We start from the raw sequence: 57,671 nt of genomic DNA, 5'->3' as shown, positions 1-57,671 counted from the left end.
TTATCTACACCAATTTGGTAATCGGTAATTATATCTGGCTGATTCAACATACTAATACCGTTGGGGGTTTGCACTGGGGAACCATTAGCAAATGGGGGATCGTAATCGTAATAGCCAAAAGTATCTTGATCATCTCCGCCCGTGAGTGTATCAACACCGACACCGCCATCTAAGAAATCACTGCCATTACCGCCTATTAAAACGTCATTGCCTGTACCACCATAAAGGTTATCGTTTCCATTTCTACCTTCAAGAGTGTCATTACCCCCATTTCCGAAGAGAAAGTCATTTCCTCCCTTGCCATCAATCAAGTCATCTCTAAAGGGTGTACCATCCAAGATGTTATTAGCGTCATTTCCAGGAATAATCACCACAATATTTGCCATAGCTGTTATCCTTTACAATTGCAAATTTATGTTTTGTGAACTCCATCAGTTATGATGGCGTGACTTCAAGGCTTGATAAGAAATAGAGTATAGTTTGCACTCAGTACAAATACCCTTTGCTCTGATTTTTAATTGGTAGCAGTGAAATCAGTTTATTCACTGTAGAAAATCAGACGTTCTTAGCTAAACCTTCTGATTTTTAATTGGTAGCAGTGGGATCAGCCTATTCACTGCATTCAAAGCCACCTTCCCAAACCATAATTTTTTCGTCACAGATTCTCATTAATCTAATACTAATGATAATTAGGCTTTTCTCCTCTGATAGATTATCATTCTCAATTTTCGTTTCCCATTCCTTGGAGGTATTGACAAAAAATACACAGCCTTTACTTATTGCAGATGCGTTCCATGTTCCGAAAAGTGCATAAATTGAGTTCACTGACACCTATTTAAAAATGTAGCCATGAGGACTTATGTCCTAAGCGCTTTAAAACCCTACTCAGTTGAGGTGATTTATGTAGAGATGCACTATGGCAATTACACAATCAAAATTTTGTCAATGCGTAAGTTCTATATAGGACTCCTGTTTAATTATCTCCTTGAAGAATTAATTCTCAAAGCAATTGAAGCGGGAAACTCAAAAAATACTAACGACTACCTGGAATACTTACTAGCTGACTCTCCCGACTAACGATTACTAATTTTTGGGGATGGGGCTAGCTACCACCGCTCCAAGGAAATTAGAGGTTTCTTAGACTCTGTTAATCAAAGCTTACCAACTGATCAATGGAAAATACACTGTATCCGTTTTGCCCTTAATTGCCCCGTACAAAATCCACACTTAGGATGTTTGGTTGCAAGCCAAAACATGGGTTCGGCGTTTTTGTGCTTTAATTCCAACCTTCTCGCATTTAAAGTGGATATTTGAGTGGTTTATTAGACATACTACCTTTGATTTTGACACTCTACAGATGTACGTAGCTTATTCAAAAATCAAATAAGATTCTTATATTTAATTTGTGAGAAATAATGAAGTCTAAAATAAAACAAATTCTTCTTGTGGGGCTTTTTGCTTTTATAGTCTTGGTTACTAGAGTTCAGGCTGCTACTATAATTTCCCAGTTCGAAACCGATACAGTCCCCACTTATGAAAGGAAAGCTGATCTCCTTGTTACTGATATTTATGGGTTATCTGGTATTCGCCAGGTTGGTCCTTTTCATGCGGGAGGAGCCATACCCAGTAACCCTAAATTTCTGATCGAAACCTTAGGAGGTGTTCTCGATCCTGAACGCTTGTTGGTTGGCAGTGCATCTAATTACGGTTTGGATCTTTACAATCAGCAAATGCTGCCTGGAGCAATCCTTTCTCTGGAGGTTAGCCGAGGTCAATATGCTGTTCCTGAGAATTTTGCAGCCCAAGACAAAAAAGCTCTGGACGGCAAGGTCATACTTTACTCCGCTCAAAATAGAGACTATATCAACGGATATTACAATAGCAATGCTGTTACACGAGATATTCCTAATGTCTCTAACCCGACGTATATCTCAATAAACAATGCCTTTGGTCGTCCGTGGCAGGCGAATAGCCCATTCGGTATTGATGGTGCAGGACTAATCAGTGTTAGCGATCCGAATGGAAAACCGTTCGCGAATGCGCCCAGTATTGAGAGTGGTGGCGTTTTCTTTGGGGATATGTCTAATCGCGTTCACGGTGATTATCAGACCAATACGAATCTCCGATTCTGGCTTCCTGGGAATATAGCCCGAAAAAACCGACATCAATACATTGCAGGGCATTTAAATACAGGGTCTATTAGTACGACCTTCTTAGGAAACTCTCCAGATAGTACGAACTTTGCAGTGTTTGCGGCAGTTGGGGCCGATGGCAGTGTAAGTCAAATCCATGTACAAGATGGGGTTGACGGACTGATCAAAAAAGCGGTGATTAAACCCCATCAAGAAGATGGCACTTTTGCTGGCACGGTTTTTCGTTGGATTCCTGACTTTGGACTCTTTATTACTGATTTTTATGGCGATCGCATTGCTTTACTGAGCTTGATGACCGACGAATATGTTTATCGCGCCAAAGGGGTTTCCTACATTACTTCGCCAGAAATCCAAAGGCCGGTTGATATTGCCGCAGTGATTCCTGAAATTGCCAATCCTCGGTTTTCTAGCAATACGACACTCGCTGGCACGTCTGATTTGTACGTAGCCAATAAGAATGGCACGCTTCTGCGAATGGATCAAAGGGGAAAAATATTAGCTAAGGTCAAGGTCAAAACAGATTATCAGAATAGCTTGAATGGAGAGATAAAAAGTATCAGCACCTCCTATGATGCTCAAACAATTTTCATTGGCATGGAAGGGCAACGTAATCATGATTTTATTGTAAAAATCCCAGCATTTAATGCCGATGGCTTTTACCCAGATCAACCGCCAGAAAGTTCCAAAGGGGGGCGTTATGAAAACAATGCCCCCAGCACTAGTCCTGCCGCAACCGTTGATTTAGGTCGGCAGTTATTTAGCAAGAAATTTGGATCTGAGGATGGCATTCGCCATGCGTTCAACGCTAACTCATGTGTCTCATGCCATGTCAATCCGATTGTGGGTGGCTTCTCCCCCAAGGAAGAAAGTTTTGTGCGGAGGGTATCTCAATATAACAAACTGAGTGGTTACTTTAACCCCATCAACAGTCACAACTTTCCGGTCGCGAAGCTACATGATATCAGTCGTTTTGGTGAGATCCCCCAAGAAAAGGCAGGAATTCCCCGTAAAGCAAATATCGTATCTCTACGAATGCCGCCATCTTTACTGAATATCGGTCGTCTTGACGAAATTCCAGACTATGTTTTGATTTCCCATGCCCGTTCAAAAGGCGATGGCATTCAAGGCCGAGTCAACTACATTGATACGAAAGATGGGAAACAAATTGGGCGATATGGCTGGAAAGCTGACCAACCGACCCTCCAGCATATGGTAGGCGATGCTCTGTCCTCAGAAGTAGGCTTAGATAACCCTTATACAGTTGCCGCTGAAATAGCAGGTATTGATCCAGGCAATGGATATATTGTGGAAGCGATTACTCAATACTTGAAACGAATTCAATCTGGAGATGAATAATCTATGGCAGCACCTATTCGTATTTTTAAGCAAGAGAATTCTAGAAACTTGATTTTTGGTCTTCTTATTCTAGCTTTGATGACTTATCTTACTTACGGTTTGGCGGGGGGTCTACAAAATCGATTGTCACAAAACCCGTTATTAATTGCCGTTTTGTTTGGTATTTTTGTTGGTAATGTATTTAAGATACCTCAGTTTATGAGGACAGCGATCGACTTTACCATTGCATATCTGATCAAAACGGCTGTAGTTCTCATTGGCTTAAACATTTCTGTACAGGTTCTTGTCAGCATCGGATATAAACCTGTACTCTTGGCTGTTGGTGAGGCGGTTAGTGTATTTATTGTCGTTTACTTTTTTTTAAGTAGGGTAATGAGATTGGACAGACAACTCTGTATCCTGATTTCGGCTGGTAGTTCAATTTGTGGTGCTGCGGCAATTTTGGCAACTGCTTCAGTCGTAAAGGCTGAGAATAGGCTTATCACTCTATCAGTGACGATGATCACGTTGATGGGTACCTTTCAATTATTTCTATACCCTTACCTGTATCATCATGGGTACCTTGAGAGTCTGAACGATCAACTTTTCGGTTTTTTTGCTGGTGCTGGAATTTACGAGTTTGCCCAAGTTTATGGAGCTGGGTATGCTGTATCAGATACAGCCGTCAACTTCGCAACACTCATCAAGCTGATCAAAGTTATGATGATTGTTCCGATGGTTCTTCTGACTGGGCATTTTTACAATTATAAACAGCAGGAAAAGAATACGGTAAATCAGGTGAAATTCCCCTGGTTTATCCTTTTCTTTATCCTTATGGTTATCCTAAACTCTATATTCACTATCAATGGAACTGTCAAGTTTTTTTTAGGACAAACTGGAGCCTCCTTTTTCCTAATGGCAATGGTTGCATTGGGGCTTAAAACTGATATCAAAAATATTTTGCTTGAACACAACTTTAAGAAGCTAATTATTTCAGCAGTATTTATTATCGGTTTTACAACTTTTGTTGCTTACTTTTATACGCTTGGAACTAACATAAATATTCAAGCAACAAATCGAGGCGATCAAATATCCCAAACTATCCATCACGAAATTAAAAAGGACTATTATGGAGGAAAAGAAATTTTCATAAATATTGGATGTGTGAAATGCCATGTAGAAAGCCTGCATACCAAAAGCAGCGATCCATTGCTACTTTATTCCGATTTATTGATCCACGATATGGGCCCAGCACTGGACGACAAGATTATCCAGGGTCAAGCAATTGGAACGGATTGGAGAACGACTCCCTTAGTAGGGATTGGTAACCGTTCTCGCTATCTCCATGACGGGAGAGCTTTTACCTATCGTGACGCTATCATTGCTCACGGTGGTGAAGCGAAGATTGTGAGGGATCGATTTATAGATTTAAGTCAGAGGGAAAAAGCAGAAATCTTTGCTTTCCTTGATACATTGAAATAAATCGTCGCAACAAAATTAACCTGGTTGACTGACAAAAGTCTGAGTTAAAGAAAATCAAGCAGAAAAAAAAGGAGGCGCAGACTCCCATAACGAGTAATTTCGCCGTACTCTAACTGGTGGCGAGTGTGATTTGAAACAAAAAATGAGATTTTAATGATATGCTTCAAAAATGAGTATCCAGTTTATAGTTCACTTTTAGTATTCGAGTTTTTTTACTAATAATGATTATCGTATAGGGGATAAAAAAAACCGATATGAGCGGCGTTTGTATCAATCTTTCAGCTTGATTATCATTATTATCTAGCTACGATTTGAGGTTAGCGATCGCTTTGCTGTTGGGCGATCGCTTGGACATGAAATATTTGATTTTTACTCAGATATCTACTAAAACAAAAGTTTTGAACCATAACATGGGCATTTAAACCATATTTTGAATTGAAAGTTTAAGTTAGAGCAATTTTTTCAGAGATTTTTTGTGCAAGTTTTGTCCAATTGTGTTTTTTCAACTCATTCTCTAGTTATGCTTCAGAATTCCAACTCTCTCTCATGTGTGAATGCAAAGTTTAATTTTGTGATTGGTGCAAAAGCTTGAAATTTCGTTAACTTTTTTCTAATTTATTGTTCAAAATTTTTCTCATATTATGATTCAAAGCATAGCGAGACACAGATAGAAAAAGAGATGAAAGCAACCCCCTTTTTATATAATTGCGTTTGTATTCATGGCATCCAACTGTTTAGCATTGGTTCCATCTGCCCAGCAGACAAAGCTTTGTACTCGCCCTTGCTCATCTCGAACCGGGAACACACTTTCAAGTAGTGAGTCTGTCCACATCATCGGCGGATAACTATCAGTTTCCTAGAACGGATGACGAACCGTAAAGCGAATCTACTTCTCTAGGGGAATATCTAGAGATGAATATTTCGCCTTGATCCAAGCGTCTTCATCTTTTAGGGGGTTACCTTTGCTAAGATAATGACTCAGCAATTTTTGAGGAAGTAGAAAATGTTCGCTCTTTGCCAACTGGTTAGCAGCAGAAATAGCCCAGTCTTTTGGCAATACTGCTTGCCCTCTAATATACAGTAGCGATTCCTGATTCCTTGTCTAAGCCAGGGCTTGGCTTAGTTGGGACTTGCAAGCGTTCAGCCAGTGCTAACAAGCGTCGATATGTTTCGCTCAAAGCTTGTGCCCCTGCTTCTGGCTTACGGGGGATATCATCTAAAGTATGAACGCGGCCACCGACGTGATCGCGTGCCTCTAAAACCGTCACAGACAAACCCTTGGCTTCTAACAACAACGCCGTATATAAGCCAGACAGACCCGCACTAAGAACCAGCACTGAGGTAGGCTTACTTGCCGCCAACACTTGCCCAGATGCCCGACTCATAACCAGTAATGCCAAGGCTGATTGGCTCACTCCCCATAATTCGCAGCGATTCCAGCTTTTCAATATCATGTTCTTATTCCTTTTAAAGTTTTGAGTACCAACTTCCGGCAATGTGGAGCATTGCAACGATTCGTGAAAAATTCCGCCATATCGTCTGTAACCCGAATGGCACTAAGAAAAGTTGAAATACTTGCCTGGCAAAGGGTCTAGAAAAATAATAGTTTTAAGGTCGAAAATCAGAATTATCTACAACCCTCAGTTTGCGATCGCTGCTTCATTAGCCTACGTTTTTCCAAAGTAATGAAACCCTTGTAAATAATACATTTGCGCTTTTCTTAGTGCCATTCGTCTGTAACCCTTTGGACTTTGACTTGAGAAAGCGAACGTTTACACTCCTCCCTGCCAAACAAAAATCGTCAAATTTAGTAGTTTTATGCCAATCAACTTTGATTCGCACTGTCGCTACCCGTATCGGTAGTTGACGACGGGCAATTTCTGGCGGTGGTTCTACAACATATTGCCCAACTTCAAAACGACCTGTACCTGCTCTGATTGTCTCTACTCGTCCTTTCCATTGGATATTACTTGAGTTATTAAGGTTGATTTGGGCTTCTTGTCCAACGACAAGTTTCGACGCATCAGTCTCATTTATGAATGCCTCTATCCAAAGATTCTGACAGTTGAGTAACTGAATAATCGATTTATTAGCTTCGACTATTTCCTGGGGTTGGGAATCAATTGACCAAATCACACCTGTTGTTGGTGCTATGACCAAGACGTTTTGTTGAGAGAGCAATTCTTTACTGGTAATGGATAACTGTGACTGAATACTCTGGATTTGTTTAGAGAGGATTCTTTCTTGTTCCTTCAGGTCTGTTAACTCTACATCAAGTTCGAGAACGCGAGTTTCAGGATAGCTTAAGGTGCGAGTTCCTTCTAGCTGAAGTCCGGCTTTCGTTGCTTCTAAGCTGAGTTTGGCTAGCTCAATTCTGGATTGAGCTTCCTTTACTACAGCTTCGGCTTGCTGCGCTTCTGCAATTTTGTTTTCAGCTCTGGAAATGGTTTCTGCCCCCTCCTTTGCTAAACTAGCAAGGCGGTGAGCGTCAGCAAGCGCTACTTTTTTCCTGACTTGTTCTCCAGCGATTTCCTCTTCAAGTTGTTTTATCTGTTGATCGGCGTATTTGGTTTGAAGCATTTTCTGGGTGACAGTTTGCTGTCTAAACAAGTTCATCAATTTAGTTCGATTTTGAATTTGCTGTTTTACCCCAGAGAGTTGCTGTTGAACATCTTGTTGGCGAGTTTTAAATTGCTGATTTTCAATTTTGAGGACTGATACTCGTGGATTTTCGACAGTAGATTTAATAGTACCGATTTGTGTACCTTTCTCAAGTTGGTTACTCAACTTAATTTTCTCGCTTTTCAACTCTAGCTCGCCTGGAATGGATGCCCGCACCAAAATGATTTCACCATTAACATAGGCTTGTACACTGCGAATTTGAGAAAAGTTGCGTCTCAGCCTAACTCCAATAACAGCTAGACAGCTAAGCACTAGAATCGAAAGGATAATTTTTCCTGAAGCTGTTTTAATTAATTTCATGAAACAAATTGTAGAAAATCTTTTCTATATCGGAAGCATTATTCTAATTAGCACTACTAAAAAGTAAGTTGTATCAAACTTTTTTTGCTTATAAATCCGCGAGCGATTTAAATTTTAGTTACTTTTCGCGCATACTATGCGCGACTATTTAGGGTATTTAGGAAACCAGCGTCTAGACAAGTACAGGACGTAATCTCATTCCTTAATAGCAACAAACTTGCTTTTCGACAATCTCAAGAATCCCAGCTAGCTCCATAAGCTGGAATACCTTTCCCCAAACAAGCCTTGACCACCTTTTCAGTAACCGCTTTGTTGGATACACAAAACACAGCTTGCGCCCTAAAATCTCGAACGGCGCCAAGAGCTAGCTGCTCTACATTTGGTCTACCATGCATTCCTGTATCGAAAATATTGCAACGAGGATGAGAGTCAAGCAAAGACCAAAGCTTTTCGCCGTAAGTTTGTTCGTGTTCGTTAGCGATCCACACAATACAAAGTTTGTGACTATTTTCTATCACATGAGGTATGACTGGTGCAATTCCTGCTCCAGTTGCGATTACAACTACTCGTGAATAAGCGTTAATTGAGAACATAAAACCAGGAGGCTTGACTCGACGAACCCATAATCGTTTGGGCAAATTTCCTTTTTCAACTTGCCGAATCAAATTTTTAGTCCAGTCACCTACCGCACCGATTATTAAATGAATTTCTGATTCGCCCGTTTGTTTGCTGAAACTCGTTCCTGCAACAGAAAAAGAATGCCATTCAATACCATCTAGACTAATTCGAGCAAATGTTCCTACGTCAGCCCTTCCTGGAAGAGTCACAACTAAAACTCCAACAGATGGACAATCCATCCTAAAATTATCAAAACACTGCACGCTTATCCAAGGCAAAAATATGCTGAAAATCATCAGCGCGATCATGAGTAAAACTGGATTAGTTAATAAAGTTTCTAGAGGATAAGCTTGGTTGAGAGCGATGATAAATTGAAATCTAATTTGATGCAAGACGAGAATACTCAAACAAGTCCATCCCAGATAGCGATGGCTGATTTCAAACGTATCATGGAACTTATGGCGGAATGGGGGAATAGCGGTGAGGATAATAATAAATAAAAGTGTTAACAATATACTGGACGTAACGATTGATACAGGATCGCTCTCTGTAGCCATTGATAGAGGATCGCTTGGGTTTCCCAACTGCTGGAATACATCAACAATTACCCAGAGAAAACCCCAAGTAGCACATGAGGCGTGAACCCCACCGATGTAATGAACGCCACTATTAAGATAATATTTGCCATAAACAATCTTTACCGAAGTCCATACTGCCAAACGGTACAATAAATGCAAAATCAGTTCATTACGGACTAAAACAGCTACTAGTATATTGCTGACACTAAAAATTGCTATTGAAATGTCATTTAAATATATTGTTTCGTAAAAAATAACTAAAAGTAAAATATTGACGCTAGAAACCAAAATCCACCAAAAAATATGCATATTAAAGTTTTGCTTGAACATAAATATGTCTCCTGAGATCAAGTTCCAATTTTCTGATTATTAATTTTACCAATTGTCTATTAAGCCAGTATTTAAGAAGGCAGAGGGCAGGAGGGAATCCCCATAAATAAGTTTAGGGGATTTGGCAAGGTTGGCAAGGACACAGTATTTCTTGATTTTTTCATAAATAAATTTAGTGGCTTGTGACCTTTATGGCAAAGGACAAAAATTGTATTTCTTCCTTCCGCCTCCTGCCTCCTGCCCTCTGCCCTCTGCCTTTCTTTGGTCAATCTGCTTTGTAGCTCTTTTGTCACCCCTTCAGGGGCAAAATGCATATATAGCAAAGGTTTGGGCAATTGAGGCTCAGAATCGGAAACTCTGCGATCGCCCTAAAAGCAATTGTCGTTTAACACGATATTCCTTTATTGAGAAAACTCGGAAAGTGACAGAAGAGGAGTCTTTTCTAGAACCTGACCGTAATCTAATCTGACAATCTGATCGGCTGCGCCAAAATACTGCTCATCATGACTAACAACTAAAACAGTTTTGCCTTTAGATTTTAATTCTGGTAAGAGTTCTTCGTAAAAAGTTTTTTTAAAAATAGGGTCTTGGTCAGAAGCCCATTCATCGAACAAATATATAGGACGATCTTCTAAATAAGCCGTTAGGAGTGCCAGCCGTTTACGCTGCCCTTGCGATAGGTTAGTGGTTGAAAGTCTGCCATTTTCAACCTTGACTTTATGCTCAAGTTGAAGTTTGACCAAATATTCCTGTACTCGCTCGTCAATTTTGTGCAGCCCTAAAAATCTTTCAAATAAGTAAAAATCTGAGAAGACCGCAGAAAAATGCTGGCGATACCACTCTCTATTAGTATCATCAATTAAGTAACCATTAAGCCAAATTTCTCCAGCTTCGGGAATATATAACCCAGTCAGCAACTTGACTAGCGATGATTTACCGCTACCATTTCCCCCGGTGATAAAAACTAGTTTGCCCGCAGTTATGGTTAGATTGAGCGGGCCGAGAGTGAAGCTGCTGTCATCTTGCTCTTTACGATAGATATGGGTCACTCCCAGCAGTTCTAGTGGTTGCCAGGATGAACCAGATTCACACAACGTAAAAGTTCTTGATTCGGCACTACTTTCCAAGAGTAGCCCAAGATCAGAGATTTTATGTAAAGCAACCGTTGCTTTACCGAAGTTAGGAAGCACGTTCAGAATTTGACCTATATAAGTTCCCATGTAAATAAATGCGAGTACATAAGCTGACAAAACCGAGCGAGAAATTGGTTGGAGGCTAGGTAGGAAAAACAGCAGGATGCCCACAATTAGGAAGTGTAATGCTTCTCCCCAACTAGCGGCCCCAGTATAAATCGTCATTCCGGCAATCTTATGGTTTTTAGCGGCAACACTAGTGAGTTGTAGATCTTCACTAAGAAATGCCTGACGGCGAGCGCTATGCAGCTTGAGTTCCTTGATGCCCTCGGTCATAGCGCTCAAGTGTTGAAATAGCCGATCCTGCTGCTGACGGGCTAATTTAAGTTCAGCGATCGCTTTTGTTTGAAGGAACAGAAGGCTGACGATGCCCAGCTCCAAAAACACCAGCAGAACAAGAAAAAGCATTCCTGAGAGCCAGCTTAAATAGACCAGACAGCCACTCACAACGGCAATGTTAATGCAAACTAAAGGAATAAAGGTGACGAAGTTTGATATGTACTCGATATCCTCAGTCAGAGATGATAGCAGTGCGGGCGCACCAATGATTTCAATCTGACGTAGCGATGAGGCAAGAATGCGTTGACCTAGAAGCGTCTGAAGGTGACAAGTCATTCCCTGACCGAGGCGTGTTAATAAAACCTCCGAGATGAAGCGAGTTATCAGTTGAATACAGCATAAGCTAATAAATCCTCCCAGCACTAATAGAGAAGGTGGCTGAGATTGACGCAACGCTGTAGCAATTAAGGCAATCAGAGCAACAGCACAGCCACCACTGAGTCCGCTCATAAACACTGCAATAACAATAGTAGACCAAGAGGCTCGTAACAAGAGTTTAACGATATTCATAGATTCACTCCTTCAGAACATCTCAGTTCGCTTTATTCGTGCTTGGTGATGCTGGGTTCGTAATATTGAGCAAATAAGGATAGTTTTGTTTTTCTTTTCCAAGCCTGTCTTAAAACTTTTACTGCAATGTTTGGTTGGAAGAACGCTATGGGAGGCTTGACCATATGGCATATTTCTATCATTGTCCGATGTACTTCTGGAGAGTCCATTGACAGCAACATCACCTCTTCTACGTATTGCTGTAGTAACTGGTTTATTTTATTTGGCTTTCCCATAGTCATAGTATCTTCACTTGTCAACCAAACGCGATCGCTTCTTGTTGCACTTAGCCAAGGAGTCTTTAAACTGCGAGCTAACTGATGCTGAAAGTGTTGCCCAAAACCGATTAGAGCGTTTTGAGATTGCCTACATCGTTGATTTAGACATCGATCTAAGACTAAGGCACTAAGAGCAGCAGCAGTCATTCCCTGACCGTAGTAGGGATTGAAAGCGAAGACAGCATCTCCTAATGCCACTATCCCTTCTGGAAATTTCGAGAGTTGCTCGTAGTGACGCAGGCGATTTTCTGTGCGCCGATAACTATAGACGGGAGAAATGGGTTTGGCATCTTTCACTACTTCGTAGATAATGGGACTGTGAAGTGTCCGAGCAAATTCTAGAAAGCCAACTTCATCATTAGGCGGATAATCTCGACCAAAACCGTAAAGACTAAGCGACCAACGGTTGCCTTCTATCGGTTCAAGTACGCCGCAGCGTGATTGGTGTGGAGGGTTGGGCAAGACACACAGTATCTTCCAGTCTGTCTGCAAATGCGCGGGACAGTTGTACCAGCGGGTTGTGTAACCCAGAAAAGCATCAATTACTGTTTCACGAGGAGTTGGATAACCTAATTCCTCCAACCATTTGGGTAAAGAGGAATTACGTCCGCTAGCATCGACGATTAGATCGGCTGTTAATTCTCCGAACTGGGAATTATCCCACTCGTCCTTTAGGTGGCTCCCTGCTAGAACATCGCGCACTTGTACTCCTATGACTCTGGATTGGCTCTCATCTGTCAATAGTTTCTTCACCTGAGTAGCTTCCAGAAATTGTAGGCGAATCGCCGTCTTTAAACGACAGCGAATCGCCCATTCCAAAAGATTGCGACTGCACTCTAAAGTGATTAAGTCCGAAGGGCAACTTGGTGCTATGCCCAGCGAACTGAGATAAAGAACGTCTGCGCCCCAATTAACAGAAATTGCACCTGCGGCAATCAATTCATCATCCAAACCGGGAAAAAGCTGCTCCAGAATTCTTTGACCCTGGACTAGAATTCCATGAGACTGGACTGCTTGAGGCACTCCCGGACGCAGTTGTGGTTGTTCTGGTAAAGAATCGCGCTCAACTATGGTAACATGCTGAAAATGGTTCAGTAAAATTCTAGCTGCTAGCAAGCCGGCAATACCACTACCAATAACTAAGGCGTGACTGCCATTGCTGATTTCTTGTTGTCGTTGTTGAAACTTAGACATTGTTTCTTATTTAAATTATTCATTAAGTTAAGCTTTGGGCTTACTGCCTAAAGCAAACTCACCAACAGAGGCAATACAAGCAGTATCATCTAAATCTGGAGGACATAATTTGTTTCTGGAATTTCTCGACGACCAAAATCTCCAGACTCCACCAATTTCCTTTTCCTCCACTAAGAATTGAATTGCTTTTTGTGTCATTTGGCTAACTTTTGAATCTTCTATAAAACTCATAGAATAAAGAACAAAAGTTGTAGTAAATGAGATACTGTCAAACGTACAAGTATCTGGCATCATAGCTTCATCTAGGGAAAAGTAGGTTTTAAACTCTCCATATTTCAGTCGATTTTGAAATAAGAAATCGAGCGATTTGGAGATAGAATCAATCATGGTGTTGTCAGAAATTAAAAATAATGATTTTATCATCGACTTTGATTTTTGTCTTTAGTAGAAAAACTATTATTGTTCCCTATCGTGCACCTTTTGTTATTTCCTTGTGCGTGAAAAGACTGGCATCGAACCAACCATGAGCAAATCCCAAATATGCTTTTGCTTCCAACGGATAACCTGGTTGATAAACTACTTTGATATGGTTGATCCACCTCGAAAATAGGCTGATGGCTCTAGAACCGAGAAGACGATCGCCCAAACTAATATTCCTTGGCCAAAATTCAGGAGCAGATGATGGTTGAGAAAATCCATTCCAAGCTAATAAGGCATCACGTTTGCTGGGAGCACATAGTTCCTGTGCTACTAAATAATCTAAAAATTGTTGCCAGTGTGGTTGATCTTGAGGCAGTTTTTTAAGAAATCCTTCCCAAGAAATTCTGGGATATACTCTTTTACCCACATCGAAGCTCAACAGGATATAATCTACGAACTCAGATAAAGTTGGTACCAAAGTAGAAAATGTATTAGTCGGATCTGTCCAACCAATTTGTGTCAAGTAATCAATCAATTGCTCTGGGGTAAGTCCCTTCACAACTACCCTTATCGCCTCCTCACTTGAGCGTGATAACATTGCCCCAAAATGACTCAAGAAGGCGCCAGGAGGTAGAGCATCAGCACACAGTCTGAGATTTGACTGCAATTGTATAGAAATCCGATGTTTAATGAGCGAGCTTCCTGTTTCAATCAATCTATCGCTATCACCAGCAGCTATCGGTTTCAATGCCAAGAAAATGCAGGGAATGGGTACGCCATCGAGGCATCCATCAATATCAAATTCTAGCCCTATCCCCTCTACCACTTGATGCAGTACAGATTTTGGTAATGCCCATTCTCGATAAAATTCCTGCAACGATTGCCATGTTGGATGAGTCAAAAACTGCTCTGGCAAGTTTTGCTCCAAAGCTAAGTGGGTTTGGAAGTCTACTCTCGATTGATTTGCCCCCAAACGACATTCAAAGCCAGCCAGAGATGAAACAGGTAAGATTTGGGCAAGGGACTGGATATAGGACAAGGCTTCGGGAGAAACCAAGTCAGGATGCAGGTGAGGACTAATAATTTTTAGGTAATCTTGCATTGAACAAATCATAAATCACGCTCCTATTTGAGATTTTGGATTGGCGATGTAAGGATATGGTGGATTATGAATAAACAGTAATTTCAGAATAAAGACATCTCTAAAAACAGTTAAAGCTACTTTTTGAATAGGTTATAAGCTGCATTTTCCAACAGCTAATCAATACGATAAAATAGTTATCTCGCATATTCTTTGATAGTAACAAGGCAAAAACATATAGGTATTTGCATTAATTTTCACTTGAAGGTGAAGAGTCTATTTTTGTTGGTAAGCTCGGCGAGCCAATATCAATAAAAATCTCAAATCTATTCTGTCAACTGCTGTTTATTTTAAAAATCACCCGTAAGGCTAAACAGAAATGCTCGCCAGCCAGGACAAGGTGGTACTGCCCTGGAAGCACTGCCAGCTATCGAAACGCCCTCAAGTGCAAAAGTTTATTCAGGCGAATCGACGAGAAATGGAAGAGGCGAAAAATATAGTCTAATAAATGGACTACAGGCTAGGGAGCGTGATTCTATGAGTAACCATTTCCACGTGGGGGAGGTAGAATCCTTGCAACTAAATCGTCACTATTGAGGGAATCCCCTACCTCTATGTATTCACCTCCCATCGCAACTTCTACAGCCATTGCAGCTAAGACCTCTTCTTTAGTAAAAAAGTAGCCTTTTTCCTTTCCTAGCTCAACAGCTAGCTTGCTCAGGTTTTCTGCGTCTGTTGCTGCTTTGAGACGCTCTTGCAGCACTGAGTCTTTCAACACCTCAGTGTAAAACTGTTCGAGATCGGTTGTAGTCGTCGTCAATTGTTTAGCAGACATGATTTTTTCTCCAAAATTGTTTGTACATAATTGTCAGAGTCGGACATCCAACCGCCAGTTATGACGGCGTGGCTTAAAGGCTTGATAAGAAATAGAGTATAGTTTGCACCCAGTACAAATACCCTTTCCTCTGATTCTTAATTGGTAGCAGTGAGATCAGTTTATTCACTGTCAGTAGACCGAAAGTTCTACGCTCTGCTCTGCTTTTCTATAAATCCCTTGTGAGCAAGCTTTTTGAGACTGAAGGGAAAAGTCAGCCCTTAATGTATTTTTACCGAATTGGAGAAAGAGTTGAAGCTGAGAAATTGTTATGCTCTGTAAGCTTAGGAATGTTACTGATGTGGGATAATATCTTAAAGATAGGTGATAAATAAATATGCGTAGATATTTATCCTTGAGACAAGCCAGCTATGCCGGAGGTAAAGACTTTTAAGCGTTTTATTTTTCTTTACATAGTTATTTTTATTTGTACCCACCTACTTAGTTGCTTCAGTCCTACTTCAATTTATATTTTAAATTGCTTATGCGTCCTCGCCAAGAAATTACGGATATGTTTTCAACATTCGTGCAGTTGGAAAGAGGCAGATTCAGCAAATGGTTAACCGATCCCAAACTGTATAGAAATATCCAAAATCACTTGGAGCGTTCGTCATCAGCACTTAAATCAGAAAAATTTTGGGCGCTTTACTGGTACAAGCAATGGCGCTCTGGGTTTGATAACCTTGGCAGAATGCATTTGTTAGCTTATTTACAAGAACCATGTTATTGGGTTGCTTCAAAAACATTTGCTAAATTTAATTTCAGCCAATACATACTCGCTGATTACTTCCAAATGGCGATCGCAGAAGTCGAAACAATTCTTAAAGACTTTAACCTAGAAAAATCTTCTAGCTTAAAAGCTTACGCCATGATGGCAATATCCAGTCGGCTGAGAGATATTTTACGTCAACGCAGGGAAGCTGATATTTGCACCAATTGGGCATTGTTACGCAAAGTGAGCAAAAAGCTGCTTAGTGAAGCTCTTAGTGAAGCTGGATTATCACAAAGTGCAATTGCTCAATATCGTTTAGCTTGGACTTGTTTCAACGAACTGTACATCCAAAAGCAACTAGGAGGTAACAGTCAGTTACCAGAACCGAATCGTCAGCTTTGGGAAGCTATTGCCAACCTATACAATCACCAACGCCAAAGCCAAATCACTCAACCTACTGAGCAACGCAACGCCGAGACAATTGAACAGTGGTTAACCCAGACAGCTCTCTACGTGCGAGCTTATTTGTTTCCACCTGTGAAATCTCTAAATGCTTTCGAGCAAAATGATGACACGACAGTAACATTTGATTTGCCAGACCCATCCTCTGAGGAGCCAATGGCTAATATGATAGCTGAAGAGGATGGACAAAATCGACAAAACCAAATATCTCAGATGTCTAATGTGATGTTAAAAGCTTTACATAATATGGATGTAAAATCCCAAGAAGTACTTAAGCTTTATTACGAACAGGGACTAACTCAGCAGCAAATTATGCAACAGTTGCAGATGAGTCAGCCTACGGTGTCTCGTAAACTGGTTAAAGGTAGAGAATCAATACTAGCAGCACTGATTAAGTGGAGCCAGGATTTGAATATTTCAGTCAACTCCAACCAAATTAAAGATATGAGTTTTGCTTTGGAAGAATGGTTGAGAAACCAGTATCGTGAGTACAACATAAATCTGTAGTTTTCATAAAGTAGTAAAAATGACTTGCGCGTTTGCAGATCCAAGAGAATGGTTGTCAGAAATATCACCAGCAATTCAGGCGCAATCCTGGCAGCAAAGCCAAGCTTATGCCACGCCTAGTAGTCGCTGGTGCGCTTACATAAATCAAATTTGCCTCCATGCATTCTTGGATTGGATCTCAACTGAAGATTTTCCCAAAGCAAGTGTTTGGTACAGTTTCCCTGGTACGCTAGCTTTCTGGGAATTTGTCAATGGCACAGCAATTTTGTTAGAGGGAAAGCGAGTTGTGCTAATCCCCAGTGAAGCAATTGATGATAGCGAGTTAGAAGTCCCTCAAGAATGGGTAGATATTCTTAGTTGGGCAGCAGACTACTATTTAGCAGTGCAAGTCAAACCGGATAGCGATTGGGTAAGAATTTGGGGTTATACAACCCATAAAGAACTAAAATCTCTGGCTCACTATGACTCAGTGGATAGGACTTATTGTATAGATGCACGGCATTTGACAAAAGACCTCAATGCTTTCTCTTTGAGTTACCAATTTTGCAGAGAAGAAGAGATGAAAGCGGCTGTAGCTCCATTACCCCAATTATCCAGCGAGCAAGCAGAAAATCTTGTGCAACGGTTAGGCAATGCCTCTTTTCGTTTCTCTAGATTAGCAGTGCCATTTGAAACTTGGGGAGCGCTACTAGAGAATGAGCAATGGCGGCAACGCTTGTACCAACAACGACAGCAACCACAATCTTCCCAAGTGCGAGTGAATCTCAGTTTTTGGCTAGAAGGTATATACGATAATGCTTGGGAAGCAATAGAAACATTTTTGCCTTTCAATTCCACGAGTCTAGCTTTTAATTTCAGGAGTAGCTCTGGGTTCGGTGTTGGTAGTATCAAACGAGCCAAGCTGATTGATTTGGGAATGGAAATAGAGTCTCAAAAATTAGTGCTATTAGTTGCCTTAATACCAGAGGATAACCAACAAGTTAGTATTCGCGTGCAACTACATCCTACTAATGAAGAGTTCTATCTACCTGCTAATATCAAGTTAGCTTTACTTTTAGAATCGGAGGAAATTATTCAGTCAGTGCAAGCAAGAGAACAAGATAACTACATACAATTGAAACGCTTTGATGGAGAAGTAGGGGAATGTTTTAGCATCCAAGTTGCTTTTGATAGTTACCAGATTAAAGAAAATTTCGTTATTTAGTTATTAGGGGCCACTATGTCCTTGGAGGTTCCTTCGTTTAAGTGCAAGTCGTATTCATTAGTTAACGGGTTAATTACAAATAGCTCTTGGACAAATGGCAGCTAACAACTCACAACAACCAAACAATAAATGAGTAAGCTAGTTATCTTAAGCTTGTTGGGAGGAGACTTAAATCAAGGATTTTCTGTTGTCACGGCTCAACTTTGGCACGATAACCAATTATTTAAAATAACAGGGAGCCTGCCAGCAGTACCAGAACTTTCCGAGATATACAAAAGATGGAAATTACTCTACGAAGCTGTCCATCAACGTTTGGGTAACAATCAACGTATAAAAGTGCATTCACAAGATATTACCAATATTTCTGTGAATGATTTCGATGAAGTGTGTCATCAGTTACGAATACATATAAATACTTGGTTGAAATCTGAACCTTTCCAAAATATTGAACGACAGTTAAGAACTCTACTTAGCCGAGATGATGAAATTAGAGTTATTGTTGAAACCAATATAACTTTACTACATCGGCTACCTTGGCATTTGTGGGATTTTTTTGAGCATTACCCGAAAGCTGAATTAGCTTTAAGCAATCATGAGTACGGCTCTCCTCACATTGTGCAAAAATCTATTACATTTAAAGTCAACATTTTAGCAATTCTCGGTAACAGTTTTGGTATTGATATTGATAAAGACCGTTCTTGGTTGCAAGATTTAATAGATACTCAAACTACGTTTCTTATCCAACCTACACGAAAAGAACTTGACGAGCAACTGTGGAATCAAAATTGGGATGTTCTGTTTTTTGCCGGGCATAGCGCTAGTATTGCAGATGGGGAAATAGGGGAAATTTACATCAATCAAACAGAGAGTTTAACAATTTCCCAATTTAAAAATGCACTTAAGACAGCAATTACACGCGGTTTAAAACTAGCAATTTTTAACTCCTGTGATGGCATTGGTTTGGCACGAAATTTAGCTGATTTGAACATTCCCCAAATGATTGTGATGCGGGAAGGGGTACCAGATTTAGTAGCACAGGAGTTTTTGAAAAACTTTCTTGTCGTTTTTGCGGGTGGAAAGGCATTTTATCTGGCTGTGCGAGAAGCGAGGGAAAGACTTCAGGGATTGGAAAATGACTTCCCTTGTGCTAGTTGGTTGCCAGTGATTTGCCAGAATCCTACAACTGTTCCGATAACTTGGCAAGAACTGCGCGGTGGTTGGGGTGACACCGAGACTCGTGGCGAAGTTTCGGCTCAGAGCATAATTTCAACTCCAAAGATGAAAAGCACAATTGCAACTCGAAAGTGCAAACTTTGGACTGTACTGCTGAGTACTGCTATTGTGACTCTTTCAACAATAAGTCTGAGATACTTGGGGTTTTTTGAAAAGGCTGAACTTCAAGCTTTTAACCAAATCTTCGTACTGCGACCAAAGGAAGATTTAGATATAAGATTGCTGGTTGTTGAAGTTACCGAAAAAGATATTCAATCCCGACAAGAGACGACCACAGGAGTGAAATCTATTTCGGATAGTACGTTAGCTCAATTATTTAACAAATTACAAAAGTATCAACCACGAGTCATTGGACTGGATATTTATAGAGATTTTGCTGATCCCTCAAATGAATCAAAGCCGATACAACTTGCTACTGAACTGAGCAAAGAAAATATAGTAGTTGCCTGTAAAGGTAGAGATCGTAAACACGACCCCGAAGGTGTTAAACCACCTCTTGGAGTCCCTATAGAACGTCAGGGTTTTACTGATGCAGTCCAAGATCCAGATGGTATCGTGCGTCGCCAAATTATGATGATGGCACAAGACCCTTCGTCTGTTTGTAAAACGCCTTACTCACTTTCGTTGCAATTAGCTGCTGGTTATTTATCTTACGAAAATATTCAACCTGATCTGAATGAAGATTATGTACAGTTTGGTTCTAAAGTATTTAAACGCTTAAAGTCTGGTCGCAGTGGTGGCTATCAACAAAGAGTGGATTTAGGCGGAATTCAAATACTTGTCAACTATCGTAATACTGATTATCTAAGAGTTTCTCTTGAAGATATATTGAGCGATAAAGTTAATCCCGATTTAGTTAAAGACAAGGTAGTTATTATTGGAGTGACAGCTAACACTATCAGCGATACTTGGTCAACTCCCTACTCTGCTGCACAGCAACCTTATCAGGAAATACCAGGCATATTTATACAAACGCAAATGGTTAGCCAAATTTTGAGCGCAGTTTTAGACGAACGTCCAATTCTTTGGGTTTTGCCTTTTTGGGGCGATATTCTCTGGATATGCGGCTGGTCTGTAGTTGGGAGTCTGATTATTTGGCGGGTGCGATCGCTCTCATATAAGGGATGCACCATCTTTGTGACAGTTGTCACTTTATATCTAGTTTGTGCGATCGCTTTTTTAAAACAAGGGCTATGGCTGCCACTTATTCCCTCAGTTCTTGCTGTGGTTGCAAGCGGTGTTGTTATAGTATTAATTCAACGCCGTCAGGAATTTTTCACGGTTCCACGACCCTTAGTTGAATAAAATTCTCCTTTACAAGCAAAAAATAACGTCAATTTAATTGATATGACATCTAATAATTTCCTAACTAAATTCTTGTTTTATACTTAGAACTTACGCATTGACAATAAACTGACTATATGCTAATCTATGCCACTTCTGTTTTAGATGTTCGAGGATAAAGTCACGAGCTACTTGAACAAATAAATGCCTACGGCATCGGCTGTTTTTTCGTTTTTTTTACCCCAATTTTTGTCTATTTTGTCAATGCGTAAGTTCTAACACTTCTACGAAGATTTCGGCTGACAAGCTAAATTTCCTTTTCTATAGGAGAGTGCAATGTCTTTTAGAACTGAGCGTTTGGATTGGTTACAAGGTCTAGGAATTGCCATTGTCAGCGCCATTCCCTTATATGCAAATATCTCAGTTGCTCAAATTACGCCAGATGGAACTTTGCCAAATAATTCTAACGTGAGATTAGAGGGTAATACCAGAGTTATTGAGGGTGGAACCACAAGAGGCGCTAATCTCTTCCACAGCTTTGAAGAATTCTCAGTTTCCAATGGCAGTGCTGCTTTCTTCAATAATGCACCTGATATTCAGAACATTTTGACACGAGTAACGGGTAAATCAATTTCTAATATTGATGGCTTAATTCGTGCTAACGGTCAAGCAAACTTATTCTTACTTAATCCTAATGGTATTGTTTTTGGACAAAATGCCCGCTTAGATATTGGCGGGTCGTTTTCTGCAACTACAGCAAGCAGTTTCAAGTTTCTTAACGGCAGTACCTTCAGTGCAACTAATCCCCAAGCGCCACCGTTGCTAACAATTAGCGTCACTCCAGGGTTACAGTATGGAACATCGCAACCAGGGGCAACTATTACAAGTACTGGAAATTTAGCATCAAAGCTTGATTTAACACTCGTGGCTGATAATTTGGAGTTGTCTGGACGGCTAAGTTCTGGAAGAAATCTCAATATTGGTGGTGTATCTGGTTTAGCAAATATTAATGCTCTGAATACTCCAATTTTCAGCGCGTTGGGGGATGTAGATATAGCAGCCAACTATATAGGCGCATCGCTGTTAGTTGAAGCAAAGGGTAATATTCGCTTTAGGGGAGAGATTAATATCACACAACCAGGTACTGGGTTACAAAATGGGTCAGATACCCAAACCTTAAGCAACAGTTCAGCATTAATACTGCGCTCAGGACAAAATACCCTGGTTTACGGGGATAATACTTTAGGGAATGCACTAGCGTCTAGTAGTTTAGATATTCCACAGGGGATTACCTTAAGTAAGGATGTTGTTCTACAACCGTTTAATGGGATTGGGGGGATAGTTAGCTCTCAAGCTGAGTCGGGAAATATCAAAACTCAATTTATTAGCATTAATGGAACACAAAATAATGATGCTACAACTTCCACCGCTGGAGGTATTTTTGACTTGATTAGCATTAATGGAACACAAAACAATGATGCTATAACTTCCTCCGATGAAGGTACTATTGACTTGAAAGCCATTAACGGTAATATTGAAACTCAGAATTTATTCTCTTTCTCGCATGGCAATTACACAGCTGGTTCTGGAGGCGCGATTCACTTAGACGCTAATGGTAGCCTAAGTACAGGAAATTTGAACTCTTCCTCGTATTCTGAAGAGGGTATCGCCAAAAATGGGGGTGAGATTCAGCTAACTGCTGGCTTTGGAGACATTACCACTGGCTTTTTGGCATCTAACTCATTATCCAACGCCGCAGGTACAGGTGGCAATGGTGGGGATATTACCATCAGTGCCGTTCATGGCAACATTGCCACTACTGGCGATTTGTTCTCTTACTCTCAGAACAACTTATACTCCTTTTTACGTACAGCAGGTAATGGGGGAGCAATAATACTGAATGCAGGTGAAAATATTAATATAGGAGACCTGTCCTCCTTTTCCTCCTCAGAAGGTACATCGGGTAATGGGGGAGCGATAACACTGAATACAGGTGCAAATATTAATACAGGATTACTGTCCTCCTACTCCCTCTCCTCTTCAGGGACAGCAGGTAATGGGGGAGCGATAACACTGAATACAGGTGCAGATATTAAAACAGGAGACCTGTACTCCCCCTCCGTCTCCTCTTCAGGGACAGCGGGTAATGGGGGAGCGATAACACTGAATACAGATGCAAATATTAATACAGAATTACTGTTCTCCTCCTCCTCTTCAGGTACAGTGGGTAATTCAGGGATAGCGGGTAATGGGGGAGCGATAACACTGAATGCAGATGCAAATATTAATACAGGATTACTGTCCTCCTCCTCCTACTCCTCTTCAGGGACAGCGGGTAATGGGGGAGCGATAACACTGAATACAGATGCAAATATTAATATAGGAGACCTGGCCTCCTTCTCCTACTCCTCTTCAGGGACAGCGGGTAATGGGGGAGCGATAACACTGAATACAGATGCAAATATTAATATAGGAAACCTGATCTCCTACTCCTACTCCTCTTCAGGTACAGCAGGTAATGGGGGAGCGATAACACTGAGCGCTGGAGATACTATCAAATTTCAACAATATGACTTTTCTACTAACACATACAGACTGAGTTCAAGAGGTTCAATTAACTCCTTTGGAGCAACGGGTTCAGGAAACATTACTATTAAGAGCAATGCTCCTTTTGTTTTAGACAATGCTACAATATCAAGCGATACATTTGGTTCTGGGAAAGCGGGAGATATTAAAATTAGTGTTCCTTCAATTTCCCTCACTTTAGGCGCACAATTATCCGCTTCCACTCATAGCACAGGAGCAGGCGGAAACATTACAATAGTAGCTCCTGATAAAGTAGAAGTGACTGGCAAAACAACCAACGTACCCCAAGGTATTTTTACCGATTATAGTAACATTATTGGACTTCCACCAGGTACATACCTTGGCGGTTATATTCCTAATGGAAGTACTGACCAACCGCCAGATGGAACTGTATTTTCTTCAGGTGTGTTTTCCCAAACAACCGTTGGTTCTACTGGCAGCGCTGGTAACTTAAAAATAGAAACTGGAAGGCTTATTATTAATAATGGCGCAGCGATCGCCACAACCAGTTTTGGAAAAAATAGTAATGTAGGTAACGTTAGTAATGCAGGTGACATTTCCATCAAAGCTAGTGACTCGATATCAATTGACAATGGCTCAATATTGAGCGGGGTGGCTCCTAATGCGATCGGTAACAGTGGTAAAGTTGAACTGAGCAGCGCATCATCTGTTTCCATAACCAATTCTGGACTTGTACAAACCCAGACTTTAGGAGATGGAATGGCAGGAGAGATAGTGGTAAATGCTGATATAGTCAGCATTTCTAATAAAGGAAGCGCTTTACGTTCAGCCAGTGGTAGTACTTCAGCCAGTGGTGGTACTAATGAATTATTACCAGGAACATCTAATAGTAGTCAAATTGGACGGGGTGGTAATATCAGTGTTGCAGCCAAGAATCTACAGGTAACTGATGGAGCGGTTTTAGATGCAACAACTGTGACTAACTCAACAGGGGGCGATATCACAGTTAAAGCTAACACTTTGAGTGTTGAAGATGGAAAGATTCTCACCTCCACCTATGGCGCAGGAAACGCTGGGAGTTTAAGTTTTCAACCTCTTGGTGATGGGCAAACTTTAACGGTGAATTTCCAAAAAGAAGCGCAAATATCTGCATCAACAAGTAGTAGCGGTCAAGGTGGAACCTTAAGAATGACTGCCCCTGAATCTATTACTATCACTGGCAATGGCTCAATTATATCTGCTGAAACTACAGGCGCTGGCAAGGGCGGAGATTTAACTTTGAGTACAGGAAATTTAGTAGCACGGGATGGGGCACAAGTTACAGTTAAGAGCGAAAATTCCGGGAACGCTGGCAACCTAACTGTAAATGCTAACTCTATTTTGCTAGACAACAGCGCCAAAATTAACGCCGATACTACTGGAGGTGGGGGAGATATCTTTCTCAATTCACCTTTGTTATTACTGCGTCGAGGTAGCAGTATAACCACTAACGCCAGGGGTTATGATATCACTGGTGGCGATATTACCATTGATGCCAAAAATGGCTTTATCATCGCCGTTCCCAATGAAAATAGCGACATCAGTGCAGATTCCGCTAACGCCCGTGGCGGGAATGTCATTATCAGAAATGCTGCTGGTATCTTTGGTATCCGTTCTAGAAAAGACCCTTCCCTAAACACAAGTGATATTACCGCCACAGGAGCAACGCCTGATTTAAGCGGCAATATAGAAATTACTCGACCTGATGTAAACCCTAGTAACGGTTTAGTCGAACTGCCAATTAATCTAGTTGATGCTTCTAACCAAATTTCCACCGCCTGCACTCCTGGAAGTCGGCAATTCCAAAATACATTTGTGGTAACAGGACGCGGCGGACTACCCATCAATCCTACTGAGCCATTACAAGATTCAAGTACTCTATCAGGTTGGGTAAGATTGAGACCACAACCAGAAAACTTAGCACACACAACAACTGTGCCACAACCAACAGCATCAACTACTTCTAAAATTGCTGCTAGAATTCCAATTGTGGAAGCTTCTGGCTGGGTAATTGATAGCAATGGACATATAGAACTAGTAGCACAAGTTCCTCAACTCAATCCCCGCAGCCCTTGGCAAACACCTGCTGACTGTCCTGTATCTCAGGGAGGCGTGAAATATGACAAAACTTCCGCTGCCAAAGCGAGTAATTAGATTTGCGGTAACTTCCGTACTCCTATTTACCCTTGCTGTTTTCCTGACTATTATCCCTAGCACGTTCGCTAAACAAAAGACAAATTCACCAGACGGGTTTCACATCCAAACCAATAAACCCCCAGCTACAAAACCACAGGCACTTCTTGAGCAAGGAGAAGCACTTTATCAAGCAGGACGCTTTGCTGAAGCGATAAATGTTCTCCAACAAGCTGTCCGTACCTATCAACAACAAAGCAATAACCTCGCACAAGCCGCAGCGCAAACTAACCTCTCTCTTGTATACCAGCAACTCGGCTCGCGGAAAGAAGCTTATGCAACTATTGACAATAGCTTAAATTTACTTGGCTGGGATAAGATAAATCAAAAGTTAAATGTTAACAATCCAAAATCTGAATTGTTAGAAATTCTTGCACAAACTCTAAATACTCAAGGCGAATTGCAACTAGCAGACGGACAAACTGATGCATCCTTTCAAACATCGCAACAAGCAGAGCAAGTCTGGAAGAAATTAGGTGACAATGCTGGAGTAACGCGCAGCCGGATTAACCAAGCACAAGCCCTACGAGTTGCTGGTTTTTACCGCCGTAGCTTAAATATATTGAATGATGTATCCCAACAATTAATTTCCCAACCTGACTCAGTTGTAAAAGTAACAGCTTTGCGATCGCTTGGCAATGTCTTACAACAATTAGGCGAACTTGAGTCATCCCAGAAAAACTTACAACGAAGCTTAGAAATCGCTCAACGTCTGCAACTGCCTCTAGAAATTAGTTTGACGGAATTTAGCCTCGGTAATACTACTAGGTCGTTAAGTAATATTAAAGAGGCGATCGGTCATTATGAAAATGCTGCCAAAATTGCACCAAACTCTTTAGCCAAAGTTCAAGCCCTGATTAATCAGCTGAGTTTGCTGGTCGAAAGCGAACGTATCACTGAAGCAAAGTCATTAATACCTACAATCCAATCTCAAATCCCAAATCTACCTACCAATCAAGCCAGTGTTTATGCACAAATCCATTTGGCTCAGACTTTGACCAAATTTGGTAACAAAAAAGACATTGCAGAGATTTTGGCAAGTAGCGTTCAGCAAGCCAAAATAATCGGCGATGAACGTGCCGAATCTTATGCACTAGGCAGCTTGGGAGAAGTTTACGAGCAGAACCAACAATTGCAAGAAGCACAGGATTTGACGCAGCAAGGGTTATTTCTGGCTCAAAAAATTGATGCCTCAGATATAGCTTATCGCCTTGAGTGGCAGTTAGGACGCTTACTCAAAGCACAGGGAAATACCGAAGCCGCCATATCTGCTTATGATGCTGCTGTAACAAGTCTTCAGTCTCTTCGCAGCGATTTAGTTGCGGTTAATCGAGACGTGCAGTTCAATTTTCGCGAGCGCATAGAACCCCTTTATCGGCAGTCTGTAGAGCTGATTTTACAAGAAAAAGGACAAGGAAAACCAGATTTAGATAAGGCACGACAGCGAATTGAAGCCTTGCAACTTGCAGAACTCGACAACTTTTTCCGAGAAGCTTGCTTGAACAATCAATTTGTGGCGTTAGACAAAGTAGTAGACCGCGACAACCCGAATACTGCTATTTTATATCCGATTATTCTAGATAACCATTTAGAAATTATTATCAAACTTCCCGAACAAGCGTTGATACATAAAACTTCTAAAGTCAATCGTCAGCAAGTAGAGCAAGTTATTACAAAAATACGAGAGACAATAGTCGAACCCGATGCTAATCAGAAATTTAAAGCAGCTTCTCAACAGCTTTATAATTGGTTAATCAAACCAGTTGAAACAGACCTCAAAAATAGTAAAGTTAATACTTTAGTTTTTATCCCAGATGGGTTGCTGCGAAATATCCCGATGTCTGCATTGTATGATGGCGCATTGTATTTAGTCCAAAAATACTCTGTAGCTATTAGCCCCGGACTGCAACTATTTACTCCCAAACCTCTAGGACAGAAAGAATTAAATGCCCTTGCTGGAGGACTATCACAACCACCCAAAAATGAAAAGTTTGCAGCGCTTCCCTATGTTAAGGATGAACTAAAATTCATTCAAGAATCAGGCGTATCGACAACTATATTATTGAATGAAGATTTTAGAAGTACAACTTTAGAAAAAACCATCAATACTCAACCTTTTAAAGTTGTCCACTTGGCAACTCACGGGCAATTTAGCTCTAAAGCAAAAGACACTTTTATCTTAGCATCTGATGGACGTATCAATGTGAGTGAATTAGATAGCTTGCTCAAAAGTAGAGAGCAAAAACGAACAGAGCCAGTTGAATTACTGGTTTTAAGTGCTTGCGAAACCGCAGCAGGAGATAACCGAGCTGCGTTGGGATTAGCAGGAGTTGCCCTACGTGCAGGTGCGCGGAGTACTTTAGCCTCCCTATGGCAAATTGGCGATAACTCCACAGCTTTGTTTATTGAGGAATTTTACCATCAGTTAGTGACTGGTAAAACTACAGCAGAGGCTTTACGCTTTGCTCAATTAAAATTACTTGAAACTCGTGAATATAACCGTCCAATGTACTGGGCGCCCTACGTTATAGTTGGTAATTGGTTGTAGAAATCTAGGCTTTATAGATACTTTACTAGATATGAAATTATTCGCTGTTTGGTAATTTAATTATAGGCATCGTAGCAATATTATTCAAATTAACAGATTGCAATAAACTTTGCCAGTCTTCTTCAACAGATGCATCTCTATAATTAGAAATGCGTATTTGTGCTAGCATATTTAAAGCATCAAACCAAATCCCTTTTTCAGCATAGATTATAATCTTCTGCCGAGGTTCATTTGCGGCTTCTATTTGTTGAATAACACGAGAATCTAAATTAATTCTTTTAATGTCCCCTTCTACATATACAGGAATGCTTCCTGCCTTTTTGTTACAATGTACTTTTAAATACCAGCGATATGTCTTATCTACTTCTAACGAAGCAGCAGTATTAGGGAGAGAAATACCAATGACGCTTGGCTTTGAAGGTAGGGCGATCGCATTTCTATAAACATCATTTTCGGCGCTATCCTGTAAGCTAAATTCAGCGCTTGAGTTAGATAAATCCTTAATGTAAGGGATATAAAACCAAAACGTAGGCCGTTCTGAAGTGGTTAGTCCCTCTACAATCCCGATAATTGACTTGTTTTTCTGTTCCCCAACCTTTTGTTCTTCTTGAAATGGTACTAAGGCAGTGAGAGGGGTTGGAACCGCAGGGCAATTATCTCGACTACCCATTCCTGCTCTACGCCCAGATACAGGACTTAATGAAGCAGGTGCTTTTGGCAAAACAAAAACTGGTCGAGAAGTAGGTTGTTGAGGTAAAGTCCTACTTTTGGGTGGTTGCACAGGCTGCTTGGTCGTTGCTGGTTGTTTAGTTTGGCCTGTTACCTTTGTTGGATAATAGGTGACGCTGCTCAAGATCAGAGCAATTGTTAGCACCCATTTCATATTCCTAGATGCTACCAGTATAAACGCGTAGATACTCTTAGACATTTTACTCTCCTATTAAAAAGGAAATTTAGTTTGCAATCTTTTATTAACTATACGTATCAACACAATCAATTTATGCATAAGCAAGGATATCAACAAATTTCTGGCTACTGGTATGACTTGTAAAAAAATAATCAACTCACTAAAGCAGACATTTTGTCAAGTATATTAAGGTTGAAATTAGGTTCAAAAAATTAAGCTGACTGTCATTGAAAGCTCAAGACTTATACCTGCTGATTAAGACGCAGTATTGTTTTGCGCCTATCTAGAGCCACTAAGAGACTCCAGATAGTGAATAAACTCATCTCACTGCTACCAATTCAGAATTAGAAGGTTCAGCTAACCTGATTTTCCCCAGTAAATAAACTTGTCTCACTGTTACCAATTAATAATTAAAAGACCCACAGTGAATAAACTTATCTCACGCTACCAAGTTAAAAATTAAGTAAGTTTATTGAGTGCAATCACTATTCGTCTTAGACGCGATCGTTTGAAATCTCAAACTAAATTTGTCAATTTGTAACTTCTAAATACTTAACTAGAGATTGAACAATGCCGATACAACCAACTTATCCAGGCGTTTATGTAGAAGAAATTCCTAGTGGAGTACGCACGATTACAGGCGTATCTACCTCTATTACTGCTTTTATTGGTCGCGCCTTACGAGGCCCTATAGACGAGCCAATTACTATCAACAATTATGGCGACTTTGAACGCATTTTTGGAGGATTGTGGCTGAATAGTCCTCTTGGCTATGCTGTACGAGATTTTTACCTCAATGGTGGTAGCCAAGCAATTATTGTCCGACTCACTCACTCTAAGCTGAAACAGGCAGAAGGTCAAACTCCACCAGAAGGTCAAACTCCACCAGAAAGTGAAGCTCCAGGACAAACCGAACCCACAGCTAAGAAGGCACAACTAAATATTAATGGTCTTAACTTAGAAGCAGCAAACGAAGGCAACTGGGGAAATCTCTTAAGAGTGCGGATTGAATATCTAGATGTTAATGTAGTACGAGACGCAGAGTCACAAAAACTATTCAACATTAAAGTTCTTGATCAAAATACAAATCAACTGGAACTATTTCGCAACGTATCGGTGCTGCCAAATCATCCCAGACGAGTAGATAAAGTTTTGTTGAATGAGTCTTATTTGGTTCGATTTAGAGATGAATCTTTGCCAACAGACAGACCAGCTGCTCATGCTCAACTAACACCAGATAAAAGGTTGTGGGATGATAACGATACAAACACCAAAGCGGAAGAAAACAGTGGTTCAGATGGTGACGATTTAGAAGTAAATGACTTCACTGGGTTAAATAAAGAAGCAAATAAACAGGGTCTTTATGCTTTAAATAAAGCCGATCTATTTAATATTCTTTGTATTCCGCCTTATAAAAATGATGGCAATATAGATTATGATTCTTTAGTCGATCCAGCAGCAGAATTTTGTAAAGACCGTCGCGCGTTTTTCATCATCGATCCGCCTACTAGTTGGACTGATAAGGATAAGGCCAAGAAGGGTATTCAGAGCCTTGGTGCGCCGACTAGTTATGCTGCTGTTTTCTTTCCTAGAATCAAACAGCCAAATCCTTTACGAGAAAATCAAATAGAAGAATTTGTCCCTTGTGGTGCGATCGCGGGTGTATTTGCTCGTACTGATGTTGAACGCGGTGTGTGGAAAGCTCCAGCAGGTACAGAAGCAATACTGACGGGCGTACCCCAATTGAGTGTACCTCTAACAGACGCAGAAAATGGGGAATTGAATCCTCTGGGAATTAATTGTTTGCGAACTCTACCAGCTTTTGGTCGGGTGATTTGGGGATCGCGGACGCGCAAGGGAGATGACCGTCTTACCGATGAATGGAAATATATTCCGGTTCGCCGTTTCGCGCTTTTCTTGGAAGAAAGTCTTTATCGCGGTACGCAATGGGTTGTTTTTGAGCCAAATGACGAGCCGTTGTGGGCGCAAATTCGCTTGAATCTTGGAGCTTTTATGCATACTCTCTTTCTTCAAGGAGCTTTTCAAGGTACTAAGTCGGAAGATGCTTACTTTGTGAAGTGCGATAAGGAAACAACAATTCAAAATGATATTAATTTAGGAATTGTCAATATCATTGTTGGTTTTGCTCCTCTCAAACCTGCTGAATTTGTGATTCTCAAGATTCAGCAAATAGCCGGACAAATAGCAGTTTAAGGAGAAATATATGCCTTCTATTTCAGGTACAGGTAAGCGTAAAGACACTTACAAAAACTTTAAGTTTGTTGTGAAAATCGATGGGAAAGAAGTGCTTGGGGTAAGTAAAGTCAGCAGTCTGAAGCGAACCACTGAGGTAATAGAACATCGCGCAGGTGGCGACCCTAGCACTGTCTATAAGTCTCCAGGACAAAGCAAGTATGATGCTATCACTTTAGAACGAGGTATTACTACAGATCCTGATTTTGAAAATTGGGCAAAGAAGGTCTGGGAGCTTGGTAAGAAAGGTTCAGAAGTGTCTCTAGCAGATTTCCGTAAAGATATCACCATTGAGGTTCGTGATGAAGCTGGTGAAAAAGCTACTTCATATAGCGTTTTTGGTTGCTGGGTTTCGGAATATCAAGCTTTACCAGACCTTGATGCTAGTGCTAATGCTGTCGCTATCGAGTACATAAAGATAGAAAATGAAGGTTGGGAACGTTCGCCTTAGTTAATCAAGATTTGATTTTTGAAAATCCAAGTTGGCTAAAAATCTGCCCTATAAAGGTTTAGTTCTCAATATACTCAGCAAGATTCAAGCAGGATTCCTATATGCGATCGCTATCAGCTTCAGAACTGTTAAATATCTGGGAATGGGGACGTAATCAGCCATCTTGGTCTAGAGCAATCAAGCTACTAGCTACTGCTTGTCCTGAAACCTCCATAGATATGCTTACTCAACTCAGTCTTGGTCAGCGTGATGCCATGCTGCTGACATTACGAGAGTGGACATTTGGTTCGCAGCTGGTTAGTCAAGTGACCTGTCCAAGCTGTGGTGAAGTTTTGGAACTTAATTTTGATGTTGCAGATATGCGTGTAGCATCACTGTCACTTGAACCAATAGAGAAATATTGTCTTGAAATTGCTGATTGTGAGGTTAGTTTTCGTCTACCAAACAGTTTAGATATGATAGCGATCACCGAACACAAACAGCCAGAAATTTCCCAAGAGATTTTATTAGAACGCTGTATTTTGGAAGCAGTGCGTGGCGGTGAATATCTGCCGTTTCAGCAATTGCCATCTCATGTGAGCAATGCAATTATTGCCCAGATGGCTCAGGTTGATCCTCAAGCAAATGTGCCAATTGATATTTCCTGTTCCCTTTGCAACCACCAATGGCAATCATTGTTTGATATCGTGGCGTTTTTCTGGGCTGAGATTAACACTTGGGGATTTCGAGTTTTGCGAGAGGTGCATACTTTGGCTGCTGCTTACGGTTGGCGTGAAGCTGATGTTTTGGCGATGAGTCCCAGACGGCGGCAATTGTACTTAAAAATGGTGACTGACTGATGAGCAATTATCTGTTTGATTTGATAGCTAAAAGCTTTAACTTAATCGATACAGTTCAACCTCTTGTTTTATCAGTCTTTGAACCGTTACCAGAGTCTACCCTTGGCTGGGAGTCATCAATTACTACAGAATCAACTGAGTTAAAAACAACATCACAAGCCGAGGGATTTCCTAGTTATGAAATTGTACAATCCTTGGAGTGGCGATCGCCTGCAACAAACTTGCAAATATCTGAAGAAATAACTAACCCGCTCTTAACTAATTTAACTTCTGCATCCGTTCAATCTTCCCAACAAATACTAAAGTCAATTCCTAATTTGGCATACAAGCCTGATTTAGAATTATCCTCCAATTGGCCTTTTTTAGAGTCAGTACCAACTCAAATTAGTACTGATAATCAGCAATTGGTTGCAAAGACAGAGGGAAAAACAAGTACTACTCCATTAAATTTTGATACTGTTCTATCCTCACAGAATCAATTAATTCAAATTAATCCTATCATTTCTTTTGCCGAACCTTCAAATCTAGTCAATTTGGAACCATTCTTCACTCAAACTTTTCTAGAATCAAAAACACTTTCAACGCCTGTAAATCAAATAATCTCTCATTTCAATACAGAGCTATTGAAGCCTGCACTTTTGCCACAAACAAAGATTTCTCTATCGAATCATCTCATTTCTGTACAGGCTAGAGAATTAAATACTTCTTTCTCTGACCCAATCTCTAGACAGAGCCAACTTATACCTAAATCTTTAGTCCAGCAACTAATTGACATCGATCATCTGGGTTTATTTTTGCAATTACCTATAAAGCCAGATTTGCAAGTACCTTTTAACGAACATCCAATCAAGCCAGTAATATTTCCATTTGCTCCCCAAGAGAAAACATTTTTGCAGTCAAATTTGAATACCACAATTTTAAGGACTGCGATCGCAAAGGAAAACAATGCTCCTGTTTCAAAATTAGTTGGAGAAAAATCGGAAAAACTTATAAATCAATTATTAAATAATCAATCGATTGAAATTAGTCGAGCCGTGTCTCTTTATCCCTTACTAAAGGTATTGTATTTTAAACAATCTCTTTCGCAAATACAACCAGAAACCACTACTATCTTATCAATCCCTAACGTTATAGAACAGGGTAAATCTGTAACTGAAAACTTACATAGGCAACCTACAGAAATTAATCCAGTCTTTACCCATTCGCAGTTACCATTGGTCGAAAGTTATGAAGCATTTCCCTCTCAACTTCAATCAGAACTAACAGCGATACCCTTGGTAAGCTTTGCTAATGTACCTACTATTACTCAATTGTCGCCTTTAACACCTGCCTTAGCAGTTGAAACTAACACTCATGGTTCTACTTTAATTCAACCACAGGAACAACTTGTAACTGAATCACTACAAAAACAATCTCTACAATCAGGAAATATTTCAACTTCAGAAATATTATCCAGACAGATTGTAGAACAACCAACAGCGATACTTTCGGCAAGCTTTGCTAATGCATCTGCTATTAATCAAGAGTCGCCTTTAATACCGACAATCACGATAAAAACTAATACTCCCAATTCTACTTTAATTCAACCACAGGAACAACTTGTAAATGAATTACCACAAAAGCGTTCGCTACAAATAAATAGAAATCCTTCATCTGCTCAAATACAACAGCTGATGGGTTCACAGTTATCTATTCCAGAAAAACCTATAAACAACGCACCTGTTATTAATCAAATATTGCCTACAAATCAAAAAACATTGAAACTTGGGTTGACAGTAGAAACTAGCACTCCTGCCTTAAGTTCTGTAATTCACCACCAAGAACAACCTGCAAGTAAATTAGTACAACAGCAATTACTACAAATACCTGGGAATGTTTTATCTTTGCAAGTACAAAAGCTTATCAGTCCACAACTAGCTTTTAGTGAGATTTTAGAAGAACCTGTGGCGATACCTACCCTGCGGGAACCTCTTCTCTACGAGACCCTACGCGAACGAGGAACGGTAAGCTCTGCTAACGCATCTATTATTGATAGTACGTTATTGAATTTACACAAACAGAGCTTAGTACCTACAATTGCTCAACCACAAGAAAAAATTATGTCTGATGTGCCAGAAACTCAGCAGAAGTTTGCCCACAAAAATGTTTCATCAATGCAGCCACTTCTTCCAGATGCCTCTGCTAAACTATCTTCGCCTCAGACAAACAGTTCTATTCCACCATTCGTAGATAATCTACCATCGTCTGTCACCTCACAACTGACAACTCAGCTAACTGCTATTAATTCAGATATAGTACCAACTCCTGCTTTGCATCCTTCAACTGTAGGAACTGACATACAATCGCAAGTAAACTTTTCTAACTCTCACTTGTCTGATTTTCATACAGAAAAAGCTTCTGATCAGGAAGTCAGATCGCAAAACCATAATAAGAATTACCACAAACATATTGCTATCCAGAAAGTTGGCGTTGTCGAACAGTGTGATGAATTGGAGCAAGCTGGGGAAGTGATGAACATTAATTATGCCCATTATCCTGCAAATATGCAATGTCAGCAAATTAATCCTAATGAAGGTACATTAACCAGCGCAGTTGAAAACTTAATATTGCCCCAGAACGTATCCCCTAACCTATCTATGTCTGCGGATAGAGGCAGAGATAGGGTAGAGTCTTCTTACTTTAGGCAATTGGAAGAATCTGATTTAAGACCCTTATCTGAACCTATTAATGACCTTAATGTGAAAAATTTGTCAGTTATTGCACATAATAGCAAAAAAGCTCACAAGCGTTGGCGAAGCCCGTCGCAGACATCGCCACAGGTGGACACACCACCTGCTATTCAAGTCACAATTGGTAAGCTAGAAATTCGCAGTGCAGCCCCAGCACCACCTCCGCCTCGATCAAAGCCCCGTCCAGCACCATCTGTGATGAGTTTAAATGAATACTTGCAACGACGTGCTAGAAGGGGGTAAGCGATGAGCAACGCTTTAGCTATTGCGGCTGTCACAATTACATTGCGTCACTTGCTCCAGGAAAGGTTTGATGTTGAGAGTTCGGGGGGAATCACTGTGACGACACGACCATTGGATAAGGTGCGAGATAGTACTGTTAGTAGTGGTGACCAAGTTAATCTATTTCTCTACGATACTCAAATCAACCCAGCTTGGCGGAATATGGATATTCCTTCTCAAGTAAAGCCTGGTGAAACAGGAGGGCAGCTTTTGCCGTTGAATCTCTACTACTTGCTGACTGCTTACGCTCAAAATGATGACTTTCCAGAACCTACGAGTCATCGTCTGTTAGGTGTGGCGATGAGTGTTTTTAATGACCATCCGAAGATTACTTCTGCGGATATTAGGGCAGCCTTGCCTACTACCGATCCTTCAGAGTATGACCTTGACTTACAAGAAGAACAGTTGCGAATTGTTTATCAACCGCTATCTGTGGAAGAGGCGTTTAACCTGTGGTCAACTTTTCAAGTACCTTATCGAGTTTCAGCTGCTTATGAAGTGTCAGTAGTGCTGATTGAGAGTAGCTTGCCTGCAAAAACTCCGCTACCAATTATTAGACTTCAATCTGACGATCGCGGCCCAATTCTGCAATCAAAATTATTGTCTCCCTTGCCGACACTAGTTTCTCTGCAATTGCCTAATCAACAAGCTAGCGCGAGATTGGGTGATATTCTCATTCTTAATGGTTTCCACTTAGATGCTGAAAACGTAGTTGTATCTTTTATTCGTTTAGAAATTTCTTTAGAATTGCCAGTTTTAGCAGAGAGAACGGCAACATTTATAGAAGTCCAATTACCTGATGAGCCTGAAAACTGGGCAGCAGGTTTATATACGGTGTTAGTCCAAGTAACGCGGGCTGGCGAACCAACTCGCACTACTAATGAATTATCTTTTGCCTTAGCACCAAAAATTTTGGATATTATACCACGACAGGCAACAGCAGACGCTAATGGCGAGGTAACGTTCACCTTGATTTTAAGCCCTCAAGTGCGACCGAGACAGCGAGTGGCGTTATTGTTAGGCGATCGCGAAGTGCTGGCTCAACCACATCCAACTCAAACAGATAGGCTGGAGTTTCGGATTGCAGATGTTACACCGAGTGAGTATTTTGTGCGGGTGCGGATTGATGGAGTAGATAGTTTACTGGTAGATCGCACAGTAACACCGCCTGTTTTCGACCAAAATCAGAAGGTGGTGATTTTATGAACAACCTCGATTGTTGGATAGCAAACAATGAAGAATACCTAGCAAATGCAATGGCTTGGTTACGCTGGCGTTTATGTGAACTTGCACAGTTACCTGATATTGAGAAGCCTAAAGTAACAGAAATGGCAATGGCGGAAGGGATGAATCCACCGCCAGCGCTGCTTCTCTTAAGTCAGAAGTTAGATTTATCTGACTTTGAACGACAGGTTTTACTGTTATGCGTGGCAATGGAATTAGATCCAGGGATAGCTCGTCTTTGTGCCAGAGCTTTAGATAATTCTCATCAGCCTTATCCTACCTTTGCCTTGGCTTTATCACTATTCGAGCAACCCACTTGGGATGCCCTTTTTTGGGAACGCCCTTTGCGTTACTGGCGATTAATTGAAATTCATCAGTCAGGAGTTCAATCTCTGACTACGAGCGGTTTACGGGTAGATGAACGTATATTAAATTATATAAAAGGATTAAATTCTTTAGACGATCGCTTGGCATCATTATTGATGTCACTGGAAACAGAAGAGTGGGCTGTAAAATTACCCCCATCTCAAAACGCTATTGTCGAAACAATTATTCAGCAACTGCACCAAACGCACAGAAAGCAACGTTTACCTATTATTCAGCTAGTGGGGGCAGATGCCCTCAGCAAGCAACTAATAGCCCAACATGTAGCAGCCCAACTAGATAAATATATCTATCGTTTGTCAGTGGAATTATTGCCCACTCAGACAGGAGAATTAGAGACAATTGCTCGTTTGTGGCATCGAGAAAGCTTGCTATTGCCGCTTGCGTTGTATTTAGATGCCCAAGAAATTGACACTAAACCGACTACAGAAGGACAAGCACTTCCCTTGCAGCGATTTATTACTCGCAGTGGTGGTCTACTTTTCCTTAGCACTCGTGAAGTTAGGCAATTGGGTCTGCCGACAATTGTTGTAGATGTTGAAAAGCCAACATCCACAGAACAAAAAGCAACTTGGACTGAAGCATTAGGAGGAATGGCAGATAGTAGTCCGCAGATTCTGGCGACTCAGTTTAACCTGAATTTAGTCAAAATTGAGCAAATTGCCCAGCAAGTGTTAGCCGAAACACCCAACTGTGAAATCCAAAATCGTTTGTGGTCGGCTTGTCTTGCTAGTACTCGTCCGCAGTTAAATACTTTAGCGCAACGCCTCGACACCAAAGCAACTTGGGATAATATCGTCTTACCAGCAGAAGAGACAAACTTGCTGCATCAAATTGCTGACCAAATCCGACAGCGCAGCCTAGTTTATCAAGAATGGGGTTTTCACAACCGCATGAATCGGGGTATGGGGAGCAGCGCCTTGTTTGCGGGTGAAAGCGGCACAGGGAAGACAATGGCGGCGGAGGTGATAGCCAATGATTTGCAGCTAAATCTTTACCGCATTGACCTTTCATCTGTGGTCAACAAATATATTGGAGAAACGGAGAAAAATCTGCGGCGTTTGTTTGATGCGGCGGAAGATGGCGGGGCGATTCTGTTTTTTGATGAAGCGGATGCTTTGTTTGGGAAACGTTCTGAGGTGAAGGATAGCCATGACCGCTACGCCAATATTGAGGTAAATTATCTGTTGCAGCGATTGGAGGCTTATCGCGGTTTGGCAATTCTAGCAACAAATCTCAAGAGTTCATTAGATCATGCCTTTACGCGTCGCTTGCGGTTTATTGTGAATTTTCCCTTTCCTGGTGTGGCTGAACGTCAGATGATGTGGCAAAAGGTGTTTCCACCAGAGACACCAACACAAGATTTAGATTTTAACCGCTTGGCACGTTTGAATATGACAGGGGGCAGTATCCACAATATTGCTTTGAATGCAGCATTTCTGGCTGCTGAGGCTGGTACACCTGTGACGATGCAGTTGGTGTTAGCGGCAGCGCGGGCTGAGTTTCGCAAGTTGGATAGGCCAGTAAATGAGGCAGATTTTCGGGTTTTAGCACCTACGGGGGTAAGGGGATGAATATCAACATTGATATTGAGAAGCTGATTTTAGAGGGAATGCCGATTTCTCCTAGTCAGGCACGGTTGTTGCAAGCAGAGGTAGAGAGTGAATTGGCGAAGTTGCTGGCTAATGAAGGTTTACCAGACAACTTGCTATCAGGTGGAGTAGTGCCTGGTGGTGCGATTCAAGTAAAGTCTGGAACTAATCCCACCCAAATGGGGCGACAAATTGCACAAGAAATATATAGAGGAATGAAACCATGACTAATAAAAGAATTGCCCAAACTAATCAGCAGCAAAATGGTGAGAAACCCCAGGCAAGTGGAATTTTACAGCGTGCTGGCATTCGTTCGGTTTCGGAGGCAGAGGTGCAATCAAAAGAAGATAAAGAAGCACAGCCATTAAGTAATTCAGCTTCAAAAGACTTTAGCCGAGTGCCAATCAACACAACAAAACCACAGCAGATTATGACAAAGCTGATGATTGGGTCAGCGGAGAATGAATACGAACGGGACGCAGATTGGGTAGCAGAACAGGTGGTGCAGCGAATAAATGCACCTGCCTCTGTGCCTTCAGGTGAAGATGAAACTGTTCAGCAAGAGTATATGGAGACAAAAGATAACAAAGTAAGACTGATGAGGTCGCCAATATTACAGCGTATGTCTAGTGATGGTGGGATGCTTGCTACGCCAGACCTGGAAGCCACCATTAACCGAGAAAGGAGAGGCGGACGACCGATAGAAAATAATGTTCGCAAACAGATGGAACAGGGATTTGGGGCTGGAGCAGATTTCAGTAGAGTAAAAATTCACACTGATGCTCAATCTGACCAGTTGAATCGGTCAATTGGTGCGCGTGCTTTTACCACAGGTCAGCATGTGTTCTTTGGGCAGGGGGAATATAAGCCTGGTAGTCAGCAAGGGCAGAAAGTGTTTGCCCATGAGTTGAGACATGTGCAGCACCAGAACGGTAGAGCAGTGCAGCGCCAGCTAAAAGAGCAATCAGTTCCAACTACTAACATGGAAAAAGTAGACAATCTTATCCAACGTGCAATAGGTTTTGAATTCGAGATTGATCAGGTAAAAACTTACAAAAAAGATTTGTTAGGGAAAATCATAAATCTCAGTAAAAAAAATGAAATTCTCATAGGAGAGGGGTTCAAGGTAGAGGCGGATGAAATGCCTCAGTACTCAAATATGGAGTTTGTTACTGAAGCCTTCCCAGAAACGGAGGAAGGAGTTAAAAAACTAGGGAGGGCGCTTGATAGAATTACAGGGATTGTCAATCAATTAAGTAATCAACAAAACAACGAAATATCATCTGACGCCTTGAACAAATTTGGAGATTCCATAAAAAATACCTTCATGAAGCCAACTGCTAATCTTTTGACTGGTAAACCGCAAGTCACTGCTGGTATCAAGCTAAATGCGCTTGATAAATTTTTCTCAGATGTGGAGTTTCAAGACATAGGAGGAAACGCGGCAAATGCTAATAATAATGCAAGGATAATGTTTGGAGGTCAGTTGGCAGCAGGTGGATTTGGGGGACGGGAAACGAATATAACTCAAGCCGGAGTAAAACCAGTATCACAAGCTCGTGCAGCAGTAAATGAAGCGCTAAAGGAAATGAATCTTGAAGGGTCACTAGTTATTGATGGACCAGAATTACGTGCGTTAGTTACTCAACTGGTTATTTATTTAGTGAATGGATTACTGGGGGTTCCTGGATACGGTAAAACAATTGCAGGTGAATTTATGAATCGAACAGATTTTGCGAAGGTATACAAGCTACTACCGCAGACTCAGCTTGACTTCTTTAATAAGAATCAAGAAATGTTTGTTGAGGTAGTTTATAGGGCTGCTGATAAAGCTGCTAAGATGGCTGGTTATTCAAATATGAAAATTAACGCTCCCGTGTTCGAGGGTGGTTTGTACAATGATCCGGGGATGTTTGGACAAGATCTAAATCACAATCACAAGAAAAACTTGCTTCCTCAACTTACACGTTATCAATGGCTGATAGGCATCGTTAAAGGCGAGGACTTACTAACAGCAGTAAATTATCCTGGTAATAAAGAACAGAAAAAAGAGATTGAATCATTGGGAAGTTATGGATCTAAGGTGGATGAATTAAGCCAAAATCCGTTGGTACGCACCACTCCAGCACCGTTAGTTGAATTTCGCGGGCTAAAGCCATTGTACGCCAATCTCATTACGCCTTTCGCCTTAGATATGTTCCGCTACGTACATACAATCAATACTGAAGGACGAGAACAATACCCAGGCGATCTGCTTAACTTGAGTATCGATGATAGGTTAGCTCTTATCAACAATCAAAACAAGGCTCAGGAGATTAGGAAGCGCCTTGTCAACGAAGCATTGAAGCATATCAGGGGCAAGTAATCCTGGTTGAGCAAGCACTTATGCACAGTTAGTTGGGTGAAATTAATCAGGTGTGCAAGGACTAGCTGGTTAAATATTCAAACTTAGATTTTTTCCAACTTGCTTTTGTCCAACGCTCTCTCCATTCTGACTCAAAATGCGATCGCCCATGTATGAAAGTTAATGAATGTGCAATTCGCAACTCTTATAGCAACTATCTTCAAAGTCAAGCGATCGCCTACATATAAATATTGATAAACCTGCGATCGCTCCCATAGCAAACTTGAACCAATTTGAATAAAAAACAGATGTTAAACTATATTCTCACTTCTGGCGATCGCGCCATGTTCAACCCCATCTTTGGCAAAGCAACAGTTATAGTCCCTGCTGCTGGTGTGGTCTTAACTGGTACTGGCATACCAAAAGTTAACAACAAGGAAATTTGCATTGTTGGCGACGAGAAACGAGTTATTGTCCCTCCTTGTTCTTACACGAGTCCGCCGCATATCACCCCCGGTATAGGAACACTTTCTATTGAATCTTTAGCTGCCAATCAAATAGCCATAAAAGTTAAATCTAAACGAATAGCAGTATTGCTCAAAGGTACTACCTTCATAGCGAAATTCCAAGTTACGACACCAGCTCAGACACCAACACCACCTCAACCAGACCTCATTCTGCAATATTTTGGCACGGGATATTTTACTACTACAAATATGAAAGTAAAAGGTAGGTAAAGGAGACTGGGGATTAAGAATTGGGTAAGAACGCAAAAAATTATCACAAATGATTCAGGAATAAATTTATGTCCAAATTTCCCGGTTCACCAAAGACATTAAAAGGAACGATCGCTATCCTTAATGCTGTTACCTTGTTGCCCAAAGGATTGATTATACTGCAATACAATCCTGAAACACTCAGACGCACTTTACAGGTACGAGGTGCGGGTGCTGAAGGAAGCGATCGCCTAGAAGCCTTGCGTCTGGTTGCGCCACCGCAAGAGACAATTCAACTAGAGGCAGAAATTGATGCTACAGACCAACTGGAGTTTCCCACCAAAAATCCAGATACACTGTTATTAGGCATATACCCCCAATTAGCAGCCCTAGAAAACCTTATCTATCCTAAAAGCAGCAACATTAAAAAAAACAATCAACTCGCTCTGAAGGGTGTTTTAGAAATCTTACCAATTGAGTCCGATCTCAGTGTATTTATCTGGAGCTTAAATCGTGTAATGCCAGTGCGCCTCTCTGAGTTCAGCATTACCGAAGAAGCATTCGATCCTAGACTAAATCCGATTCGTGCTAAAGTCAGTTTAGGTATGCAAGTATTAAGTACAAATGATTTGAGATATAACCATAAAGGAAGCAAATTGTTCCAAGTTTATCACAAGCAAAAAGAAATTTTAGGTAAGCTGAACATGGCGGCGAGTGTTATCAAGACAGTTACTCCTTTATTATAATAAAAAGAGGCAAAAGACAGAAAGAAGTAAATAATTTTATTTTTCTCAAAAGGTAAATTTAAAATTATTTATATTTAATAGTTTAAACTCCAAGTTTTACAATCATTTAGAATCCAAAAAGCTTAAAATGTTGAATGAAAGCAGTCGTTACTACGATATAGAAACTGCCAAGTGGCAAACAACATCAAATCAAACTATCGTTTACCTCAGGCGCAGATTTTTACCTTCATCGCAAAGGTTAGAAATTTTTGAAGAACATCAAATCAGCGAGGGCGATCGCCTAGATAATATCACTGCCAATTATCTTAATGACCCGGAACTTTTCTGGCATTTATGCGATATTAACAACGCTATGCACCCTGATGAATTGACTACCCAAATTGGTCGGCGACTGCGTATTCCTCTGATCTAAAAAGGTTAACTTATGCCTGAACCTGATATTCGCATAAAACTCATGATTGGTAAGGACATACCAACACCTGCACCTTATGAAGTAATAGACGCGTTGATAGATTTAGAAGTGACTCAGCAAGACCGCGATCGTAGTGGCTTTCAAATGACCTTTAGTCTGAGTAAAGAACTAAAAAATTTCTCAGATTATTGGTTACTCCAAAAAGGCACTTTAGATCCTCCTAACCGGATAATCATTCAGGTCATAGTTAATGTAAAAGTTGGTGTAAAGCGTAGACTGCAAAGCCCTATATTAATTGATGGCATTATTACCGATCATCAAATTGCACCCAGCAATCAACCAGGAGAATCAAGGCTAATAGTTACTGGTGAAGATATTAGTTTGATGCTCGATCTGAAAGATAGAAATAAAACTTACCCAAACTTATCTGATACTAAAATTGTTAAACAAATATTAAACTCTTATAAAGTTAAATATGGGCTAACATTGGATGTAGATAATTCTAATTATGTGCCAACTCAAGAAGAAAAAATTTCCACTCAACAAGGTACAGACTTACAGTTTATTCAAGAACTGGCTATACGTAATAGTTTTATTTTTGAAATTAGACCTGGTAAAACTCCTGGAAAAAATATTGCTTATTGGGGTGAGGAAAAACAGAAGATTACTCCTGTTCAACCAGCATTGTCAATGAATATGGGGGCATTTACTAATGTAGATTCGTCTATAAGTTTCAACTTTAATGCTCTAGCAGCTATTGAACCTGAAGCATCAATTAGCGATGAAAAAACTGGGGCATCAATTCCGATTAAAGTTCCAAAATCACCCGGTCAAGCTTTAGCTAGCAAGCCCGCTAAAGCCTTACGGACACAAGTGCTACGCTGCACCAATAAACTCGAACAAACCCTAGCCGAAAAGCAAGCCGAAACATTGGCTAGCCGTTCGCGGGAAAATGCCGTCACTGCTACTGGAGAAGTAGATACTGTTCGCTACGGTTATGTGTTAGGGGTGCGTCAATTGGTGGGAGTCCGGGGCGTGGGAAAAACTTACGGCGGTTATTACTACGTCCAACAGGTAACGCATCGCATTAAGCGTGGCGAATATAAACAAAGTTTCACCTTGAAACGTGAGGGACAAGGTGCAACAATTCCGAGGTTAAAAGTATGAATCTACCAAAACTCGATGGTGAAAGTATTAAGCCACAAAAACCTTCTTTTTATGGCAAATACCGAGGCGTAGTTTTTGATAATAATGACCCGTGGAAGATTGGTCGCTTGCAGGCAAAAGTGCAAGCAGTTTTTAGCCAAGAGCCTAGCGGTTGGGCATTACCTTGCGTTCCTTATGCTGGCAAAGGAGTTGGGTTATTCCTCATTCCACCTAAAGGTGCTTTAGTGTGGATTGAATTTGAAAATGGAAATCCAGACTCCCCAATTTGGAGTGGCTGCTTTTGGGCAGCTGGAAAGGTTGGTCCAAATATAGTACCAGCTAATCCTTATGACCCAGACACCAAGGTACTTAAAACGGATATCGGCAAGATTGAAATCAACGATAAACAAGGTAAGCAACAAAGCATCACCATTGAAGCCAAAATCGGTAAACAAACTATGAATCTAGTGATGGATAGTTCGGGAATTGAAATCAGCTATGGAAATGCAAAGGGTGCGTTTGTGAAACTGAATGATTCGAGGATTGAAATCAATAATGGAAAAACTGTAGAGCTGAAGAGTAAGACGGTATCGATTAATGGCACTGCTTTGGAGGTGACTTGATGCCAGAATATCTCCTAAATCTGCCCAGGCAGAAGAATGTCATCAACATCGATTTTCCCTTCCAATTTGATAGATACCATCGCACCGCCAGCACCAACGATGAAGATCAACACATCCGCGACTTAATCGAACAACTACTGTTTACTACTCCTGGCGAACGAGTCAACCGACCAGATTTCGGCAGTGGTGTATTGTCTTTAATTTTTGCACCCAATAGCGCAGAACTAGCAACAGCTATGGAAATTACGATTCAAGCATCTATTGAGCAATGGTTGGGCGATTTAATCGATCTGCAAAATTTGGAAGTAACAAGTGTTGATACCGACCTTTACATAGTGGTGGAGTATGTGGTGCAAAGTTCTGGTGAGGCACAAACAGCTAGTTTTAGGACAACCGTACCATGAACAGCAATACCCTTACTTTCCAAAACGAACAGCGCCGTCAAGAAATCCGTAGGCAAAGAAAAAACGGGCTAGATTATGTAGAAGTTAGCGATGATTTGCGATCGCGTAGCGGCTCCGAAGGAGCATCGCTATATGTCTACTTTTTAGGTTCAGTACCAGAATATTTGAAAAAAGAAAATCTTCTAATTGAAGGCGGCCAGCGCATCCGCAATCTTCATGTGACTGATTTAAAGGTAGAAAATACCCAAAATTGTGAGAGTTACTTAACAGTTAATCTTAACCAAACTGGCGATTTTTCTGTATATACTTTGCGCTTGGTGTCATTAGATGAAGAGGGCAAACCCACAAAGCAACCATATCCCAATTTTGACCCGCGCTACTCTCAAGTACAATTTAAATTCCGAGATGGTATCTGTAATACTGACATAGATTGCTTGCAACCGCAAGCAGCTCCGCCACCGCAATTAGTCGAACCAAATATCAACTATCTAGCTAAAGATTATGCTAGTTTTCGCCAGTTGATTTTAGACCGTTTGTCATTAGTGATGCCGGATTGGGAAGAACATCATGTCCCAGATTTAGGTATTACTCTAGTGGAAGTTCTCGCTTATGTTGGCGATTATCTCAGCTATTACCAAGACGCTGTAGCCACCGAAGCTTATTTAGAAACTGCCCGCCAAAGGATTTCTGTTCGCCGTCATGCCCGTCTAATTGATTATCCCATGCATGAGGGCTGTAATGCACGTACTTGGTTGTGGCTAGAGACAAGTAATGATATTTCCTTGGAAACAAAAAATTTCTACTTTATTACTAGTTATAAAAGTGCGCCTTCCCTTGGCACTATCCTGAAAGATAGTCTTCACCTAAGTAGTGTTCCTGCTAGTAATTATGAAGTCTTTGAAACGCTAACACCACTACCAATTCATCTCTACAACGCTCACAACCAGATATTATTCTATACTTGGGGCGATGTCTCCTGCTGTCTTTCTCCTGGTTCCACAACCGCTACATTAGTGGATGAATTTATACCCACACAAGCAGAGGAGGCTAATTCCTCCAATTCCCAATCGACCGAACATCAGCGAAAATTGCACCTAAAAATTGGTGACATCCTCATTTTTGAAGAAATTAGAAATCCGAAAACAGGCATCCCAGAAGATGCAGACATGAACCATCGCCATGCAGTCCGCCTGACAAATGTCAAGGCAAGTGTAGACGAACTTTACAATCAACCAATTGTAGAAATCGAGTGGGTAAAAGAAGATGCATTGCCTTTTCCCCTATGTATTTCAGCAATAGTACCACCAGACTGTCAGCTCGCTGATATTAGTGTTGCTAGAGGCAATGTGATTCTAGTCGATCATGGACGCACTATTATTGAACCGGAAGATTTGGGAACTGTACCGGGAAAAGAGATAATCCAGGGATGCCAAGAAGAAGGCGAACCTATAGAAATTTTAGTAGTAGGCGATCGCTTCCGTCCTACCTTACAAAAAACGCCTTTAACTTTCAGCCAACCCCTGCCTAAAAATCATCTGAAAGATGCTAAGAGTTTGCTAATTCAAGATCCCCATCAAGCATTACCCCAAATCCAGCTTACGAGTACTGGAAATAATTCTATCTGGACTCCCCGATACGACCTTATAGACAGCAACAGCGAAGATCAACATTTTGTTGTGGAAATGGACAACAATGGACAAGCACACTTGCGCTTTGGAGACGGTGAATTAGGAATAAAACCAGCAGCCAATACTCACTTCCAGGCAAACTATCGAGTAGGTAACGGACTTGCAGGCAATATTAGTGCCGAAGTAGTTTCTTATATTGTTTTTCACAATCAACTAATTAATGGTTTAACATTGCAGCCACACCAGCCGTTCCCCGCTCAAGGTGGAACAGCACCAGAACCTATAGCTCAAGTGAAATTATATGCACCGCACCTATCTGACAAAAAATTAGAACGTGCCATTACTGCCGATGACTACGCACAATTGGTAATGCAACATTTCCCGACAAAAGTGCAACAAGCCGCCGCTGCCTTACGCTGGACAGGCAGTCGGTATGAAGTCTGGGTGACAATAGATCCCTTTGACAAAGATGCAGCAGACGACAAATTACTCCAAAATATTGCCACAGACCTCAAAAAATATCGCCGCATTGGTCATGATGTCATCGTTAAAGCAGCAGTCTACGTTTATTTAGATATCGCCATCAAGGTTGATGTCAAATTTGATTATTTGCGCGGTCATGTCAAAGCTGCTTTGTTGGATATTTTCAGTAATCGCATTTTATCTGATGGTCGGTATGGTTTTTTCCATCCTGATAACTTGACTTTTGGCCAAGGAATTGCTCTAAGTCAGCTTGTAGCTAAAGCTGCTGCTATTCCAGGCGTTGAAAGTGTCTCTGTGACTAAGTTAGAACGTCTTTTTGAAGGTTCCAACCGCGAGATTGAAGCAGGTTTTTTACCCATTGGTGCTTGGGAAATTGCGAGACTCGATAACAACCCCAACTTTCCTGAAAACGGTAAATTCACAATCGATTTGCGAGGTGGGAGATGAAATTAAGTTGTAGCTGTAACTGCCACTCTAATTATAAATTAAGTAAATTAAGCGATCGCTCCAGCTGTGGTTGTTGTGAAGGTGTAGAAATTCTCACTCCCAAATCGGTAGCTAATCAACCTGGTTTGTATACCCTAGCTTACCGAGTTGGAACCCATGCAAGCTTTTTCAAGACAATGAAAGCACGTTTGGGCGATAGTAAGTTTCCTCAGCTAAGAAATCTAAAAACACGCGACTCTCAGGACTTATCTATTGCTCTGTTAGACGCTTGGGCTACTATAGCAGACGTTCTGACATTTTATCAGGAACGCATAGCCAATGAAAGTTACTTACGGACTGCCATTGAGCGAGGTTCCTTAGTAGAATTAGCTAAATTAACAGACTATGCACATAGCCCCGGTGTCAGTGCCAGCGTTTATTTAGCTTTTACCGTAGAAGATGGTTACAATTTAGAAATTCCTGCTGGATTAGGCAGCCAAAGTATACCTGATTCTGATGAATCGCCGGAATTTTTTGAAACATCAGAAAAACTGCGAGCTTATGCTCAGTTGAATCAGCTTAAGCCTCGGATGAGCCAACAGCAACAAGTTGATTCAACAGTCGCTACACAAATTGACAAGCTTTATTTAGATGGTATGGGTGCAAATGTCAAACCTAACGACCCCCTTTTACTGACCTTTGGTGATGCTGAAACTGAGCAAGTCATTCGCAGAGTTCAAATTATTGAGCCTCAACCAGAGCAAAACCACACAAAAATTACATTACAACTACCACCAGAAGCTACACAAAAACCAACTGGTGAAGTTGCGTCAGCAAGTACAAAAGAACAAAAAATCAAACAATTAATCAAACAGCTATCAATACAGCCTGCAAATGCTCTAGAACTTGAGCGGACAAAAGAACAAATTTTTGCTCCCGAAAATATTGATATTAATTACCGCTTAATTAATAATACTTTAAATCCTGCTTCCAACACAGCAATATATCAAATTTTAACTAGTGATCGCGCTAATTCTGCTAATCAGTTAAACCGACTTGAGGTTCTAGGAATCAAAGCTGCACCTTTCGGACAGGACGTACAGTTAAAACCAATTTTTGACCAGCAAGGACGAATTGAAAAATACGAAGAATGGCGAATTGCAGACGTAGATGAGACAACATCAAATTCCTCTAGCACGCTACCAGAGGAATTACGAAATATCCTAACATTAGATGCCCAATATGATGAAATTACACCTGGGACTCGGCTAGCAATTGAGCGTGGAAATATTAATGAAATCGAGATTTATCAAGTAATAAAAGTAGAAAATCTTACTAAAATTGCTTACAACACAGTAGGAAGGGTTACACAACTTACTTTAGATAAACCTTGGTTAAAAGAACAAGATACATCTTTAGATGTGATGCGTAAAACTACAGTGCATCTCAAGAGTGGGGATTTGAATTTGGCGGAAAAACCAGTTGACTTGAAAGATGCACCAAGTAGCCAAAATCATATATCCGACCAGATGGAAATTGAACTAGACAATCTCTATGAAGGTCTACAACCTGGACGTTGGTTGATTATCTCCGGCGAACGCAGTGATATATCTGATGTTAACGGTGTGTTGGCTAGCGAAGTTGTCATGTTGGCCGGGGTGAGACAAGATATCAATCAGAATTTGCCCAATGACAAACCGCATACATTCCTAAGATTCGCTAAACCTTTAGCTTATTCTTACAAGCGAGAGACTGTTACTATATATGGCAACGTAGTTAAAGCAACTCATGGCGAGACTCATACTGAAATACTAGGCAGTGGCGACGCTACTAAAGCAAATCAACAATTTACCCTATCACTACCGTTCCTCACCTATCTACCAGCACCTATTCCTAGTGGCGTTGCTAGCAGCTTGGAAGTATATATTAATGATGTGCGTTGGCAAGAAGTAGAAAGTTTGATTGATTTAAGTCCAACAGACCGTGCATATATCACCCAAACTGATAGTGATGGCAACACAACTATTATCTTTGGCAATGGCGAACATGGAGCTAGGTTGCCTAGTGGTATTGAAAATGTCAAAGCAGTTTACCGCAATGGTATTGGTAAAAGTGGTAATGTTGCAGCAGAAAAAATTACGCAACTGGCAATGCAACCTCTGGGTTTGAGTGGCGTACTCAACCCAATAGCAGCAACAGGAGGTGCAGACCCAGAAAGCGATTATGAAATTCGTCGCAATGCGTCTGTTGGGATAACATCTCTTAACCGCGCAGTTTCCGTACAGGACTATGCCAATTTTGCCCGGACTTTTACCGGAATTGGCAAAGCAAATGCTCAACGTCTTTCAAATGGTTTGCGTCAAATTATCCACATGACGATCGCTGGGGCTGATGATATCTATATTAATAGAAATTCAGATTTATACCGCAGTTTTGTACAAGCATTATACCAGTTTGGCGACCCCTATCAGGCATTAAAAGTAGATATGCGGGAACTCATGCTATTAATTATCAGTGCCAATGTGCGGATTTTAGCAAATTATCAATGGACATCTGTAGCATTAAAAATTCGTGCTGCTTTGTTCAATAAATTTAGCTTTGAACGTCAGGAAATAGGAGAAGATGTTGTCCTCAGTGAAGTTATTGGCACGATTCAACAAATACCAGGGGTAGACTACGTGGACGTAGATATTTTAGATAGCGTTTCCGAAACTGAAGCCCAAAATCCAGACATCTTAAATAAAAAACTTCAAGAACTGGCAAAACTAGGCATTACTCATGGAAATGGACAATTAGCAGTACAACCAAAACAACGGATTCCTGTAAACTTAGCTGTTTTTGATTCCACAATAAACCAACTTTTTCCTGCTCAATTAGCTATTCTCAACCCTCAAGTGCCAGACACATTAATTCTGAAGGAGTTGAAATCATGAGCAATTCCCCAGATCGTCTTTATGAACTGTTGCCATCTGTTTACCGCATTCGTGATGCAGAACTTGGTTATCCTCTACGAGATTTATTACGTGTCATTGCCGAACAAATTGATCTTGTTGAAGCAGATATTACTCAACTCTATGAAAATTGGTTCATTGAAACTTGCCAGGATTGGGTAGTACCATACATTGGCGATTTAATTAGTTATCAAAGCGTTCACAGTTCTGCTACAAATATAATCAGCAATAAAATTCTAAATCCTCGTCGTGAAGTAGCAAATACTATTCGCTATCGACGACGCAAGGGGACGCTAGCTTTATTGGAATCGCTAGCTGATAAAGTGGCTGGCTGGTCGGCACGAGTTGTAGAATTTCATCAGCTAGTTAGTAAAACACAACATATTAATCACCTGCATTCATCAACCTCAACAACAGTAAATCTGCATCAGGTCGATACAATTACAAAGTTAAATAACCCATTTGATGAATTAGCTCATACAGTAGATATTCGCCAGATTGGTTCACAATATCAACCTGGAAAGCACAACACTCCGAATGTTGGTATTTTTGTTTGGCGATTAAAACCTTATTCCATTACTCTGACACCAGCTTTTTGTTTAGAAGAAGTTAGCTCTAACTGCTACACCTTTAGTATTACGGGTAACGACACTCCGCTTTATACTCGTCCTCAACTAACAGCAGATGCAACCCAAATTGAGCGTGAATTAAACTTACCTCTTCCTATTAAACGACAAGTTTTGCAATCTCACAAAAGCGATTATTTTGATTCAAACCCAAATCCAGAACAATTTACTAAAAGTTTGCAAATTTGGAAAGGCGTTGGCTCAAAACTGCAACTAGTTTCTCCAGAACAAATTATTATTGCCGATCTTAGCGATTGGAATTATCAACCAAAGCAAGACTACATAGCAGTTGATCCAGAATTAGGACGGATGATTTTTCCTATACGCCAATTACCAAAAAATGGTGTTTGGGTTTCTTATCATTACGGTTTCAGTACTGATATTGGTGGTGGCGAATATGACCGAACTTTGTTAGATTCTGCGGCAAATTTTTTACTTAATGTTGGTGATATTGAAGAACCAGCCACTTTTATCTCGCAACAAGATGCTTCTGCATTATCGGATTTTTTACAATCGCAACTTTCCAGGAATACCCAAAGGCTTTTGGATGCTTACACCACCCCTCCTGCTGAACCAGCTTTAATTACAGCTTTACTCAAAGATTTAAATCAACTACTTATGGGTGAAAGTCTCTATAACGAACAACGTTTTGCAGCTATCACCTTGAGTGCAGAAACTCAAAGATTGGTTCAGCAAAATCTCTACGGTAAACAACTGATACGCTGCAATCGTTTGTTACTAGAAGAAGCTTTTCCATCTCAAATCCGAAAGCATTATGCTCATTACACCGTCAGCCAAACCTCCCAAGCGGATTTTCAAACTATCGCCGAGGCAATCTCACAGTGGCAGCGAGACAAACCTCATAATGCTGCGATTGAAATTATTGATAGTGGTGTTTATGTAGAACGAATTAATATTGGACTGGAGAAAAACCAAAGTCTGCAATTACGTGCAGCTAACTGCAAACGTCCGGTAATTCGCATTCTAGATTGGAGAACTTCTTTAGGTGATGCTTTAAATGTCACAGTAGAGTCAGGAAGTTACTTTGTTCTCGATGGTTTATTGATTACTGGTCGGGGAGTGCATATAGAAGGTAATCCCACTCAATTTGCAGATTATCCTACCTCTGGCGTGCAACAACCAACTGCGGTTATTATGCGTCATTCTACATTAGTACCAGGCTGGTCATTACATTGTGACTGCGAACCTCGACGTTCCAGCGAACCAAGTTTGCAGTTATTTAATATCAATGGGTGCGTAGCGATCGTACACAGTATCATTGGTTCTATTCAGGTAAACCAAGATGAGGTAGATGCTGATCCTTTGCCTATAGATATTAGCGATAGTATTATAGATGCAACTAGTATACAAGGTGAAGCGATCGGGGCAGTGGGCTACTCTATAGCCCATGCGCGGTTAACTATTGCACGTTGCACAGTTTTGGGTAAGATTCAAGTACATGCAATTGATTTAGCAGAAAATAGCATTTTTAAGGGCACAATATTCGTTGCTCGTCGCCAACAAGGTTGTATCCGTTTCTGCTACGTGATGCCTAACTCACGCACACCGCGCCGATATAATTGTCAACCGGATTTAATCGAGCAGATAGTTACACAAAAAACTGAACTACAGCCAGAACAAATAGAGGCGGAACAACTTATCGTTAGAGACCGCGTACAACCCCAATTCAACAGTACACGCTATGGCACACCTACCTACTGTCAGTTAGCGTCAATCTGTCCTGAGGAAATCAAACGTGGCGCTGATGATGAATCAGAAATGGGTGCTTTTCACAATTTATATCAGCCTCAAAAAGAGGCTAACCTACGCATCCGTCTAGATGAATATACACCCGCTAATACTGAAATTGGCATTATTTACGTTAGTTAACGAGGTTGTTATGCAAGGAGAATTTAGAGGTGATTTTACTCGTGATACCTACGACAAAAGTAAGCACTTCCTTCGAGTATTGATGCAACAAGGTCGAGTGCAATTAGATGCAGATTTCAACGAACAAACATCGATTTTACTAAATCGGCTGCAAACTTTAGCCAAAGATGTGTTTGGACTACAAGGCGGGCCAGAGCAGAATTGTGGTTTTGAATTTATTGCCACTGAGGAACAGATTAATAATATTAATAACCTTAATGATGAAGAAAAACAGAAATTTAAACAACTGCTCAAATCCCAAAGCTATTTAATTAGCAAGGGCAATTATTATGTAGATGGTATACTTTGTGAAAATGAAGAATTTATATCTTATTTTCAGCAACCAGATTTTAAGCCAGAACTTCTAGATCCTTGTCAAGTCCAACTAAAAGGAGCAACATATCTAGCTTATCTTGATGTTTGGGAACGACATATAACTCCGATTGAAGATTATGACGATCGCAAAATTAACATTCGTGAAGTTGCTTTAGGAGGAGCGGATACAGCAACTCGCTCTAAATTAGTTTGGCAAGTCAAGCTCAAACAGTTAAAAGACGATAAAGATATTGAAACGGTTGCCAAGCAAATTACCAAGGATTGTAACTATTTTTACAGCCTCCTAGGTCGAGAATTAATGAAGCCTGGAGAAGGCAAAATTATTGCCAGAGTTACAAAGCCTAGTTCTACACCAATGAATGATCCATGCGTTATTCCCTTTAATTCCAAATTTCGTGGTACAGAAAACCATCTTTATCGGGCGGAAATTTTTACAGTTCCCACTGTTAATAACAATCAACTATCATTTGTCTGGTCACGCGAAAATAGCTCAATTGTTTTTCCGATTGTGACATCTGCTGAGAGTAATTCTTCCGGGATCGCATTCACGCTAGAACACTTAGGTAAGGACAAAGATTCCAGCTTATCAGCAGGCGATTGGGTTGAAATTATTGATGATGATTATGTACTTGGAAACAGCGATCGGCAACTAATAAAGGTAGAAAAAATAGATCCTATTCAGAATCAAGTAATTCTTTCAGGCGATGCTAAAAACAAAACATTAGTTACACAAAATCATCCTCTATTACGCCGTTGGGACTCTAAAGAAATCAAGGTAAATTTATCTGAAGTGAATAATAAATGGTTTCCCCTTGAGGATGGAATCGAGATTCAATTTCAAGCTGATACTGAAAATAACTTTTATCAAGTCGGTGATTATTGGTTAATTCCTGTGCGGACAGCTACAGGCAATGTAGAATGGCCCAAACGAAAAAACAAAGAAGGAAAGTTAGAGCCTCAACCTCAACCACCGCATGGTATAGCGCATTCTTATGCACCTCTTGCAGTATTTTTAGGCAATCCTAATAATATAACAGTTCGTGATTGCCGAAGAAAGATTCTTAGTCAAGATAGAACTGTAACACCTATAAGTAATAAAGATAATAATCCACTACCAGCCAATTCTCAGGAAAAACCTGCACCACTTAATAATCAAAAAGAAGCCCCTATAGAAACAATAACGGGATTCAATCGTATAATTAATGCTAGTTGGCATCACGATCAAGTTTTGGAAGCTACGATTGCAGAATTCCAGGAAAATTCTAACAATATCCCAAAGGATCAATTATTTAATTTAAAATCTCAGGACTTAAGAAATTTATTTACTAAATTAGGTTTAGTAATTAAGTTTGAAAAGCCAGTACGAATTGATAGCTTGCATAAAAGTAGTGTATCTGTATTAGCTCATACTGATAATGTGTTGAAAGGTGAAGTTTTTTATATATTACCAATGAAAGTTGAACCAGTCCAAGTAAAAAAAACTGAAACAAAATCTATCCGTTGGGCAATTGGCAATGAAATATTAGATAGTAACATCAATCTAATTACAGAAGTTGAACCTTTAATAAATGGAAGCCATATTTATACTGAAGCTGTTAGATTGATTACACCTGATGACTGGTTGGAAAAAGCTGTCTTTAACCAAAGTAATATTTATCAGTTTACTGTTTTACTACATGGCGACTGGATTCTTAATGAAGAACCATTATTTGATAAGGCAAATTTTAATTTATTAGGAGATTTAAATAAAAGTATTATTCCTGATGAATTACATCAGCAATTTCAAGACAAAGGAATTACATTTTCCAATAATATTATTTTGGTTACGGAGAAAGAAAACCTTAAATGGCGCTTAGTCGATGGAGGTAAAATTTACATTCTTAAAATAGAAAACAATAAATTAATAGTTAGTAAGATTCAAGCATTGGATGGTAATAATATCTGGCCTGGTGTTCCTGAGCGATTTAGCGGGAATAGCTCTGAAGGAGGAGATTGGGTAAGTATTATTCATATTAAAACTTGATAAGCCAGATGAAATGTTAACTGTATAGAACAGGAGAATATTAAATATTAGATTCATTTGATGCATTTAGTACGTTTAAAGAAGGTTAGCTGCAATCTAAAGGAACGGATTGAAGTTCTAGTTATCAATGAACGACAACGACAAACCTATTTTGGTGCTCTAAATTATTACACCCAAGAGTTTTTAATTAAGCCTTGTAAAAAGGGTGATCCTAGCAATGCAATCGCTTTCGTAAAACATTTAATTTCTCAGTATCCCAAAAGCCGTATTGCCTTGGTTTAGGATGGAGCTAGTTATCACCGTCCCAATGAATTTAAAGCTTATTTAGATACTATTAATCAAGGCTTAAATGAAGATGAATATAAAGTTACTTGTATTCGATTTGCACCTAACGAGCCAACATAAAATCCTGTAGAAGACATCGGATTAAATGTGAAAAATTTTATTCGAGAGTTTTATCACTTATGCAACTCATTTTCTTATGTCAAGAGATTATTTAAACTTGTTATTCATTATCAATTTTTTGACTTTCCAAAGAGATTTATGTATAATCCATTTTTTTCACAACTCATTTAGGATTGTTATAGGCAAACAAAATTAGGAACATGAGACTGATTAAGCAAACACTACAGATAATCCAGCGTCTTACTAAAAGAACTCTTGTCAAGATTGGGATTGCAGCTTGGTTATTACTTGCAGGGATTGTAATAGTTCCAATTGCGCTATATCAACTCAATTTCATTATCAATTATATTAATGTTTGGCATCTTCCATTAAGGCAAATAGCTGCCTTTCTTGGTGGCGGTGGTGTGGCTTGCTTTATATTATCTTTGCTAAGAGAGGAAACTGAAGGAACAAGCTCTAATAACTCGCACTCTTTAAAGACGGTTGGACTCGACAATGATTTTACAAAAAATATCCATCCTAGAATTCGAGCAAGGCTTAAAGGGTACCGCTTTTGGTCAGGAGCTTTGATAAGTCTTTTTATTCTCTTGGGAATGGTTTCAGTTATTTCTGCTCTAATTGCAGCGACTTATACAGATGCTTTAAAGCAAGGTATTTGGTTAAAGGTTTGCATACTAATATCTGCTATCAGTTCAGCCCTAATGACTGCCTTCAACTTACAGGGTAAATCTAGTGATGTTTGGCGAGCTTTTAGACACCTAGAGCAGGCAATTATAGAATATGAGATAATTCCTTCTCCTGATTTAGAGAAACTTCTTTTAGCATATAAGGAAGCTGAAAATATGATAGGCTTCTTTGAATTTAAAGGCGATAAAGACAAATATTAAATTTTATATAAATATAGATATTATATGAGTTAACTGGAACCATTTCTGAATGACCCATAGATAGCACAATTACCAATATTGAACTTAAAGGATGTTTGAAAAGTTTTGAGGGGTTCTGGGAACAAACTTAAAACTCGCGATCGCAAGAAGCAGAAAGTTTGCTTGAGCAAAGAATAAATTCTTCATGCGTAGATGAGGGAGAGAAAAAGGGTTGCCTTCGGTAAACCCTTTTCTCTTCCATTAAAATGATTATAATTCTTGAAAAATCCTGTCTCTTGTTTTTCTTGGAATGATTTATTTTTTGGAAGTCCCTTACTGGCAAGATGACATTCCTAGTCGCTTTGAAGCAACCTTTGCTTATCGCTCAATCAAGGAGATAAGGGGAAAAGTCAGGGACAATATTGTGATACGCGACACTTTCACTCTTTTGTTAAGAAAGATGTGACTAATGCATAGCGTGAATAAAAAACCAAATTAAAACCAATAAAGAAATGAAGGTTAGTTTAATTTTACCTTGAGCAAGATTTGCTCCCTGAAACTTGTATTAATACTGGAGGAGTTATGACTTATCAAAACGTCAGGTTGCAATCTAAGTTAATTCAAAAATTGAATTTTTTTTACAAACTGTCAGTAAAATTAGTATTTCTAAGTTTACTTACAGCGGGGAGCATCTCAGTTTTTGAAGTGGCTCAAACTGACAATAATCCATTGAGATAAGCAGAGCGATGAGCCAGGACTTGAGGGACATTTTCTCGTTTCCATTGTGCCCCAGAAATCTTTGTTCGACGGT

The 57,671-nt window shown here is 40.4% G+C and carries 39 protein-coding genes and 1 pseudogene (1 of these 40 running past the window's edge); 28 read left to right on the top strand and 12 right to left on the bottom strand.

Annotated elements, in window-relative coordinates; all coding sequences use genetic code 11:
* A protein-coding gene (locus H6G96_RS42465) for a calcium-binding protein (RefSeq protein WP_190915022.1) crosses the window boundary here: on the bottom strand, positions 1-386 show its 5' portion. 346 nt of this gene lie to the left of the window's left edge; 386 of the gene's 732 nt are visible here — the first part of the coding sequence; the start codon lies at positions 384-386; its stop codon lies off the left edge, out of view.
* 544 nt (positions 387-930) lie between these two features.
* Here H6G96_RS42465 and H6G96_RS26360 point away from each other — a divergent pair.
* From H6G96_RS26360 to H6G96_RS26350, 3 genes and pseudogenes are all read left to right on the top strand, one after another.
* Positions 931-1,387, top strand: a pseudogene (locus tag H6G96_RS26360) (IS630 family transposase); the annotation flags it as partial.
* Between the two features lie 28 nt (positions 1,388-1,415).
* Positions 1,416-3,509, top strand: a complete 2,094-nt coding sequence (locus tag H6G96_RS26355) for a di-heme oxidoredictase family protein (protein WP_190915020.1) — start codon at positions 1,416-1,418, stop codon at positions 3,507-3,509.
* Positions 3,510-3,512: 3 nt separating this feature from the next.
* Positions 3,513-4,970, top strand: a complete 1,458-nt coding sequence (locus tag H6G96_RS26350; protein WP_190915018.1) for a putative sulfate exporter family transporter — start codon at positions 3,513-3,515, stop codon at positions 4,968-4,970.
* 697 nt (positions 4,971-5,667) lie between these two features.
* Here H6G96_RS26350 and H6G96_RS26345 read toward each other — a convergent pair.
* The 9 genes from H6G96_RS26345 to H6G96_RS26305 form a co-directional block, all read right to left on the bottom strand.
* Positions 5,668-5,805: a hypothetical protein gene (locus H6G96_RS26345; protein WP_190915015.1), complete on the bottom strand. Its 138-nt coding sequence runs from the start codon at positions 5,803-5,805 to the stop codon at positions 5,668-5,670.
* Between the two features lie 51 nt (positions 5,806-5,856).
* Positions 5,857-6,027, bottom strand: a complete 171-nt coding sequence (locus tag H6G96_RS26340) for a hypothetical protein (RefSeq protein WP_190915013.1) — start codon at positions 6,025-6,027, stop codon at positions 5,857-5,859.
* 13 nt (positions 6,028-6,040) lie between these two features.
* Positions 6,041-6,424, bottom strand: a complete 384-nt coding sequence (locus tag H6G96_RS26335) for an FAD-dependent oxidoreductase (RefSeq protein ID WP_190915011.1) — start codon at positions 6,422-6,424, stop codon at positions 6,041-6,043.
* Positions 6,425-6,632: 208 nt separating this feature from the next.
* Positions 6,633-7,952 (bottom strand): HlyD family efflux transporter periplasmic adaptor subunit, encoded by a 1,320-nt coding sequence (locus tag H6G96_RS26330; RefSeq protein ID WP_190915009.1) that lies wholly within the window; start codon positions 7,950-7,952, stop codon positions 6,633-6,635.
* A gap of 233 nt (positions 7,953-8,185) precedes the next feature.
* Positions 8,186-9,478: a hypothetical protein gene (locus H6G96_RS26325; protein WP_190915007.1), complete on the bottom strand. Its 1,293-nt coding sequence runs from the start codon at positions 9,476-9,478 to the stop codon at positions 8,186-8,188.
* A 401-nt stretch (positions 9,479-9,879) separates the two neighbouring features.
* Complete coding sequence (locus H6G96_RS26320) at positions 9,880-11,520, bottom strand: cyclic peptide export ABC transporter (protein WP_190915005.1); 1,641 nt, start codon at positions 11,518-11,520, stop codon at positions 9,880-9,882.
* Between the two features lie 32 nt (positions 11,521-11,552).
* Positions 11,553-13,031 carry a 2-polyprenyl-6-methoxyphenol hydroxylase-like oxidoreductase gene (locus tag H6G96_RS26315; protein ID WP_190915003.1) on the bottom strand — a complete coding sequence of 493 codons (1,479 nt, stop codon included), beginning with the start codon at positions 13,029-13,031 and terminating at the stop codon, positions 11,553-11,555.
* Between the two features lie 27 nt (positions 13,032-13,058).
* Positions 13,059-13,454, bottom strand: coding sequence for a hypothetical protein (locus H6G96_RS26310; protein WP_190915001.1), 396 nt, complete (start codon positions 13,452-13,454; stop codon positions 13,059-13,061).
* A gap of 43 nt (positions 13,455-13,497) precedes the next feature.
* On the bottom strand, positions 13,498-14,565 hold the full coding sequence (locus H6G96_RS26305; protein WP_190914999.1) for a hypothetical protein: 1,068 nt from the start codon (positions 14,563-14,565) through the stop codon (positions 13,498-13,500).
* Positions 14,566-14,911: 346 nt separating this feature from the next.
* Between H6G96_RS26305 and H6G96_RS42460 the strand changes: the two genes are divergently transcribed.
* Positions 14,912-15,037: a hypothetical protein gene (locus H6G96_RS42460; RefSeq protein ID WP_277932948.1), complete on the top strand. Its 126-nt coding sequence runs from the start codon at positions 14,912-14,914 to the stop codon at positions 15,035-15,037.
* Between the two features lie 30 nt (positions 15,038-15,067).
* Here the strand turns inward: H6G96_RS42460 and H6G96_RS26300 are convergent, their stop codons facing one another.
* The gene (locus tag H6G96_RS26300; protein ID WP_190914996.1) at positions 15,068-15,367 is read right to left on the bottom strand and encodes a Nif11-like leader peptide family natural product precursor; all 300 of its coding nucleotides are present in this window, start codon (positions 15,365-15,367) and stop codon (positions 15,068-15,070) included.
* Positions 15,368-15,917: 550 nt separating this feature from the next.
* On the opposite strand from H6G96_RS26300, the gene H6G96_RS26295 reads away from it, so the two are divergent.
* The 5 genes from H6G96_RS26295 to H6G96_RS26275 all read left to right on the top strand — a co-directional run bounded on the left by H6G96_RS26295 (position 15,918) and on the right by H6G96_RS26275 (position 28,135).
* Positions 15,918-17,087 carry a sigma-70 family RNA polymerase sigma factor gene (locus H6G96_RS26295; protein ID WP_347242281.1) on the top strand — a complete coding sequence of 390 codons (1,170 nt, stop codon included), beginning with the start codon at positions 15,918-15,920 and terminating at the stop codon, positions 17,085-17,087.
* Between the two features lie 19 nt (positions 17,088-17,106).
* Positions 17,107-18,291: a DUF1822 family protein gene (locus H6G96_RS26290; protein ID WP_190914992.1), complete on the top strand. Its 1,185-nt coding sequence runs from the start codon at positions 17,107-17,109 to the stop codon at positions 18,289-18,291.
* A 129-nt stretch (positions 18,292-18,420) separates the two neighbouring features.
* Entirely contained in the window at positions 18,421-20,829 is a 2,409-nt protein-coding gene (locus tag H6G96_RS26285) for a CHASE2 domain-containing protein (protein WP_190914989.1), read from the top strand.
* 315 nt (positions 20,830-21,144) lie between these two features.
* A complete protein-coding gene (locus tag H6G96_RS26280; RefSeq protein ID WP_190914986.1) occupies positions 21,145-25,548 on the top strand; it encodes a filamentous hemagglutinin N-terminal domain-containing protein in 4,404 nt (1,467 codons plus the stop codon).
* Positions 25,514-28,135, top strand: coding sequence for a CHAT domain-containing protein (locus tag H6G96_RS26275; protein WP_190914983.1), 2,622 nt, complete (start codon positions 25,514-25,516; stop codon positions 28,133-28,135). The genes H6G96_RS26280 and H6G96_RS26275 overlap by 35 nt, the downstream gene beginning before the upstream one ends.
* Before the next feature lie 37 nt (positions 28,136-28,172).
* Here H6G96_RS26275 and H6G96_RS26270 read toward each other — a convergent pair whose 3' ends face one another.
* Positions 28,173-29,018 (bottom strand): DUF928 domain-containing protein, encoded by an 846-nt coding sequence (locus tag H6G96_RS26270; protein ID WP_190915078.1) that lies wholly within the window; start codon positions 29,016-29,018, stop codon positions 28,173-28,175.
* Positions 29,019-29,612: 594 nt separating this feature from the next.
* On the opposite strand from H6G96_RS26270, the gene H6G96_RS26265 reads away from it, so the two are divergent.
* The 19 genes from H6G96_RS26265 (at position 29,613) to H6G96_RS26175 (ending at position 56,881) form a co-directional block, all read left to right on the top strand.
* Positions 29,613-31,256 carry a phage tail sheath subtilisin-like domain-containing protein gene (locus H6G96_RS26265; RefSeq protein ID WP_190914981.1) on the top strand — a complete coding sequence of 548 codons (1,644 nt, stop codon included), beginning with the start codon at positions 29,613-29,615 and terminating at the stop codon, positions 31,254-31,256.
* Positions 31,257-31,266: 10 nt separating this feature from the next.
* Positions 31,267-31,746 carry a phage tail protein gene (locus H6G96_RS26260; RefSeq protein WP_190914979.1) on the top strand — a complete coding sequence of 160 codons (480 nt, stop codon included), beginning with the start codon at positions 31,267-31,269 and terminating at the stop codon, positions 31,744-31,746.
* A gap of 101 nt (positions 31,747-31,847) precedes the next feature.
* Positions 31,848-32,585 carry a phage baseplate protein gene (locus tag H6G96_RS26255; protein WP_190914977.1) on the top strand — a complete coding sequence of 246 codons (738 nt, stop codon included), beginning with the start codon at positions 31,848-31,850 and terminating at the stop codon, positions 32,583-32,585.
* Positions 32,585-35,557, top strand: coding sequence for a hypothetical protein (locus H6G96_RS26250; protein WP_190914975.1), 2,973 nt, complete (start codon positions 32,585-32,587; stop codon positions 35,555-35,557). Before H6G96_RS26255 ends, H6G96_RS26250 begins: the two co-directional genes overlap by 1 nt.
* Before the next feature lie 3 nt (positions 35,558-35,560).
* Positions 35,561-36,802, top strand: a complete 1,242-nt coding sequence (locus H6G96_RS26245) for a DUF4255 domain-containing protein (protein WP_190914973.1) — start codon at positions 35,561-35,563, stop codon at positions 36,800-36,802.
* The gene (locus H6G96_RS26240) at positions 36,799-38,778 is read left to right on the top strand and encodes an ATP-binding protein (RefSeq protein WP_190914971.1); all 1,980 of its coding nucleotides are present in this window, start codon (positions 36,799-36,801) and stop codon (positions 38,776-38,778) included. Before H6G96_RS26245 ends, H6G96_RS26240 begins: the two co-directional genes overlap by 4 nt.
* A complete protein-coding gene (locus H6G96_RS26235; protein WP_190914969.1) occupies positions 38,775-39,023 on the top strand; it encodes a hypothetical protein in 249 nt (82 codons plus the stop codon). The genes H6G96_RS26240 and H6G96_RS26235 overlap by 4 nt, the downstream gene beginning before the upstream one ends.
* Entirely contained in the window at positions 39,020-41,161 is a 2,142-nt protein-coding gene (locus H6G96_RS26230) for a DUF4157 domain-containing protein (RefSeq protein WP_190914967.1), read from the top strand. The genes H6G96_RS26235 and H6G96_RS26230 overlap by 4 nt, the downstream gene beginning before the upstream one ends.
* 287 nt (positions 41,162-41,448) lie before the next feature.
* Positions 41,449-41,877, top strand: coding sequence for a hypothetical protein (locus H6G96_RS26225; protein ID WP_190914965.1), 429 nt, complete (start codon positions 41,449-41,451; stop codon positions 41,875-41,877).
* A gap of 68 nt (positions 41,878-41,945) precedes the next feature.
* The gene (locus H6G96_RS26220; protein WP_190914963.1) at positions 41,946-42,602 is read left to right on the top strand and encodes a hypothetical protein; all 657 of its coding nucleotides are present in this window, start codon (positions 41,946-41,948) and stop codon (positions 42,600-42,602) included.
* A gap of 127 nt (positions 42,603-42,729) precedes the next feature.
* Entirely contained in the window at positions 42,730-43,014 is a 285-nt protein-coding gene (locus H6G96_RS26215) for a LysM domain-containing protein (protein WP_190914961.1), read from the top strand.
* Positions 43,015-43,026: 12 nt separating this feature from the next.
* Positions 43,027-44,181 carry a hypothetical protein gene (locus H6G96_RS26210; RefSeq protein WP_190914959.1) on the top strand — a complete coding sequence of 385 codons (1,155 nt, stop codon included), beginning with the start codon at positions 43,027-43,029 and terminating at the stop codon, positions 44,179-44,181.
* Positions 44,178-44,783 carry a phage baseplate assembly protein V gene (locus H6G96_RS26205; protein ID WP_190914957.1) on the top strand — a complete coding sequence of 202 codons (606 nt, stop codon included), beginning with the start codon at positions 44,178-44,180 and terminating at the stop codon, positions 44,781-44,783. The genes H6G96_RS26210 and H6G96_RS26205 overlap by 4 nt, the downstream gene beginning before the upstream one ends.
* The gene (locus tag H6G96_RS26200; RefSeq protein WP_199339749.1) at positions 44,783-45,187 is read left to right on the top strand and encodes a GPW/gp25 family protein; all 405 of its coding nucleotides are present in this window, start codon (positions 44,783-44,785) and stop codon (positions 45,185-45,187) included. Before H6G96_RS26205 ends, H6G96_RS26200 begins: the two co-directional genes overlap by 1 nt.
* On the top strand, positions 45,184-47,745 hold the full coding sequence (locus H6G96_RS26195; protein ID WP_190914955.1) for a putative baseplate assembly protein: 2,562 nt from the start codon (positions 45,184-45,186) through the stop codon (positions 47,743-47,745). The genes H6G96_RS26200 and H6G96_RS26195 overlap by 4 nt, the downstream gene beginning before the upstream one ends.
* Entirely contained in the window at positions 47,742-50,657 is a 2,916-nt protein-coding gene (locus tag H6G96_RS26190) for a baseplate J/gp47 family protein (protein ID WP_190914953.1), read from the top strand. The genes H6G96_RS26195 and H6G96_RS26190 overlap by 4 nt, the downstream gene beginning before the upstream one ends.
* Positions 50,654-53,191, top strand: coding sequence for a hypothetical protein (locus tag H6G96_RS26185; protein WP_190914951.1), 2,538 nt, complete (start codon positions 50,654-50,656; stop codon positions 53,189-53,191). Before H6G96_RS26190 ends, H6G96_RS26185 begins: the two co-directional genes overlap by 4 nt.
* The gene (locus tag H6G96_RS26180; protein ID WP_347242280.1) at positions 53,142-55,589 is read left to right on the top strand and encodes a DUF6519 domain-containing protein; all 2,448 of its coding nucleotides are present in this window, start codon (positions 53,142-53,144) and stop codon (positions 55,587-55,589) included. The genes H6G96_RS26185 and H6G96_RS26180 overlap by 50 nt, the downstream gene beginning before the upstream one ends.
* A gap of 605 nt (positions 55,590-56,194) precedes the next feature.
* Positions 56,195-56,881 carry a hypothetical protein gene (locus H6G96_RS26175; protein WP_190914947.1) on the top strand — a complete coding sequence of 229 codons (687 nt, stop codon included), beginning with the start codon at positions 56,195-56,197 and terminating at the stop codon, positions 56,879-56,881.
* Positions 56,882-57,671: the final 790 nt, after the last annotated feature.

It is taken from the genome of Nostoc sp. FACHB-892 (assembly GCF_014698795.1).
GTDB lineage: Bacteria > Cyanobacteriota > Cyanobacteriia > Cyanobacteriales > Nostocaceae > Nostoc.
Note: the sequence above shows the minus strand (reverse complement) of the source record. Positions and strands in the feature narration are given on the sequence as shown.

What these genes read in the sequence shown, in the direction of transcription:
- H6G96_RS26355 (WP_190915020.1), top strand. Translation starts at nt 1,416, where the DNA reads ATGAAGTCTAAAATAAAACAAATTCTTCTTGTGGGGCTTTTTGCTTTT.
- H6G96_RS26350 (WP_190915018.1), top strand. Translation starts at nt 3,513, where the DNA reads ATGGCAGCACCTATTCGTATTTTTAAGCAAGAGAATTCTAGAAACTTG.
- H6G96_RS26345 (WP_190915015.1), bottom strand. Translation starts at nt 5,805, where the DNA reads ATGATGTGGACAGACTCACTACTTGAAAGTGTGTTCCCGGTTCGAGAT.
- H6G96_RS26335 (WP_190915011.1), bottom strand. Translation starts at nt 6,424, where the DNA reads ATGATATTGAAAAGCTGGAATCGCTGCGAATTATGGGGAGTGAGCCAA.
- H6G96_RS26330 (WP_190915009.1), bottom strand. Translation starts at nt 7,952, where the DNA reads ATGAAATTAATTAAAACAGCTTCAGGAAAAATTATCCTTTCGATTCTA.
- H6G96_RS26325 (WP_190915007.1), bottom strand. Translation starts at nt 9,478, where the DNA reads ATGTTCAAGCAAAACTTTAATATGCATATTTTTTGGTGGATTTTGGTT.
- H6G96_RS26320 (WP_190915005.1), bottom strand. Translation starts at nt 11,520, where the DNA reads ATGAATATCGTTAAACTCTTGTTACGAGCCTCTTGGTCTACTATTGTT.
- H6G96_RS26315 (WP_190915003.1), bottom strand. Translation starts at nt 13,031, where the DNA reads ATGTCTAAGTTTCAACAACGACAACAAGAAATCAGCAATGGCAGTCAC.
- H6G96_RS26310 (WP_190915001.1), bottom strand. Translation starts at nt 13,454, where the DNA reads ATGATAAAATCATTATTTTTAATTTCTGACAACACCATGATTGATTCT.
- H6G96_RS26305 (WP_190914999.1), bottom strand. Translation starts at nt 14,565, where the DNA reads ATGATTTGTTCAATGCAAGATTACCTAAAAATTATTAGTCCTCACCTG.
- H6G96_RS42460 (WP_277932948.1), top strand. Translation starts at nt 14,912, where the DNA reads ATGCTCGCCAGCCAGGACAAGGTGGTACTGCCCTGGAAGCACTGCCAG.
- H6G96_RS26300 (WP_190914996.1), bottom strand. Translation starts at nt 15,367, where the DNA reads ATGTCTGCTAAACAATTGACGACGACTACAACCGATCTCGAACAGTTT.
- H6G96_RS26295 (WP_347242281.1), top strand. Translation starts at nt 15,918, where the DNA reads ATGTTTTCAACATTCGTGCAGTTGGAAAGAGGCAGATTCAGCAAATGG.
- H6G96_RS26290 (WP_190914992.1), top strand. Translation starts at nt 17,107, where the DNA reads ATGACTTGCGCGTTTGCAGATCCAAGAGAATGGTTGTCAGAAATATCA.
- H6G96_RS26285 (WP_190914989.1), top strand. Translation starts at nt 18,421, where the DNA reads ATGAGTAAGCTAGTTATCTTAAGCTTGTTGGGAGGAGACTTAAATCAA.
- H6G96_RS26280 (WP_190914986.1), top strand. Translation starts at nt 21,145, where the DNA reads ATGTCTTTTAGAACTGAGCGTTTGGATTGGTTACAAGGTCTAGGAATT.
- H6G96_RS26275 (WP_190914983.1), top strand. Translation starts at nt 25,514, where the DNA reads ATGACAAAACTTCCGCTGCCAAAGCGAGTAATTAGATTTGCGGTAACT.
- H6G96_RS26270 (WP_190915078.1), bottom strand. Translation starts at nt 29,018, where the DNA reads ATGAAATGGGTGCTAACAATTGCTCTGATCTTGAGCAGCGTCACCTAT.
- H6G96_RS26265 (WP_190914981.1), top strand. Translation starts at nt 29,613, where the DNA reads ATGCCGATACAACCAACTTATCCAGGCGTTTATGTAGAAGAAATTCCT.
- H6G96_RS26260 (WP_190914979.1), top strand. Translation starts at nt 31,267, where the DNA reads ATGCCTTCTATTTCAGGTACAGGTAAGCGTAAAGACACTTACAAAAAC.
- H6G96_RS26255 (WP_190914977.1), top strand. Translation starts at nt 31,848, where the DNA reads ATGCGATCGCTATCAGCTTCAGAACTGTTAAATATCTGGGAATGGGGA.
- H6G96_RS26250 (WP_190914975.1), top strand. Translation starts at nt 32,585, where the DNA reads ATGAGCAATTATCTGTTTGATTTGATAGCTAAAAGCTTTAACTTAATC.
- H6G96_RS26245 (WP_190914973.1), top strand. Translation starts at nt 35,561, where the DNA reads ATGAGCAACGCTTTAGCTATTGCGGCTGTCACAATTACATTGCGTCAC.
- H6G96_RS26240 (WP_190914971.1), top strand. Translation starts at nt 36,799, where the DNA reads ATGAACAACCTCGATTGTTGGATAGCAAACAATGAAGAATACCTAGCA.
- H6G96_RS26235 (WP_190914969.1), top strand. Translation starts at nt 38,775, where the DNA reads ATGAATATCAACATTGATATTGAGAAGCTGATTTTAGAGGGAATGCCG.
- H6G96_RS26230 (WP_190914967.1), top strand. Translation starts at nt 39,020, where the DNA reads ATGACTAATAAAAGAATTGCCCAAACTAATCAGCAGCAAAATGGTGAG.
- H6G96_RS26225 (WP_190914965.1), top strand. Translation starts at nt 41,449, where the DNA reads ATGTTAAACTATATTCTCACTTCTGGCGATCGCGCCATGTTCAACCCC.
- H6G96_RS26220 (WP_190914963.1), top strand. Translation starts at nt 41,946, where the DNA reads ATGTCCAAATTTCCCGGTTCACCAAAGACATTAAAAGGAACGATCGCT.
- H6G96_RS26215 (WP_190914961.1), top strand. Translation starts at nt 42,730, where the DNA reads ATGTTGAATGAAAGCAGTCGTTACTACGATATAGAAACTGCCAAGTGG.
- H6G96_RS26210 (WP_190914959.1), top strand. Translation starts at nt 43,027, where the DNA reads ATGCCTGAACCTGATATTCGCATAAAACTCATGATTGGTAAGGACATA.
- H6G96_RS26205 (WP_190914957.1), top strand. Translation starts at nt 44,178, where the DNA reads ATGAATCTACCAAAACTCGATGGTGAAAGTATTAAGCCACAAAAACCT.
- H6G96_RS26200 (WP_199339749.1), top strand. Translation starts at nt 44,783, where the DNA reads ATGCCAGAATATCTCCTAAATCTGCCCAGGCAGAAGAATGTCATCAAC.
- H6G96_RS26195 (WP_190914955.1), top strand. Translation starts at nt 45,184, where the DNA reads ATGAACAGCAATACCCTTACTTTCCAAAACGAACAGCGCCGTCAAGAA.
- H6G96_RS26190 (WP_190914953.1), top strand. Translation starts at nt 47,742, where the DNA reads ATGAAATTAAGTTGTAGCTGTAACTGCCACTCTAATTATAAATTAAGT.
- H6G96_RS26185 (WP_190914951.1), top strand. Translation starts at nt 50,654, where the DNA reads ATGAGCAATTCCCCAGATCGTCTTTATGAACTGTTGCCATCTGTTTAC.
- H6G96_RS26180 (WP_347242280.1), top strand. Translation starts at nt 53,142, where the DNA reads ATGAATATACACCCGCTAATACTGAAATTGGCATTATTTACGTTAGTT.
- H6G96_RS26175 (WP_190914947.1), top strand. Translation starts at nt 56,195, where the DNA reads ATGAGACTGATTAAGCAAACACTACAGATAATCCAGCGTCTTACTAAA.